Genomic DNA, 45,265 nt, shown 5'->3' with positions numbered 1-45,265 from the left:
CTTGATTTTTGATGATTTTTTTTAAATTTTAGGTTATAATTTATATAGACAAGGTGTTCTATACTACTATTACGATTTGACACGAAGAAATCCTTTTTTAACCTTTCTTATGGTTGGATTTCTTTTGCCATCAACCCTAAATTTAAGTGGGCTTGGTAATTTTATATAGACACCCCATCTTGGGTAGAGTCTGTTCGGGCGAACAGGCTCTTTGTTTTTCGCAGCTTTTTTTATTATCTTTCCTAACAGTTTTTTTATCTTTTGCCTCTGATTTAACAGCTTTGGCAAATTAGTCCTTAACAACTGAATTAGATTATTTATATTTGTTTGATACTTATACTTTGATGTATGTACTACAATTTTATCCGATTCCTTTTTTATCATCGCAGCCAAATTATGCACTATGACCTGTGAATGCATCTCCTGTAATATAAGTTCCGGTTTCTCACTAGTTATTCTCTCCATCTCCAGTTTGTTCTTTAATGTATCATACCCTGTTTCCTCTATCCACCTATGACCATAAAGAACTATTATTTCTTTTCTCGACCATTCATCATTGCTAAGATTGGTAAAAAGTATTATTTCTTCATCTTCTTCTTCATTTTCCTTTAGTTTCTTGATTTCTGATTTCTTATATTTGATTACCCGTATCTTCAGTTTTCTGTGTTCTCTGGCATATTCCTTGACTTCATCGATTTTAAATCTTTCTATCCATTTGTCATCAAATTCTATTTCTATCCAGCCATCCTTTTCAATCAAATCCACCTGTTTCTTATAAAAGTTTGATTTTCCTCTAAAACAGTAGAAATCGTTGTTCATTTTAAAATAGAAAAACAAATCACTTGCATCATAATTTCTGTCCGCCAAGAACAATCTTTTATGTTTACACAGTATCTGGTGAACATCATCCATCTGTTCATAAGCCATTGGAAGTTCCGCTTTCCGATATGATCGAATGGATAAATCGATATAAATACTATTACATACATCATAAAATCCAGATATTCTTGGATTTGTTCTTCTCTGTCGGCACTTATGCAGACCTTTATCACCAAATTGTTCAATACATTCAGGTGTATGAGGTGCTTCTCCAGTAGAACCGTCAATGGCAACAACAGTATATCCTTTAATTGTATCATATTCATTATAATCATAATAATACTGGCATAACCGATGGTTAAGATATGGAAATACTTTATAACTGAGTTTTTCCTGTGCTTGAAATATTGCTTGTTTTGAAACTGATTTATCTAGTGCGTCAAATCCAGAAAAATAATGATTGATTTCATTGGAAACAGTATGCCCGTTTCTTGAAAACATAAATTTAAGAAGTCCTGGCAAACCAAGTTTTGACTCTCTGGTGAAATAGTTAGGTTGTTTTCTGGCTATATCAAAAGTATCCGGGTGAGATAAAAGAGAATAGAAATATTCAACAGTAGAAGTGATAGACATTAATCATCATCATACACAAGTCGAGGTTTTTTCTTTGCATACATAGCCTTAAGATAAGGTAATTGTTCTTCAGTCAAAAGACCAAAAGAACGGATAGTGCGATGTTTGATTTTACCATTTTCACGATAAGCTTCGACCAATGAACAGTAATAAGTACCTTTTTTTCCTCTATTATTTGGTACAACCTTCACAAACATAAAATCACCTCTTTCTATACTACAATTATATCATAAAATCATTGGAATATCTATTGATATAGCTAATATATTCTTTTATAATTTAAGATTAAAAAGGATAGATATCTTGATAGATTTCTATCCGTTTTTAATCTTCTTAAATTGACGACATTGGGAAAGATTTTCTTTTCTCTTTTTTTGCATATAAATAAAAGAAAGGCGGGGGAAGCCTTTCTTTTACTGTTGGAAACCAACTTATTTAGGAATATAACTAACTAGATAACTTACATCTATTTTGGGGAGGAAAATAGCGGGGAAAGTAAGTTATCTATTGATATTATGGCTGTGAAAAAATATTTTATACATTTATGTTTATTTTTTTTCTAATAATTGTTAAGATATCCAGGAGGTGGCGAAATGTTTAAGATTGGAAATATAGAAATCGAAAATCCTGTAGTGATGGCCCCAATGGCGGGAATTACTAATATGGCTTTTAGACGTATTATTAAAGAATTTGGAGCAGGTTTAGTTTATTCTGAAATGGTTAGTGATAAAGCGTTGTGTTATGGTAATGCCAAAACAATCGATATGCTACAAATTGATGAAAATGAACATCCGGTGAGTATTCAATTATTTGGTGGTGAAACAAAAACTATGGTCCAGGCAGCCAAGTTTATTGATGAAAACTCTAATTGTGATATTATTGATATCAATATGGGGTGTCCGGTTAACAAAGTATTAAAGGCTGATGCGGGTAGTAAATTATTATTATATCCTGAAAAAATCTATGATATTGTCAGCGGTATTGTTCAAAATGTTAATAAGCCAGTAACGGTAAAAATTCGTAGCGGTTTTGATCATAATCATATTAATGCTGTAGAAGTAGCTAAATTAATTGAAAAGGCTGGAGCGAGTGCGATTGCCATTCATGGACGTACCCGTTCCCAAATGTATGAAGGTAAAGCTGATTGGAATATTATTAAACAAGTTAAAGATGCGGTTAAGATTCCGGTAATAGGTAATGGAGATATTAAAAGTGTTGAAGATGCTAAGAGAATGTTTGAAGAAACTGGAGTCGATGCTGTTATGGTAGGACGGGCGGCACTTGGTAATCCTTGGTTAATTAAACAAATTGTTGAATCTTTAAAAACGGGGACCGTTTTACCAGAACCAACTTATCAAGAAAAAATTGCTCAGTGTTTAGCTCATGGTAAACGCCTTTTAGAAATTGAACCTGAAAAAGTAGCGATGTTTCAAATGCGCGGTCATGCTCCTTGGTATATTAAAGGGTTAAAATCATCAGCTCGAGTAAAAAATGAGCTTTCTAAAATCAATACTTATGATCAGTTAGAACAGATCTTGATGGAATATCAGGCCTATTTAGATACTTGCAACTAATTTATGTTTTGGTATAATGGTTTTTAATAATCAATGAGGGGGTATTTACATGATTATTAATGGTAAAGAAATATCTGCCAAAATTAAAGATCAATTAAAACAAGAAGTAGATAAGATTAGAGAGTCATATCCACGTTTACCTAAATTAGCTGTAGTATTGGTGGGGGATAACCAAGCTAGCCAGACTTATGTTCGTAATAAAGAAAGAGCGTGTAATTATATTGGAATAGAATCATTAATGTTAAAACATGATAGTTCGTTTAGTGAAAAAGAACTGTTAGAAGAAATTATGACATTAAATAACGATGGTACTGTTGATGGCATTTTAATTCAATTACCTTTGCCAAATCATATCAATGAAGCTAAAGTGTTGGAAGCAATTGCCCCAGAGAAAGACGTTGATGGTTTTCATCCAATTAATGTTGCAAAATTAGTTTTAGGGCAACATAGCCTAGTGCCTTGTACACCTAAAGGAATGATGGTGTTACTGGAAGAAATTGGTTATGATTTAACTGGTAAAGAAGTAGTTATTGTTGGAAGAAGCAACATTGTAGGTAAACCAGTAGCGATGTTATCTTTGCATCAAAATGCTACTGTAACTATTGCTCACAGTAAAACTAAGAATTTAAAAGAGGTATGTAAACGAGCTGACGTGTTAATTGCCGCAATTGGAAAAGCAAAGTTTATTAATCATGAATATATTAAACCTGGTGCTGTAGTACTTGATGTTGGAATTAACCGGGATGAAAATAATAAATTATGCGGTGATGTTGATTTTGATGATGTCAAAGATATCGTGCATGGAATCACACCGGTACCTGGTGGTATCGGCCCAATGACAATTACAATGTTGATGAAAAATACGATTGAGGCTTTTTATCAAAGGAATGGTGAATAAAGATGGATTATAAATTAAATGATATTGTAGAAATGAAAAAACAGCATCCGTGTAAAAAATCAATGCAGTGGAAGATTATTAGAATGGGTGCTGATATTAAGATTAAGTGTTTAGGGTGTGGCGCAGTAGTTATGTTAAGCCGTCGTGATTTTGAAAAGAAGTTAAAGAAAGTAATTGAAGAATAAGATGGATGATGATGTTTTAGATGATGATTTAGATAATATCATTGATATTTATTGGGCACATTAGTGCCTTTTTGTTTATATTCAGTTAATATTTAAGGCGTAAGTTTAATTATGGTAAAGTATGTTATAAGAATATTTTGTTTTTGTAATTATATTGTGCTACAATTGGTAACAATAAAAAAGAGGTTGATTTAAGATGATACAAAAAATATTGGATATAGTTACATTAAATGAGTTAATTGGAATTTTTATGGTATTTTTAGCGGTTTTAATCGTAGCTTCAATAATTTGGGGTAATCGAACTTTTTCGGTTAAAACATTAAATCAAATGATCTTTCATTCTAAAGTGCCAATGGATGGTACGGATGATGGGATTTATGCTGACTGGTTTATGCATACAGTACCAATTAGTTTTGTCATTACTTTAGTTGCGGGGTTGCTCCTAACTAATTTTGCCCCTGAAAGCATCGTAAATTATTTAAAATCTAACACAACTAGTGTTGGATATTTAGCAATTGGGTTAGCATTATTGTTTGCTATTTATAATTATCAAATTGTTGGGTATCTGTTTGATATGTTAAGAAAAACAGATTTCTATGATAAAAATTACATTAATCCACGCCAAGTAAATATTACTTTTCCTGAACGTAAAAGAAATATTATTCATATCTATTTAGAGTCGGTAGAAAATTCATATATGTCTGATAAATCTGGCGGTGGTCAAAAAGATTCTTATATGCCTGAATTAGAAAAACTGGCTAATGAAAATATTAATTTTTCTCACAGTGACAAAATTGGTGGCAGCTATACATTAGAAGGAACTCAATGGACGATTGCTTCAATGGTAGCTCAAGAAACTGGAATTCCGTTATTATTACCAATTACGGCTAGTTCCTATGATAAAGATTCGAGTTTTTTAGAAGGAGTTTATACGATTGGTGAAGTGTTGGAACAGCATGGTTATGTTAATGAATTAATGCTTGGTTCTGATGGTAATTTTGCCTGTACTTCAAATTTCTATAAACAACATGGTCATTATATAATTTCAGATTATAACACAGCTATCAAAGAAGGAAGAATCGATAAAAATTATTTTGTTTTCTGGGGTTATGAAGATGCTAAGTTATTTCAATTTGCAAAAGAAGATATAACAAAATTAGCTCAATCCAACCAACCATTTAATTTTATTATGGAGACGATTGATACCCATACACCTGATGGATATGTCTGCGAGCATTGCCAGCATCAATATGATAATCAGTACGCTAATGTTATTGCTTGTCAATCAAAACAGGTAAATGATTTTATTGATTGGTGTAAACAACAGCCATGGTATGAAAATACTACCATTATTATTACTGGTGATCATAACAGTATGGCAGAGAAGTTTTTTAAACATTTAGATCATGATTATGTTCGAACACCATATAACTGTATTATTAATAGTGCAATTAGTGGAAAGAATTTAAAAAGAAGAAAATTTTCAGTCATTGATATGTATCCAACAATGCTGGCGGCTATTGGGGCTAAAATTGAAGGTGATCAATTGGGACTAGGAGTAAATCTTTTCTCTGGTAAGAAAACAATGATTGAAAAATATGGATTTAAAAAAGTTAATCAGGAAATTAAAAAGCAATCAGATTTTTATCGTTATTATCTTGTTGGTGAAAAACCTAAAGCTCGTAAGAAAAGAAAGTGGCAAGAATCACATAAGAATAGTTAAAATAAAAGGGATACTGAAGTATCCCTTATCTTGTCTTTTGTAATGCTTTTTTTAATTTAAAATCATCGGCAAAGCGAATAGATGTTTGAAAAGTTTTTTGCCCATAAACAAATTTTAATTTAGTTTCTTTTGGGTAAGTAACTCGCTTGATCTTTCGATAATCTAGCTGTACTCGTCCAATCATCATTTGACGATGTCCAATAAAAATAATTTTTTGGAAAGTATAAGCAAAAAATATCGTTCCGAGTGTTAAAATATTTAATGGGGCATATAAATTATTAATATCATTAAATAAAGCCATAACCATTAAAGTAACACAGGCGATAAATAAAATCAAATAAGCAATTAACGCTCCAATATAAAAATATTTACCAGTATCACTAAGACACAAAGATAAAGTATGATCTTTTTTCTTGGCCCGATAGATTGTAACAGCATATGAAATGTTAGTATAAGTAAACCAAATTAATGCCAAGAATACCAATATAGGTAAAATAGCTGTAAATGTCTCCATTAATTATACTCCTTCTTTCAATAAATATATTATACTAAAAAAATCCAAATAAGCATATATAAAAATGCATAAAAATACTGAAATATTACAAAAATGTAGCATTTTTTTAGTAAAAATGGGTATCTTATAGCTTGTTTTTATGAGAAAAAGGCTATTTGTGGTAGTTTAGAACTATCGATTTGATTAAAGAAACAGATATTTTTATATACTTTTGGGGTAGTTTATATTATCATAATTACAATGAGGTGATGGAATGGAAAATTTATTATCTAGTTTAGAGGTAAAAGTAACTTATCAAGAAACCGATTATTGCGGTAATTATCGAATGAGTACTTTGGTTTCTCAATTATCAGATTTGGCAACTGAAAATGCTATTAAAGTGGGAATTTGGAAACCGTCTTTAGGAGCTAATTATGGCTTTGTTTTGGCTAAGAAAACCATTATTCTCAAACGTCCTATAAAAATCGACGAACAGATAAAACTATATACTAGAGCAGCCGGTCGAAAAAGAATTCAATTTATTCGTAATTATTGGATTGAAGATGAACAAGGAAATGAAATTGCGGCTATTTATTCATTGTGGACTTTAATAGATTTAAAGAAACGACGAATTACTAAACCAGAAAAGATTGGAATTGTAATGCCAGAATTAAAAGAATATCAATATAGTATCGATAGTTATCATGATATCAAAGATGATTTCAAATTGGATTATATGATGACACGAAGTGTCTTATATAGTGATGTAGATGTTAATTTACATATGAATAATAGTCGTTATATTGAATGGGCGCTAGATGTAATTCCTCTTGAGGTATTTAAAGATCAATATTTTAGAGAAATTAGTGTTTTTTTCAAAAAAGAAATGGCTCCAAATACTCAAGCCAAAATTTATTGTTATTTAGATGATGATTATGCTAAAGTTGTCTTTAAATCATTGGATGAGCAATTAACTTTTTTTGAATTTGGTGGGTATCTAGAAAACTATTAATAAAATTTTCATTTGATGAAAATAGATTTTCATTATTTGAAAACATTTTTACATATTATATGCTATTATAAACATGTCCCAAATATCTATAATAGTATTCGTTTTCCCGTATATAGAATACAGATATTTAAAGCTCCTTGTTTCAAGGGGCTTTTCCCGTTTATAGCGACAAAAGTATTTTAAAGTGATTTAAAGCACTTTTTTAGTATGATGATTATAGTTTTAATTTTCTAGAATTAGTCAAACCCTAATGATTTAGCGCTTTTTATTGTTTATAATTTGTGATAAAATTGTTATTAAATTGATAGAACATTTAACTAAGGAGCGATAGATATGGGATTTAGTAGAAAGATTAAAAGATTGTTTTGGTCATCACAAAAACGGCGAATCATAGTATCAATAGTATCCGTTGTATTAGCTGTGGGTTTAGTCGGTGGCTGTTTATATATTTATATGGCCGATCAGCCAGAATATCAAAATGAATTAGAAAATACGGTTAAAGAACCCAAGAAACATCAGGAAAGTGATTTACAAGGTTTGATAACCGGATTAACTGATCGTTATGTCGTTCAAAATGCCCAAGGAATTGATTATTTCCATAATATCCAATGTAATGGCGATATCATTAAATATGTTAATGTTGATGCTTCTAACGTGGATTTAGCGGCATTAGGCACCTATGAAATCACATATACAGTTGGAGCTGATAGTGAAAAACTGGCTGAGCATTTAAAAGAAGCTAAATCTAATAGTGATGATGTCGAAAATATTAATATTAATAAAAAAATCATGGTGATTTCTTTAGAAGAAGCACAAAGTTTAGCTGATGCTGGAAACGTCGTTTACAATAATAATAATGAAATTGTTGCTAAAACTGATGGATCCACTAATGAAGAAGTAACGGAAGAAATAGAAAATCCAGTTTTACCAGCAGATTTACAAGACGATGAAGATGAAGAAGAAACTAATCGTCAAAATAATAACAATCAAACAAATAATAATACCCAAAATCAAAATAATCAAAACAATAATAACCAAAGTAATAATGACCAAAGCACAACGCCAATCCCACCTGTGCATCAGCATACTTGGGTTGTGGATGTAGTACCAGGACATTATGAAAAGGAAGAATATGTGGTTTATATTTGTGATAATTGTAAAAATCCTAACGGAGGACACTATGACTGGTGCCAAGATCATTCGAGCACTACCCCTAATTATCGTGAAAGAGATGTTTGGGTTGACGAAACAGTAATTGGGTATCATTGTAGTGGCTGTGGTGAAAGCACACAGGTTCCTTATTAAAGATAAGAACTTATGATTTTTGATCATAAGTTCTATTTTTTTAAAGAATAATAATAATTTATTAGTAAAAAGACCATGTTTTGTATTATAATGACTTTGTATTTTATAGAAAAGAGGTTTTAATATGGATGTTTATGAAGAAGCGGTTAAATTACATCGAGAAAATAAAGGTAAATTAGAAGTTGTATCTAAAGTTAAGATTAATAATATGCAAGACATGTCATTAGCCTATACACCAGGTGTGGCTCGTCCTTGTACCGTTATCAAAGAAGATAAGCAAGAAGCTTATAATTTAACCGGGAAAGGTAATAGTATAGCAGTAGTAACCGATGGAAGTGCTGTTCTTGGTTTAGGTAATATCGGTGCTCAAGCAGCTTTACCAGTAATGGAGGGGAAAGCTGTGTTATTTAAAGAGTTTGCTGATATTGATGCTTATCCAATTTGTTTAGATACTCAAGATAGTGAAGAAATTATTAAAGCAGTTAAATATATTGCTCCTGGTTTCGGAGGAATTAATCTAGAAGATATTAGTGCTCCTCGTTGTTTTGAAATTGAACAACGTTTAAAAGAAGAATTAAATATTCCGGTTTTTCATGATGATCAGCATGGAACAGCAATTGCTGTTAGTGCTGGATTGATCAATGCCTTGAAACTTGTTGGTAAAAAAATGGATGAAGTTAAAATCGTTATTAATGGAGCTGGAAGTGCTGGAATTAGTATTTGTAAACTGTTATTACAATTAGATGCTAAAAATATTACCATGGTTGATCGTTTAGGAATTGTGGCACAAGGTGCCGATTGGTTGAATTCAGCTCAAGCACAAATAGCTCAAGTTACTAATCGTGAAAAACTTACTGGAACTTTGACTGATGCTATTAGAGACAGTGATGTTTTCATTGGGGTTTCAGCTGCCAATGTTTTAAGTGAAGAAATGGTTAAGTCAATGAATCATGATGCTATTATTTTTGCAATGGCTAATCCACAACCAGAAATTGAACCTTCATTAGCTTTAAAAGCTGGTGCCCGAGTTGTGGCAACAGGACGTAGTGATTTTCCTAATCAAATCAATAATGTTTTAGTTTTCCCAGGAATTTTTAGAGGGGCTTTGGATGGCAGAGTGGCTAATATTACTGAAGACATGAAAATTGCTTGTGCGAAAGCAATTGCTGCTATTATTCCTGATGATCAATTAAAAGAAGATTACATTATTCCAGATGTTTTTGATCAAAGAGTAGTACCAGCTGTTAGAAAAGCAGTAATGGAAACAAAATAAATTATTAAATTAGGAGGGTGAACTAATGTTACTAGATTATCCAAAAATTTATGTTAATGACCAGCTGATTGGTCATGGTGGTAATCAAGACTGGTTTATTGACCCTTGGGCACAAAAAGCTGGCTGTGCCAGTGTTAGTGCTACAGATATTTATATATATTATAATAAAGATACAAGGAAATTCGATCAGTCAGTTTATCTTGAATATATGACAAAGATGTTTAAGATCATGACCCCAGGTAAACGCGGTTTTCCTTATGTCTATATTTATGGACGGCGTTTAAGTAAATTATTGGATAACTGCTCATTTACAATTATGCGTCGTCCTCATGTTAAAGAGGCTTGTAATTTAATTACGGCAAGTATTGATCAGGGTAATCCTTTAGGGTTATTAATACTAAAACATCGTCGTCGGGCGGTGCGGGATGATTTATGGCATTGGGTTACGATTGTTGGATATGAGCCAGGAAAAAAAGGATTAGATATTTATTTTCTTGATTGTGGTGAATTGAAAAAGTTGCCAGCACGGATATTATTTGAAAAAAGTTGGTTTAATGTTGTTAAAATGATTAGTTTTGCTTACTGTAAAAAATAAGAGGATAGATAATGAAAATTGAATTAATATATCTTTTAGCGATTAATTTATTTACAATCATTATTTACGCTGTTGATAAATATAAAGCTAAACATCATCGTTGGCGAATTCCAGAAAAGACTTTATTATGTTTGGCTATAATTGGTGGTTCACCAGGAGCGCTTTTAGCCATGTATCTTTTCCGTCATAAAACCCAAAAAGTGCTTTTTAAATGGGGAATCCCGCTTATAATTGGTTTGCAGATTATTCTGATTTTAATAATAAAAGACATGGGGTTTAACCTCATGTCTGATATACCGTTATTTTAACATCGATTGTGACGTCTAAAGTGTTTAAAGTATCTAAAACGCTACGGCGTTCTTTTTTTATGTGATAGTAATGTGGTGTCATTTTTAATAAATTTAAACTATCTTCTCTATTGTCGATGTGAATCTTTTTGACAAGATCAAATGAACTAACTTTATTAAAGCCTAGACGAATAAATTTATCACTTTTGACCTTGATTTCATCATAGATCAATTCTTTAATTTCGATTAAATGATTGCTGTTAGCTGTAACATGAATAATATAACCACCTGGTTTTAACACTCGTTGTAATTCATTTTGATTGACAACAGTAAATAGTGCTGTGACAAAATCTAAAGAATGATCTAAAATTGGTATATTTTTACTATTACCAACTAACCAGTAAATGTCTTTGGTATATTTAGTAGCCATGTTAACAGCAATCTTGGAAATATCAAGACCATAAACATTGGCTTGTTTAAATGCCTGCTTTAGTCCATATGTATAATATCCTTCACCACAACCCAAATCTAAAATTTCTAAATCATCAACAGTTTGATATTGTTTAATTGTATCAATGACGCTATTTAAGATGACATCATAGTAACCCTTAGTCAAAAAAGCTTTTCGGGCAATTAGACTTTCTTTACTATCACCTGGGTTGTTAGAAGCTTTATCAGGATTTAATAATAAATTTAAATATTTTGATTTAGCTAAATCATAACAGTGATTGTTGATACATTTATAAGAATTATCAATTTGTTCAATTGGTTCATGGCATTTAGGGCATGCTAATTTATGCATATGTATATCACCTCGCAAAAGATTATAACATAATTCTATTCTGTGGTATAATGATTTTTCAAAGGAGTATGATAGAATGAACTGGTTTACTTTATTTGAGTTAATAACAACAGTATTATTAGTAATCTATGTTGTATGGCATTTTTGGTTTCTGGTTGGTAAATTAAAATCAGCTAAACTAATTACTGGGATAGTTATTGTTATTGCTCTAGCATTATGTCAAATAAATTTATTGTTCTTTGGTATTTTGGTTAATGCCGTTATTTGTTTGATTGTAGTTGATATTATTCGAGTCATATTAATGTTATTAAAACACCAGGAGTTAATCAATAAATTAAGTGTGATTGCTTTAGTAATTAGTTTTATTTTAAGTGGCTATGGAATATATAATGTTGATCGAACGATTGTTACATATTATGATGTGACAATTGACAAGAAGTTTACTGATAAAACTTTGATGGTAGTATCGGACATTCATTTAGGTACAGCAATTGATCAAAATGATTTAGCCAAGATTGAAACTAACGCTAGTAAGATTGTTCCTGATGCCATTATTTTATTAGGTGATATTTATGATGAAAATACCAGTCAGGAACAGTTTGATGATTCATTAAAGGTTTTTGAAAGATTGGCAAGTAATTATTTTGTTTGTTATCTTGAAGGGAATCATGAAGTTGGATTTCAGGGTGGAAATCCTTTAGAAGAATTTGATATTGCTGACAAGATGGAAAAAATTGGGGTGCAGGTATTATTTGATAAACAAATAATGTTAGATGATATTTATTTAATAGGACGTTTAGATTACTCTGATGAAAAACGGACGCCCCTTAAAAAGTTGACCAGTGGTTTAGATTTAAATCGTCCGTTGATCTTGTTGGACCATCAGCCTCAAGATTATCAAGAAAGTAAAAAGGAGGGAATAGATCTCCAAGTTTCTGGCCATAGTCATGCTGGTCAAATTTTTCCTTTACAATATTTGTATGAATTGATTAGAGCTAATGATTTAAATTATGGAATGATAAGTGATGGCAGTTTTCATGCAGTAGTTACTTCCGGAATGGGGGCCTGGGGATTTCCGATGCGAACTGCTCAGCATAGTGAGATAGTTGTGTTGAATTTGATTAGTAAATAAAAGTACGGCATTTCCGTACTTTTATCTTATGTGGCTTTTACCGATGATATAATCGACGTCTAATTCTAAAATATTAGTGAATTCAAGCATTTTATCATTATATGGGTGTTTTGGTGCTAAATCAGCAACTATTTGCAACAAAGCAGCTTTTTTAGTGGCTGTATCAGTTACTTGGCGGATCGTTCCATAGATAGCAACTGAATTATGATTATGGGTACCAACTTCAAGATTTATTCCAAGATTTTCAACAATTAAAAATGTTGACCGTTGATTGATACTGTTTAATTTAAAGCCACTTTTAGCACAGTGGAAAAAGATCCGACCATCATAAATGATGTGGTTTAATCCAACACTGTATGGTAGATCTTGATAACTAAAAGATAATACTCCATAATCGATTTTAGCCATAATTTCTTGACATTCAGATAATGAAAGTAATTGTTTAGTTTTGCGCATTTTAGTTGGTAAACTAAAATTAAGCAGTGATTCAAAATCATCTTGATAATTCATGATTACACAATTATCAATTGAAGGAACCTGACTTTTATCTTTAACAATAATCAAATTTTTAAAGTCAGATTTTTTTAACTGATTTTGATTGAAAATATAGATTAGATTGTTTTGATCAATTTCTTTAAATTCCATATTTATTCTCCTTTAGGCTATTATACAATAAATGGATTTAAAATATAGGACTTTTATTAAAAAGTTAAACGGGTTATAATGAAAAAAAGAAATGGAGGTTTGTTTATGGGATTGTTCGGTAAAAAGAAAGCAAAAGTAGATTTAGACCAAGAGTTTAAAGATAAATATAAGCAACTTAATCAAACAGTGCGTGATGCTAATAATGAAGCGGATTTGGAAATTCAAATTTCATTATTAGAATTAGCTGATAAAAATTATGATGATTTATTAGCTTTGATTGATCAGGGAGCTAAATTTGAAAAAGAACATTTTATAGCATTGCAACAAGATCTGCAAAAGCAAATTGCATTATTGAAGGGATTATCGGATGAAAATTAAAACATATCAAAAAGATTTTGATTACACCTATACTTTAGGTGTTTTTGAAACAATCGAATTACTAAAATATAAACCGCAACAAGTTATTAGAGTTTATTTAAAAAGTAACTCTTATACTAATCAGGGCGTATCTTTGATTCAAGAACTATGCCAACGTCATCAAATTGAAGTAGTTGAAAGTGATAAAACGATTAATAAATTATCAAAAAAAAATAATTGTTTTGCAATCGCTATTTTAAATAAATATGATTCTAAATTAAATGATGGAAATCATATTGTTTTAGTTAATCCAGGAGATATGGGTAATATGGGAACGATTATTCGAACGATGATGGGATTTGATTATCATGATTTAGTGATTATTCGTCCAGGTGTTGATGTTTTTTCACCAAGAGTAATTCGTTCTTCAATGGGAGCAATTTTTAGAATTAATTTTACTTATTTTGATAGTTTTGATGATTATCTAGCTACATATCCTGATCGACAAATTTTTCCATTGATGTTAAAAGGAGCTAAAAATATTCATCAAGTGGCAATTCCAGATACTAAATATTCATTAGTATTTGGTAATGAAAGTAGCGGCTTACCAGATGAGTATTTGAATTATGGTCAAACTGTTTTTATCCCTCATAGCAATAAGATTGATTCACTTAATTTATCGATGGCTTTAGGGATTACGTTATATCATTTTTCAAAGAATCAATTTAAAGATCAGGCAGTATTAAATGGAATGCTTTGATTGTAGCAAGGCTACAATCTTTTTTGAAGAAAACAATAATAATTTATTATTGACATAATAAAAAAATATAATATAATTATCATGTCAAAGAATACTTTGACTATTAGAAGGGATAACTATTCTAATTGTTCTCCATATTTATGTTTTAGTTTTATTCTCTTCTAAAAATAAAAAGAAAATGCTCTGTTTATTATTGATGCCAAGACATGTTTCCCACTGCTATCCGTTATGAATGATTAGTTTTTGTTATCGGTAATAATTTTTGGCGGCATTTTCTTTTCTTTGCTAAAAAAACTAATTGTTTCTATGGAAATTTAATGGAAATAATAGTATTATTATAACAGAAATAAGAAAAGGAGAAATTGTTATGGGATTAGTTTCAGCAACAGAAATGTTAAATAAAGCAAAAGAAGGACATTATGCAGTTGGTCAATTTAACATTAATAATCTTGAATGGACAAAATCTATTCTTTTAACTGCAGAAGAATTAAAAGCACCAGTTATCTTAGGTGTATCTGAAGGTGCAGCTAAATATATGACTGGATATAAAACAGTATCTGCTATGGTATCAGCTATGGTTGATTCTTTAGGAATTACAGTACCTGTAGCTTTACACTTAGACCACGGTAGCTATGAAGGAGCTAAAGCTGCTTTAGAAGCTGGGTTCTCTTCAATCATGTTTGATGGTTCTCATTATGGAATCGAAGAAAACATTGAAAAAACTAAAGAAATCGTTGAATTATGCCATTCTAAAGGTGTTTCAGTTGAAGCTGAAGTAGGATCTATCGGTGGTGAAGAAGACGGTGTAATTGGAAAAGGTGAAGTAGCTGATCCAAAAGAATGTAAAATGATCGCTGATTTAGGAGTTGATTTCTTAGCAGCTGGTATTGGAAATATCCATGGTAAATATCCAGAAAATTGGGAAGGATTAGATTTTGATGCACTAGATGCAATCCAACAAGAAACTGGAAAATTACCATTAGTATTACATGGTGGAACAGGAATTCCTGAAGATATGATCAAAAAAGCAATCAAATTAGGTGTTTCTAAAATCAATGTAAATACTGAATGTCAATTATATTTCCAAGAAGCAACTAGAAAATACATTGAAGCTGGTAAAGATTTAGAAGGTAAAGGATTTGACCCTCGTAAATTATTAGCACCAGGTGCTGCAGCTATTCAACAATGTGTTAAAGAAAAAATGGAAATCTTTGGATGCATTGGTAAAGCATAATATTGATTATTTTGGATCTCAATTAGTTGAGATCCTTTTTTTATCCAAAGTTTGTCGAATAAATAGTTGGCAAAATTTAATTTTAATTTTTGGTTGTTTTTAAGCATAATTTAATATATAGTAGTAACGTAGAAAAAAATAAAAGGAGGACTAAAATTGAGTGAGGTAATTGCTATCGAAGGTGGACATAAATTAAATGGAACAGTAGTTGTAAGTGGTGCGAAAAATGCGACCGTAGCATTAATCCCTGCGATTGTCTTAGCGGATAGTCCTGTTACTATATATGGAGTACCCAACATCTCAGATGTTGATGCTTTAGCGGTACTATTAAAAGAATTAAATTGTGAAGTAATTAAAGGTGATGGAGAATTAGTAGTGGATCCATCGAATTTAGAAAATAAACCATTAGTAAGTGAAGCTGTTGATAAATTAAGAGCTTCATATTATCTAATGGGAGCATTGCTAGGAAAATGCCGAAAAGTTACGATGAAAATGCCAGGTGGCTGTTTTTTAGGACCAAGACCAATTGATTTACATATCAAAGGTTTTGAAGCTTTAGGAGCTACAGTAGAATATGCTGATGGAACATATACTATTGAAGCTGATCGTTTGATTGGAAATAAAATTTATTTGGATTTTGCTTCAGTTGGAGCAACAATCAATATTTTATTGGCGGCAGTTAAAGCCGAAGGTAAAACGACGATTGAAAATGCAGCTAAGGAACCAGAAATCATTGATGTTGTAAACTTACTAACAAAAATGGGAGCTAAAATTAGAGGTGCTGGAACTGATACTATCACAATTGAAGGGGTTGAAAAGTTAGATGGCTGCTATCATGAAATTATTCCAGATCGAATTGAAGCCGGGACATTTTTAATTATTGCAGCAGCTGCTGGTGAAAAAGTTATCGTTCAAAATGTTATCCCACAACATTTAGAGGCAGTAACATCAAAGCTGAAAGAAATTGGGGTATCAATGGATATTGTCGGTGATAGTATTATTGTTCATGGAGGAATCGAACATTTAAAACCGGTGGATATTCGAACTCAAGTATATCCTGGATTTGCAACTGATTTACAACAACCATTAACAGCGTTGCTAACGCAATGTCAGGGAGTGTCACAAGTAGTAGAAACAATTTATCCTGAACGTTTTGGACATTGCTATCAATTAAATTCAATGGGGGCTAAAATTGAACAAGAAGAAGCAATGTGTTATATTAATGGACCAACAAAATTACATGGTAATCGTGTTTATGCAACTGATTTACGTTGTGGAGCGGCTTTGATCGTGGCAGCATTATTAGCTGATGGAGTAACTGAGATCGGAAATGTTTATCATATCGATCGAGGTTATGAAAATATTGATCATAAGTTAATATCACTTGGTGCTGTAATTACAAGAAGACAAGTAGAAGATTAGAAAAAGGGCTTGAAATCTTAATATATTAATGTTATGATACTTAGGCAACTTACTTTGTAGTCAAAAAGAACTATAAGGCGGAAGGAGATAGAGAAAATGAAAAAAGGAATTCATCCAAATTACAAAAAAGTAAAAGTCGTTTGTACTTCATGTGGAAACGAATTTGAATCTGGATCTGTATTAGATGAGATCCGTGTGGATACTTGCTCTAATTGCCATCCTTTCTACACAGGTAAACAAAGATTTGCTAGTGCTGATGGTAGAGTAGAAAAATTCAATAAGAAATATGGTTTAAAATAATCATTGAGGCTTCGGCCTCTTTTTTTGTAACCTTTTAATTAGATCAAAGATAAAAACTGCTGTTTTTGGTAAAGCAATCATTAGCTCCAATGGAAAAAGAAAAACAGCAGTTTATAAGCAAATTATTAAATTGTTATTTTTTATCTTGTAAATAGATATCAGCAATGAATTGGGCTACACGGTCAATGCCTAAATCACTGTTAATCGTTAGGTCAAAGTTTTTCAAATGACCCCACTTTTTGGTAGTGTAATAGTTGTAATAATTACTACGGCCTTTATCACGTTTAATTACATATTTACGGTAATCTTTATGCTCTTCTTTATAATCTTCTTTAACACGTCTGATTCTTGATTCTAATGGTGCATGAATAAAGATCGTCAAAACGTCATCATAATCTTCCAATATATAGTCAGCACAACCGTTGACGATGATGCAAGAGTCATGATTGGCTAAGTGACGAATAATTTTTGATTGCATAACAAAAACCTGATCATTTAACGGTAAAGTAAAGGCTGAAGAAGACATTGTGTACATAAAGCTGGAAGATTTTTGTTCTGCAACTTGTCGAATTGCATCAACATCCATTCCCATTTCTTTAGCGGCTAAGTCAATTACTTCGTTATCATAATAGAATAAACCGGTTTTTTTAGCAACCTTTTGAGCAATTAATCGGCCTCCAGAGCCATATTCTCTGGCTATTGTAATAATTCTAGGCATAACAAACCCTCCTTTTAACTTTTATTTTATCACAAATATTGAAAGTGATGATAATTTTTTATAAAATTTAAAAAAACGTTATAATTTGATTTGTAAAATTTATTAATTTTAGGGGGTTTTATGGAATTTCATGTTTTAGCAAGTGGTTCTAAAGGGAACAGTACTTTTATTTATGACCATGGAGTAGGATTGTTGATTGATTGTGGTATTACAAGAAAACAGTTAATATATAAATTAAAGACTTTAGGATTTGATCAAAATAATATTAATTATGTTTTATTGACTCATGATCATTATGATCATAATAAAAATATCGGTATTTTTGATAAAAGGATTTGTTTTTGTGGTCAAGGTTGTATTAAAGAAATAGCTCCTGATCATGTTTTAATTCCCTATCAGGAAGTGGAAATAGGTGATTATCATATTTTGCCATTAAGTATTTCTCATGATGCAACCAGTCCATTAGCATTCGTAATCAAGGGAAAAAGTGAAGCAATATTATATATGACAGATACAGGATACGTTTCTCAGAAAAATCGTCAATATATTCATAATTTAGATTATTATATTATTGAAAGTAATCATGATATTGAAATGTTGATGGCCACTAAACGACCATATTTTTTAAAGCAAAGAATCCAAAGTGATACTGGCCATCTTGATAATCGTTATAGTGCCAATATGATGGCAGAAATGGTTGGGGATAAAACGAAGGAAATTGTTTTAGCTCATTTAAGTGAAGAGGCGAACACGAAAGAAAAGGCCTTGGAAACATATTTGCAAATATTTAAAGAAAACGGTGTTGATTTTGCTAATATTAAAGTAGCCAGTCAAATCGATATCGTCAGTGGAGGAAAACGTGAAGATTAAAATTATTTGTGTGGGTAAACTAAAAGAGAAGTATTTAGTAACCGGAATTAAAGAATATTTAAAAAGATTACAGGCCTATTGCAAAGTAGAAGTTTATGAAGTTAGTGATGAAAGTATTCCTAATAATTGTTCTTTAGCCCAAGAGGTTATGATCAAAGCTAAAGAGGGGCGTAAATTGTTAGATAAAATTAAGCAGGATGATTATGTGATTTTATTAGATGTGGCTGGTGAAGAGATTGATTCGGTATCGTTATCGAAAAAAATGGAACAGGCAATGATTTCTGGGAAAAGTACGATTGATTTTGTCATTGGTGGTTCTTTAGGACATGGTGAAGAAATTATCGAACGGGCAAATTTTCGACTGAGTTTTTCTAAAATGACTTTTCCTCATCAGCTGATGCGATTGATTTTAGTGGAACAGATTTACCGCGCTTTTAAAATTATGAAAAATGAAACGTATCATAAATAACTTATTAATAAATGCAGGTGAATTGATAGATTTTAGTTTTCTTATGTTGATTTGATTTTTTTGGTTATGTTAATAGGGCCTGATTTATTGTAGGTTAATAATAAGTCAAAAGCGTTAGAATATCTCATTAATGGAAAGAGGGTTTTAAGGTTATTTGAAAGAATTGGTGAAATGGTTGTAGCTTGTATTTTACTGATTTTAAAGATTTTATTATTTATGAAATTTTTATTTAATTAATATAGTTATTTATTGCTTTTACATTGATGATATTGTATGAATTATATTGGTGTGCTTCCGGTTATTGTTTGTGGAATGTGTGCTGTTTATGGAAAAATCGGTTACTGTTTGAAGCTGTAATCATATTAGGGGGATGCATTTAATATATAGAAAAGAATTAGAAACGACGTTATGAAAATGTTGAAACGGATGTAGTGATAAATCAAATATTGCTTCTTTTTGATAAAACGTGATATGATTAAAAAAAGGAGGAATTCTGGTGGAAGTAGCATTAGTAATTGGGATGTTTGTTTGTACCGCACTGGCTTTGAATTTTTTAGTCAATGGACGTCAAAAGCTTTCTGGTACTTTTGAGATAATAAATTTATGTTTAATTGTAGCTACTGCTTATCAATTTAAGCTTGTTAATTCGATAATTGTGGTTTTAGCTGTTTTAGCAGCATTAATTTTGTTATTCTTATTTTTAAATAAGAAAAGAAAAGATCGTAAAGTTAAAAATGAAATAATTGATGCAAGAATAGTCGATAAAGGAGAATAAGATGGAAAAAGTTGATATTGTAATTGAAATGGAAAATGGCGATGTAATGAAAGGAGAAGTGTATCCGGAAGTTGCACCGATTACCGTTGCTAATTTTTTAAAATTGATAGATGAAGATTTTTATGCTGGGCTAATTTTTCACCGAGTAATTCCAGGATTTATGATCCAAGGTGGTGGGTATGATGCTAGTTACAACCATCATGAAGCTGACAGTATTAAAGGGGAATTTGCCAGCAATGGTTTTGACAATCAGTTATTGCATACTCGTGGTGTTTTATCAATGGCTCGTACTATGGTGCCTGATTCTGCGTCATCACAATTTTTTATCATGCACGAAGCGGCACCACATCTAGATGGAGAATATGCAGCGTTTGGAAAGATAACGGAAGGATTAGATGTGGTTGATAAAATTGCTAATGTAGCTCGTAATTTTCAGGATATGCCAAATGTCCCTGTTGTAATCAAAACAATTAGAAGGGCTTAAAGATGAAATTATTTGTTTTAAAAGATTGTCCTTATTGCCAAGAAGCGTTAAAGTGGATTGCTGAATTAAAAAAGGAAGATCCGCGTTATCAACAGTTAGAAATTGAAGTAATTGATGAGGCTTTGGAAGTAGAATTAGCTAATTCATATGATTATTACTATGTTCCAACAATATTTGATGGTAATTTAAAGTTGCATGAGGGAATTGCTACTAAGGCTAAAATAAAAAAGATTTTCGATAAAAAACTGGCATCCAGGTAGGATGCTGTTTTTTTGTGGAAGATAATTTTAGGTAGAAATTTTGACTAAAAGTTATATAATAATTAAAGACGGGAGATGAGGCGATGATAAAATACGATATTAAAAAGGAATATTCGAAGTTATATCGAGCAAAAACGGGGAAAATAAGTCGTTTAGTTGTCCCTAAGTTAAAATATATTGCAATTGATGGGGTTGGTAATCCCACTGTTTTAGATTTTCAAAAAAAATCTGTTTTATTACAAGAGTTAAATAAAGTTTTAAAAGAACTTTATCACCAGCATGATATTAATTATTGTGGTGCTAAGCTTGAGGGCATTTGGGATACGTATGATAATAGCCATTTTGATGTTACCAGAAAGAAAATGATAAAATATACATTATTAATTCCTCAATTAGATATTTTGACTAACGAAATGCTTGAAGAAGCTAAAATAAAATTATTAAAAAAGACCAACGAGCTGTTGATTCTGGATGTTTATTTAAAAGAATTTGAAGAGGGACAGTGTTTACAGATGTTACATATTGGACCGTATAATACGGAAATAAATTCAACTAAACAAATAATGGAATACATTACAGTAGCTAATTTAAAACTGAGTGGCTTTCATCATGAAATATATTTAAATGATCCCAGAAAAACCGCTAAGGAAGATTTAAAAACAATAGTACGTTATCCAGTGGAGGAAAATTAAATGAAATTAATGTTTGTATCTGATATTCATGGTTCAGCTTATTATGCTAAAAAAGCAGTAGCAGCTTATGAACAAGAAAAAGCCGATAAATTGATTTTATTAGGCGATTTGCTTTATCACGGACCACGAAATGATTTACCTAAAGAATATGCTCCAAAACAGGTAATTAAGATGTTAAATGAATTAAAAAAAGAGATTATTGCAGTTCGTGGTAATTGTGATGCGGAAGTCGACCAGATGGTGCTAGATTTTCCGATGATGGCCGATTACGCAACAATTGATGTAGATGGGCATCATTTCTTTTTGAGCCATGGTCATATTTTTAGTGAAGAAAAATTACCGTATTTAAATGAGGGTGATGTTTTTGTTTATGGTCATATTCATAAACCAGTTGCTAAATATGAAAATGGGATATATATTTTAAACCCTTCATCAATTTCTTTACCTAAAGAGGGGAATAATAGTTATGGTATTTATGAAAATGATGAATTTATAATTAAAGAGTTTGATGGAACTGTTGTAAAAAGAATAAGAATGGATTAACTGAGAAATTTTTTTCAATATTTAATTAAGGTTTAATAAAGTGAAGCAAAATTATTAGCAAATGTTAAATAAAATGTTATAATATAATTACATAAGATGTTGTGAAAGGAGATATAATATATGTACAAAATTTTATTAGTATGTAATGCTGGTATGTCTACAAGCATGTTAGTTCAAAGAATGGAAAAAGCTGCTGAAGCTGATGGTATTGATGCTAAAATCTTGGCATTACCTATCACAGATGCTGCAAACCAATTAGATGAATGGGATGTAATCATGTTAGGCCCACAAGTTCGTCATGAATTAAAAGGTTTGAAATCTAAAACAACTACACCAGTAGAAGTAATCGAAATGCGTGATTACGGAATGATGAATGGTGAAAATGTTTTAAAAGCAGCCATCAAAGTTATTGATGGAAAATAATTAAATAGCCAATAGCAAAAGCCTCTTAGGGAGGCTTTTTCGTTTTTATAACTAATTAAAAATACAAATAATTGAGTTAATCAATAACTATTACTATAAATAATTAAAAAGTCCGTGCAAATTTATTAAAAGTATGGTATTTTTAAATAAAGAGCTGCTAGGAGGGATGTCATGGTAAAATACATCGAAATTGCAGATGATATTAGATCCAAGATTAAAGGTGGCAAGTATACCTATGGACAAAAGCTCCCATATGAATATGTATTATGTGTAACATATCATTGTAATAAAGAAACAATGAAAAAAGCTCTGGATATTTTAGTTAAAGAAGGTCTGATTATTAGAAGGCGAGGGGCAGGAACTTTCGTAAAAGATTATGATCCATCTTCTGATACACCTAATAAAGCCAATCTTTTTACAAAAGGGTTAACACAACGATATGAAGGAATTAAAGATATCGAAACAGAAGTAATTGTTTTTGAAGTTATTCCTAGCGATGAACATATATCGAAAAAATTGCAAATAGAAGAAGGTTCGTTTGTATATCATATCATTAGATTTAGGAAACTTGATGGCAAACCATATGCAATAGAAATTATCTATATGCCAATATCAATAATACCAAATTTAAAATTAGAACATTTGCAAACATCGATTTATCGATACATCGAAAAAGATTTAAAATTAAAAATCCAAAGCGCTCATAAAAAGGTTCGTGGGCATTTATCATCTCCGTTAGAACAAGAGTATCTTGGTTTAAAAGAAACTGAACCATACTTTGAAGTTGAACAAGTTGCATATTTAAGTACTGGAGTGATTTTTGAATACTCATTTTCTCGGTTTCATTATAAAGATTTTGAGTTGCAGACAGTCACGGTAGCCATGTAAAACGCTTATATTTGTAAGCGTTTCAATTTTTTTTTTACAAAATAAGAGCGGTAAAAAATCGGCTATATACCGATGTTTTTTTAGACGATGCCGGTTTTATTTTTAAAAGTATGGTACTTTTAATTAGAAAAAGCATTGACTTTTTGCTAATTAAATTCTATACTTATATTGTCAATAGATATTTTAAGGGAGGAAAAAATATATGGACAAAATGGCAGATGTCTTAGGCCGCGTTGGTGCGTGGTGCGGACAAAACAAGTATTTATCTGCGATTAAAAATGCGTTCCAAAACTTCATGCCTTTAACTATTGCTGGTGCAATTGGGGTTTTATGGTGTAACGTATTAGTAAACGCAGATTCTGGGTTAGGTCTATTCTGGAAACCAATCATGGCATTAGAATTCATTAACCCAGCATTCTCAGCAATTCAATTTGCTACAATTTCATGTATCACAGTTGGTGTTACTTTTGGTATCGCTCAAGAAATTGGTGAATCTAATGGTGAAACTGGATACTTCGCAGGGTTATTCGGTCTTGCATCTTGGTTAGCTGTTACTCAAAACAGTTATACTATTGAAGGTGCTGCTGATCCTTTCAGTGGACTTAGTGCTACTCCACTTGGTGCAACAGGTTTATTTACTGGTATCATCATTGGTATTTTATCAGTAGAAATCTTCTGTGCATTACGTAAAGTTGATAAATTAAAATTAAAAATGCCTGAATCAGTACCACCTGGTGTTGCTCGTGCATTCGAAGTTTTAATTCCTGCATGTATTGCAATTATTATCATTGCAGTTATCGGACGTGTTGTTGAAATGGCTACTGGATTATATTTGAATGACGTAATTTCTACTTACGTTCAAGGTCCTTTAGGTAATATCGGTGCGACTGTTCCTGGTGTTATGATTATCTATATCTTAATCATGTTATTCTGGTTAGTAGGTATCCATGGTAACAACATGTTATCAGCTGTTAAAGAAGCATTATTTACTCCATTAATGTTAGAAAATATCGAAACATTCTCTAAAACAAATGATGCTTATAGTGATGAATTACACATTTTCGCAATGGCATGGTTACAAATGTTCGGTGAATTTGGTGGTTCTGGGGTTACAATCGGTTTAGTTATCGGTATCTTAGTATTTGGTAGACGTGAAGATAACCGTACAATCGCAGGTATCTCTATAGTTCCAGCATTATTCAATATCAATGAAACAGTTACATTTGGTATCCCAATGGTATTAAACCCAATCTTAGGTATCCCATTTGTATTTGCTCCATGTATTACAATCATTATCGGTTATATCTTAACAGTAATTGGATTCTGTCCAAAAGCAGTTATCAATACTCCATGGACTTGTCCTCCAATTCTTCACGGATTCTTAACAACTGGTGCTAATATCATGGGTGCTGTTTCTCAAGCAATTGTTTTGGTAGTATCAATCTTAATCTATTCACCATTCGTAATTATTTACGAAAGATTCCAAAACAAACAAGCTGCAGAATAATAAAAATAATGTTAATCAAGGAAAGACGGAATTTCCGTCTTTCTTTTCCTTAATGTTATATCAATTATAAATTTCTGATCTAATAATTTATAATTGATATAATATAAAAGGTACGCTATAATATTGAGTATTAGAAAAGAGGTTGTTATGAAAAAAGTAGAATTTAAGCGGGCATTAAATCCGGCGATCTTATATTTTGAGATATTTTATATTATTTATATTGTTATTCAATTTATTTTTGGCTCAATTCAAAGTGCAATCGTTGTCTTAATTGTAGGAATCGCAATTGTTATTTATTTCAATTTGTTTCGTCCTTATAAATATACGATTGAAAGAAGAACTTTGGTTATCAACCGTCGTTTAGGAAAAGATAAAGAAATTAATTTGCTTACATGCGAGACTATTTGTGATCCAGTTCCTAAGATGACAAAAATTATAACTAGTCCTCATGCTCTTGAATTATATACTGGTGGGAAAAAGAGAATTGTGGTAACCCCAAAAGATAGAATGAAATTTGTAGAAGAAATTGTTCGAATCAACAAACGTATTCATGTGCAAGTTAAGGAATATGCCGCTACTCATCATTCATATGAAAAGAAACGCCGTCGTCGTATGAAAGAAGAAACAAAGAAAGTTAAAAGTCAAGAATTTAACAATTAGTAATTTGGGTAATCTTTTTAGATTACCTTTTTTTTATTTAATTTATCGGAAAATATTGTTTATTTTAGTGATAATGTTATAATCAAAAATCATTACTTGTTTTTTATTATCGAAAATAAAACAGTGATGATTAAATATTATTAGAATAATAAAAAAATATTATTTTGGTGTTGACACTACAAAAAACTAACTGTATAATAACGGCATACAAAGCATATATTAGATATATGGTTGTGAGAAAAACAAGGGGGAACTTAGAATGGAAGATATGAATAAGTTATTAGAAGATTACGGAATCTTAGCTTTTAATGATGATACAATGAAAGAAAGAATTCCAAGATCTATTTATAAAGCTTTTCATGAATCTTTAGATAAAGGTGAAGAGTTATCTAAAGAATGTGCAACAGTAATTGCTAATGCAATGAAAATTTGGGCATTAGAACATGGAGCTACACATTTTACTCATTGGTTTATGCCAATGACTGGATTAACTGCTGAAAAACATGACGCTTTCTTAGAACCTGAAGGATGCAAAGCTGTTTTACAATTCAGTGGTAAAACTTTAAGAAAAGGTGAACCAGATGCTTCATCTTTCCCTTCTGGAGGTTTAAGAGCTACTTTTGAAGCAAGAGGTTATACTGCATGGGATTGTACATCACCTGCATTCGTTAAAGATGGTACTTTATATATCCCAACTTTATTCTGTTCATATACAGGTGAAGCATTAGATAAGAAAACACCATTGCTTAGATCGTGTGATGCCTTATCAAATGCAGCATGTCGTTTGTTACCGTTGATTGGAGTTGAAGGAGTAACAAGCGTTTCTGCTTCAGTTGGTGCTGAACAAGAATATTTCTTAGTACGTGATGAAGATTATCAAAATCGTATGGATTTAAAATTAACTGGTAGAACTTTATTTGGTGCCATGGCTCCAAAAGGTCAAGAATTAGAAGATCATTATTTTGGAAGTCTTAAACGTAAAGTTTCTGCATTTATGAAGGATTTAGATCGTGAGTTATGGAAATATGGTATTCCTTCAAAAACTAAACATAACGAAGTTGCGCCTGCCCAACATGAAGTTGCTTGCGTATATCAAAAAGTAAATATTACTAGTGACAATAACCACTTATTAATGCAAATTATGCAAGATGTAGCTAAACAACATGGATTACGTTGTTTACTACATGAAAAACCATTTGATGGTGTTAATGGTTCTGGTAAACATAATAACTGGTCAGTTACTACAAATACAGGAATTAATTTATTTAATCCTGGTAGCAATCCGGTTGAAAATAAACCATTCTTAGCAACATTAGCATGTACTATTAAAGCGGTTGATGAATACGCTGATTTATTAAGAATGAGTATTGCTAGTGCTGGAAATGATCATCGTTTAGGAGCTAACGAAGCACCACCTGCAATCATTTCAATGTTCATTGGTGAAGATTTAAATGATTTAATTGAAGAAATTTGTGAAGGTAAAAAGATTAATAAAATTGATAGCGGGCGTTTTGCAACTGGGGTTTCAGTAGTACCTACATTCTCTAAAGATACAACTGATCGTAACCGTACTTCACCATTTGCATTTACTGGAAATAAATTTGAGTTCCGTGCTGTTGGTTCTAGTCAATCAATTGCTGGTCCAAATACGATCTTAAATGCTATTTTAGCAGAAGAAATGAATCAAATGGCTGATGCCTTAGAATCAGGTAAATCTTTTGATGATGTAGTAAAAGAATTTATTTTAGAACATAAACGTATTATCTTTAATGGTGACGGATATTCTGCTGAATGGGAAGAAGAAGCAGCAAGACGCGGATTACCAAATAATAAAAACACTGTTGATGCTTTAAAATGTTTAAAAGACGAAAAGAACCTAGAAATGTTAGATCGTTTAGGTGTCTATAGTCGAGTAGAATTGGGTTCTCGTTATGAAATCCTATTAGACAACTATATTAAAACCATCCAAGTTGAAGGTTTAACTGCTTTAAAAATGGCTAGAACACAACTTTATCCTGCAGTTTGTGATTATTTAAGTAAAGTTTCTTCTGAAATTGTGGCTGCTAAAGAAGCTGGAGTTCCAGTTGAATTCTTAACAGATGATGCTAATAAATTAGCAGGTTTGATCAAAACTATGAAAGATCAAATGGAAACATTAGATAAAAATATTACTGATGCTCAAGCGATGGATGCTGAAATTTTTGAACAAGCAGTAGCATGGCGTGACAATGTTTTCGGTGAAATGCAAGCATTAAGAGCAACTACTGATACTATTGAAACATTGGTTGATGATGAATACTGGCCAGTTCCTAGCTACATTGATTTATTATTTGGAATTTAATAATGATTAATTTAAAAAGGAATCACACGATTCCTTTTTTTACTTTATAAAAATAGTTTTAAGTCGTTAAATGATTCTTCTTCAAATTTTCTTAATTTTCGCATTAATTTAATAATTTCTTTTTTAGCTTTATGACATTTTTTTACGGTAGTAATTGTATTGATTATTCCCATACTACTGCCAACCATTAACATTTTGGCAATATGACTGGAAGAATGATCAGTTAATGTTTGCATGTTTATCATTAAATATGTTTTGATCTGATCGATTTTTTTAATCCCACGTTCATCATAACCGTGTTGATGGAGCAAACGTTTGGCTTTTAAATGAAATTTTTGATAACCATGATATTTTTTTTGTAAATATCTTTTAAAACGGGGATTTTCAACAATATCGATCAATTGGCTAATTGTGTCTACACCCATTTGCGAATTTTGATAAATATAATTTAGTAGTTTAATATCATCATCCATAATTATTCACCCAACTATAGTATGCTATTATAATGATTATTTATGCAAAAAAGAAATCTATGATTTAGATTTCTTTAAATAATGCCATAAACAAATAAAGATGACACCAGAAGTATCAATCAAAACATCTTTGAATTGTCCACTACGACCATTAATAAATAACTGATGAAATTCATCACTGCAAGCATAGGCAAATGTAATTAGTACTGTATATAGCAGTATGGATTTATTGTTTACTTGGTTTTTAGCTAATCCATAGTAAATAAGGAATGCTAAAATTGTATATTCCGTAAAATGTGCACATTTTCTGACAATGAGTGACAAGGTATCATGATCGATATTGATGATTTTAATAATAATATCAACAATAAAATTACTTTGAGAGCTAGAGTCATTACCGTTTGTTTGTGACATCAAAAAAATAAAAAGCATCCATATAAACATGGGAATAAAATATCTAATCTTTTTCATAGTTTCCATTATATCTAAAAAACAAAAAAAGACAATTATTATGAGTGAAAAAGGCGAATATTAAATTATTTATATTATTTAGATTCTAAAAAATTATTAAGTAAACAGATTTTTAATAGTTGTTATGCTATAATATGAATAAGGAAGTGATTGGGAAATGAAGGGAATTGTATTTATTTATGGTATTTATTTATTAGTTTTGATTTATTTATTATTGTTGCGAATAGCTGGAGTGATGTCCTTTAATTGTTTGAATGCCTGCTATTTGATTTTTGGAATTATTGGGGTAGGGATTTGTTGTGGTTATCGGTTTCGAAATTTTTTATCACATTTTATTTCTACTCAAAAGATTATGGATTGTATCGATAATTATAATGATGATCGTTTTTTGATTAAAAGTGGTATATTTTTGATGGTACCTTTATTAATCTTATTTATTGTTAATTATTTAGTTTAAAACTGCTTAGGCAGTTTTTATTTATGAGAAAATTCTCATAATTTTATTAGCTGTTTTTAAGCAAAAATAGCTGAAAATGCGTTATGATATAGATGTAGAAAAGGAGGTATCGATGATGGATAAATTATTAAAGTATCGTAAACAGATGATAGTTTTGGCAATACTGGTAATTGTATTAATTGTCTCATCGGGAATATACATCCTTAACACAACATTGAATAATATTAATTGTTCGAGAAGTGAAGCCCATACAATTGCTTTAAATCGATTTCCAGGAACGATAATTTCGTCTGAAGTGGAATATGAGGATTTAGAGATTGTTTATGAAATAATAATAGAAGATCAAAATCAAGAGCAGATTGAAGTGGATATCAGTGCTAAAACTAGCAGAATCATTGGTTTTGAATATAAGGAGTGATATGATGGCTATTTTAATAATTGAAGATGAAAAAAATATGTCGAATTTACTAAAATTAGAATTAACTCATAGTGGTTATCAATGTGAGCAGGCATTTGATGGAGAAACTGGATTAAATAAAGCGTTAGATAATGATTATGAATTGATTTTGTTAGATTTAATGCTGCCACGAATTAATGGAATTGAATTATGTCGTCGCTTGCGTGAAGTAAAACAGACACCAATAATAATGTTAACCGCTCGTGATGAAGTTATGGATCGTGTAAATGGTCTGCAAGTAGGTGCCGATGATTATCTGGCCAAACCTTTTGCAATGGAAGAATTACTGGCACGAATAAATGCTCTATTAAGACGAGTTAAGATGTTAAATTCAAGTAATGAATACAGTTATGGGGATGTCTTAATTGTCATGGATAAACGAGAAGTTTACTATCAAGGTCAGTTGATTGTTTTAACGACAACTGAATTTGATTTATTGACATTGTTAGTTAAAAATGGCGGTAGAGTTGTTTCACGTAATGATATACTTGATCAAGTTTGGGGCTATGATGGCGAAGTTTCGACTAATGTAGTAGAAGTATATATTCGTTATTTACGTAATAAGATGAAAGAAATTCCTATTGAAACAGTTCGTGGTGTAGGATATCGTTTAGGATGAAAAAGAAAACTTTTCGCTTTCAGTTAATCAGTTCAACATCATTAATAATTATGAGTGTTATTGTATTATTTAGTGTCATTTTAATTATTTACATGACTTATTACTTATTAATTATTGGTCGTATTTATGCTATGGATCAAGATTTGGCGATACCAGTAGCTGGAGTAATTATTTTATTATTGGTTATCCTATTAATAGTGGCATTAGTTGCTAGTATTTTTAGCGGAATTGTTATTAGCCAGCAATTTTTAAAGACCGTTGAGCAATTTACTAATAACGTTCAAAAAATCAAAAACGAAGGTTTTAGTCACCGTTTACCAATTGAGGGAAATGATGAATTGGCCAAACTGGGTCGTGAATTTAATGAAACTATCAGCCAGGCTGAAAATGCTTTGATTCAGCAAAATCAATTTGTAAGTGATGCGTCCCATGAATTAAAAACCCCTCTGGCAATCATTAAAGGAAATTTAGAAATGCTACAACGTTGGGGGAAAAACGATCCAGTGGTTTTAGATGATGCTTTAGATGTTGCTCATAGTGAAGTTGAAAGATTAGCTCAGTTATGTAATGAACTACTACATTTAACTCGTGAGATGAAGATTCAATGTGATAAACCAGCAGATATTGAGGCTATCGTAGCCGAGTTAATTAATAATTTTAAGGAAGTACATCCAGAGTTCGATTTTCGTTTTGATCTTCATGATGACCAGCAGATATGGATGCGGCCAGAACATTTAAAACAGTTATTAATTATTTTGATTGATAATGCTATTAAATATTCACGTGATGATTCTAAACGAATATGCATCAGTTATCATGATCGTTATTTGAAAGTTAAAGATTATGGAATTGGAATTGAAAAGGATAAAATAGAGCATATCTTCAATCGTTTTTATCGGGTCGATGAATCAAGAGCCCAAAATAATAATAATTTTGGCTTGGGTTTAGCTATTGCTAAAAGAATATGTAATGTTTATCATTATCCAATTAAAGTTATTAGTGAAGTCGGGGAATATACAGAATTTATAATAATATTTATTAGTGAACAGGAGTGAACAGGATGAAAAAAATATTAGGATTAGTATTATTAGGATTATTGATAGTTGGATGTCAAGGAAACAACAATATTATGTCGCTAGATGAAGCTAAAGAGATTGCTTTAAAAGAAGTAAATGGTGAAGTAATTAAATCAAAACAAGATCATGATGATGGTAGAACTTACTATGAATTTGAAATTATAACTGATAATGAAAAATATGATCTGGAAATCGATGGTGAAACTGGTGATATCGTTAAAAAGGAAAAGGACGATGAATATGGTGGTCAAACTACTGATGGTCAAAATTTAGAGGCGGCAGTTAGTGAAGATCGGGCAAAGCAAATTGCTAGTGACCACATTGGTGGTGGCGGAAATTTAATAAAATGTAAACTTGATTATGATGATGGTATTTTAAAATATGAAATTGAGATTATCAAAGATAATATTGAATATGATATCGAGGTTAATGCTAATACTGGTGAAATCATTAAATACGAAGAAGATCGTTATTAAGCTATACAGCTTGGCTGTATAGTTTTTTTCTTATTGTGAAAATCACTGATGGATAGTTGAATATTTAAACAGTTTAATATATAATAGTTAAAAAATAAACTATTTGGAGGCTGGGCATGAAAACATTAACATTACCGATTTATGAACATATTCTAAAGTACTATAACAGTTTATTTGAAGAGTTACAAAAAAAATATCAGATTACTCAAATTGAAATTGATATATTGGCATTTTTAGCCAATAATCCGCAATATCACTATGCTCAAGAGATAGTTGATATCCGAAGAATATCAAAAGCACATGTTTCCATTGGAATTGAAAAACTTGTCAAAAGAGGTTATTTAAATCGAACACCGAATCCCAATAACCGCCGCTGTAATCTGTTAGAAATAACTAAAGAGGCGACAGTAGTTATTGGTGAAATCCAAATGATTCAATCTAATTATAAAAAACAGCTTTATCAAGGAATCGAAGAACAAGAAAAAGAATTATATGATCAGATATTAATGAAAATGTATCAAAATATTGGAGGGAAAGTAAGTCAATGAATGAAAGATTAGAGAAAGAAAAAATATCTAAATTATTATTATCACTGGCAATACCGTCAATTTTAGCACAATTAACAACTTTAATTTATAACTTGGTCGACCGTATTTATATCGGTCAATTACCTAATAGCTCAATGGCAATTGCGGGTATAGGGCTATGTACTTCAATTGTAACTATAATTACAGCAGTAACTAATTTATTTGGTCGTGGTGGGGCTCCTCTTGCTTCAATTCGTCTTGGAGAAAAGAATATCAAAGAAGCAGAAAGAATCTTGGCCAACTGTTTTAAAAGTTTACTGATAACTTCAATTATCATTATTATTATCTTAAATTTATTTGGAACAAATATTTTACTTTTATTTGGTGCCAGTGAAAATACTATTGGCTATGCCTTAGAATATTTAAATATTTATAGCTGGGGAACTATTTTTGCACAGTTGAGTGTTGGCCTAAATTATTTTATTAATGCTCAGGGATTTGCTAAATATGGGATGTTTACATTGCTTTTAGGTGGTATATTAAACATTATTTTAGATCCGATTTTCATTTATAGTTTTAATATGGGTGTTGCTGGTGCAGCGCTGGCAACAATTATTTCTCAGTTTGTATCATGTGTCTGGGTCTTGGGATTCTTCTTTGGAAAAAAGACCACTTTAAGATTAAAAAAAGAAGCTTTGAAATTTGATATACCAGTAATGAAAAGAGTTATTGGTTTAGGATTGTCACCATTTTTTATGAGTTCGACTGAAGGAATTTTACAAGTATCTTTTAATCGTCAGCTATTATTTTTCGGTGGCGATATTGCAGTAAGTTCCATGACGATCATGATGTCAATGTCACAAATATTATCATTACCTATGGAAGGAATTGCTCAGGCAACACAACCAATTATTTCTTATAACTATGGAGCCAAACAATACGATCGTGTTAAACAAACAATTTCTTTAGCTTTAAAAGCTGCTTTAACCTATTCTATAATTGGGGTTTTATGCATGGAATTATTCCCAAATTTATTTGTTAGTATGTTTGCTAATGATCCAGAATTAATTGAATTAGCTAGCTGGATGTTAAGAGTATATGTATTTGGATTTATTATTATGGGTGCTAATTCTACTTATCAACAAACATATACATCATTAGGATTTGGAAAAAGATCATTTTTCTTTGCATTCTATCGTAAAATTATCTTATTGATTCCTTTGATTTACTTGTTGCCTAATTTTATAGCTAATGGAGTTTTTGCGGTTATTTTGGCAGAGCCAATTTCAGATTTATGTACTACGATTACAAATACCTTTGCTTTTAAATCGTTTATAAAGAAGAATTTAAAGATGGAAATTAAGAATTAACTTATATGGTTAATTCTTTTTTTATATAATATTTTATCAAAATAATAACAAATTATTAATTTTTATCACTAAATAATAAAAAAGTACTTGCGTAATAATAATTTATCATATATACTATGGGTCATAATCATAATAGATAAGGGGGAAATAAATATGATTAACACAGGTGATACTGGATTCATGTTGATCTGTGCGGCATTAGTCCTATTGATGACGCCAGGATTAGCATTTTTCTATGGAGGAATGGTACGTAGAAAGAATGTCGTTAATACAATGATGACATCAATGTTTATTATCGGTATTGGCATTGTGATGTGGGTGTTATTTGGTTATTCACTTGCATTTGGTAATGACCACTTTGGAGTAATTGGGGATTTTAGTTTTTTAGGGTTAACAGGTATTGGATTAGAACCTGGTAGTTATGCTGATTCGATTCCAGCTCTGGCATTTGCAGCTTTTCAAATGATGTTTGCAATTATCACACCAGCTTTAATTACTGGAGCAGTTGCTGGAAGAATGAAATTTAAAGCTTTGTTTATATTCATTATCGTTTGGTCAATAATCGTTTATTATCCAATGGCTCACATGGTTTGGGGACATGGTGGATTCTTAGCCGAAATAGGATCAGTAGATTTTGCCGGCGGTAATGTTGTTCATATTAGTTCTGGGGTTAGTGCTTTAGTATTATGTTTAGTATTAGGAAAAAGAAAAGATTATGATCATGCAAATTATCGCATTCATAACATTCCTTTTGTTGTACTTGGAGCTAGTTTATTATTATTTGGATGGTTCGGATTTAATGCTGGTAGTGCTTTGCAGGCAAATGGCTTAGCAGTACATGCATTTATGACAACTGCTGTTTCAGCTGCTGCAGGAATGTTATCTTGGATGTTGATGGATGTTTTGATGACCAAAAAGACAACATTAGTTGGTAGTGTTACTGGTTTGGTAGTTGGTTTAGTATCGATTACTCCAGGTGCTGGTTTTGTACCGGTTTGGGCAGCAATAATTATTGGATTAGTAGGCAGTCCATTATGTTATATAATGATTTCAAAAGTTAAAAAACATTTCGGTTATGATGATGCTCTAGATGCTTTTGGTTGTCATGGTATTGGTGGTGTTTGGGGTGGTATTGCTACTGGCCTATTTGCTCAAACATCAATTAATGGTGCAGCTAATTGGAATGGGTTATTCTTTGGGGATACTCAATTATTAATTGCTCAATTAATTAGTATAGTCGTAACAGTTTTGATTGCTATTGTTGGAACCTTAATTTGTATCGCAATTGTTCGAATCTTTACTACTTTAAGAGTTGAAAAACGTGAAGAACAAATTGGATTAGATATTTCAGAACACAATGAAACAGCATATCCATCTTTCAATGGATTAGACTAGGAGGTAGTTACAGTGATTAAAATTGAGGCATATATCCGTGAAGAGAAATTCGAAGATGTTAAAGAAGCGTTATCACAAATTGAAGTTCATGGAATTACGGTTTATCAGGTAATGGGTTGCGGGATTCAAAAAGGTTATACTGAAATGATTCGAGGTAATGAAGTAGAAGTAAATATGTTACCAAAAATTAAATTTGAGATTATTGTAAGTGATGAAAAATGGGAAGCTAAGACGATAGCTGCCATTAAAGAAGCCGCATTCACCGGAAAACCTGGAGATGGTAAAATTATTAGTTATGACTTAAAGAGTGCGTTAAGAATCAGAACAGGTGAAACTGGTCGAGATGCTATTAATTAAAGTCAGCGAAAGCTGACTTTTTGCATCTTTAGATAATAAAATGTATAATACTAACAAGGGGGTAAGTATGTTAGCAAGATTACATGTAGTTATTGATAGTGAAAATGATCAAGATTATTTGGAGGTTAAACAAAAATTATTGACAATAAATCCTGATTTTTCAATTTCACCTAATCGACCATATCAGCTTATCAAAGATCATAGCGAGTTTTATATAACCATTGATTTATCAGAAGATGAAGTTAAACCATTATTAGATCAATTAAATAATGATTGGACTGGTGAAATAGATGAGTGTGATTGTTATGGATTTAATACTAAAATGTTTGATCAGCGAGTTTATTGTTTAGAGTTTACTTATTTTAATGATTAAAAATTAGGAAACGGTATTTACCCGTTTTCTTTTTAATTATAATTTGTGTATAATTAAAAAGAGGTGAGAGATGTGGTTAGAAGAACAGATAAAGGTGAAGTAGATATTTTATATAATTTGCTGACATATATTAATGCTTCTTATAGTCAGGATATGTATTATACTATTTGTTATCAGGTGTTAAATAATATTGAAAAAATACCGGATATTTCTATTAATGAGTTGGCTGATTTATGTTATACATCTCCAGCAACTATTTCGCGATTTTGCAAAGCTTTAAAATGCGATAATTTTGCAGAATTTAAAAAAGAAGTTCAAGCTGGATTACGGCAAGCAAGTCATGAAATAAAATTAGAACCAGAAGATTTGGTTGCAATTCATCGTGATCCTAGTAAATGTATCGATTTAGTATATGACTTAACAATTGATTCTTTAATTGAAAGTAAAAAATATATTGATATTCATGAAATAGATCGCTTGTGTGATATTATCTATGATGCTAAAAAATTGCATTTTTTTGGATTTCAATTTAATAAGATCCTTGCCTCAGATATACAATTTAAATTAATTAAATTAGGGAAATTTTCCTATGCTTTTGCTGATCGTGGAGATGATAGCCAAAGAATCGAGTTATTAGACGAGGATAGTGTAGCTATTGTTCTATCAGTACGAGCCCGAAAGGTGCCTGTTGGTGATTTAGTTACTTCGATAAAAAATCGTGGGGCTAAAGTTATTTTAATTACTTTAAATCCTGATAGTGAGGTCATTAAGCAAGCTGATATGGCTATTGTAGTAAGAGGTCAGGAAAGTACTTTCAGTGAATCATCAATTTCTGGTTCAACTGTTTTGAAAACATTTTTAGATTTGTTATATTTAAGATATGGATTATTATATCCAAGAAGATAGGGGGATTTTATGTATAGTTTCACAAATGATTATAGTGAAGGAGCTCATCCAAAAATTATGACTGCTTTGCTGAAAACAAATTTAGAACAAACTGATGGTTATGGTTTAGATAAATATTGTTTGCAGGCAACTGAATTATTAAAAAAACAATTAAAAAATGAAAATGTTGATGTTCATTATTTGGTCGGGGGTACCCAAACTAATGCGACATTTATTGCTTCAGCATTGAAACCATATCAGGCAGTTATTGCGGCTGATAGTGGTCATATTAATGTTCATGAAACTGGAGCTGTAGAAGCAACTGGTCATAAGATTTTAACGGCACCACACCAAAATGGAAAGATAACACCAGAAGAGATTGAAATGATTGTCAAACAACACCCAGATGAACATATGGTACAACCTAAAATGGTTTATTTGTCACAATCTAGTGAATACGGATCTGTATATTATTTGGATGAATTACAGGCAATCAGTGAATTATGTAAAGAGTATAACTTATATTTATTTGTTGATGGTGCTCGTTTAGGGAGTGCTTTAGCGGTTGCCAATACACCATCATTAGCTGATTTAGCTAAATATACGGATGCATTCTATATTGGTGGAACAAAGATGGGGGCTTTATTTGGTGAATGTCTTGTTATTGTAAACGATCAATTAAAACCAGATTTTCGCTATAATATGAAACAAAATGGTGCAATGTTAGCTAAAGGTAGATTGCTTGGAGTCCAATTTAAGGAACTATTCAGCAATGATCTTTATTTACAAATTGGTCAATATGAAAATAAAATGGCAGATATATTAAGGGCAGGTTTGAAAAAATTTAAAATGTACGTTGATTCACCAACAAACCAGATCTTTCCAATTGTAAATGATGAGTTGATTGCTAAATTACAAGAAGATTTTAGCTTTAATGTTATGGATAAAATTGACGAGAATCACCACTGTATTCGATTAGTAACATCTTGGGCAACACCACAAAAAGCAGTTGAGGAATTTGTAACTAAAATAAATCAAGAATTTGTTGAATAATTGATTAAAACTTGTAATGAAAGTTAATAAGTAATATAATAATATTAGGATTATTCCTATAGAAAAATAAACAGAGGAGAAATGATATGAATAAAGCTGAATTAATAGAAGCGATTGCTTCAAATGCAGAAATGACAAAAACTGATGTTGATAAAGTAATAACTTCTTTTGTCGATGTAGTGACTGATGCTTTAGCTAATGGTGAAAAAGTATCTTTAAAAGGATTCGGTAACTTTGAAGTACGTGAAAGAGGAGAAAGAACAGGACGTAATCCTAGAACTGGAGAACCAATGACAATTGCGGCTAGTAAAGCTCCTGCTTTTAAAGCTAGTACTGCTTTAAAGAATGCTGTAAATAAATAAAATTGAAAAATGGCCTGCGGGTCATTTTTATTTTGCCTAAATTGTCTTAGAATAACATAATCTAGGACGATTATACCACTATTTTTAATAATAAAAGTAAAAATTTAATTTATTTTTTCGAAAATATTGAATAATTATTGTTAAAATATATAAAATTTGTATTAAATATGTAAAATAATGCTTAATTTTATTTGAAATTATAAACAATATGTTATAATTTTAGTCATAGATTATGTTATGCTAGGTTATTTTATATTAGTAAATTTGATATAGGAGTATAAAAATAGTGGCTGGAGTGTTTAAATACGAGAAAATTGAACATGATTATAGTTTACCAACGAAATTATTGGATTTCTATTTTGAAGATTATCAGGGTGAATTTATTGAAAAGCATTGGCATCGTAGTATTGAAATACTAGTTCCGTTATATGGAAGTATGAACTTGTGGGTGAATGGTGATGAGATATTATTAAAAGCTGGACAAATTTATATCATCAACTCTCAAGTTATTCATAAAATTACCCCTAACAATAATGAAGAGTATTATAAAGGTTATGCCTTACAGATTGATTATGACTTTATAAAAGAATGTTATGCAAAAATTGATAGTATTTATTTTAAACAACCTAATACTATGAATAATAAAATCATCTTAGGCAAAATTTTAGAAATTATTAGGTATTATGATGATACTAATCAATATAATAGTATTCGATTGATTAGTAATATAGAAATGTTAGTATTTCTGTTATTAGATAATTTAGCACGTAAAAAAATAAATAATATAAGTATAAAAAATAATAAATATAAAAATAGAATAATGGGGATTTTAAAATATATAAATGACAATTATACAGAAGACTTATCAGCAATAATAATAAGTAAGAAATTTGATATTTCTGAAGGATATTTATATAAGATTTTTAAAGAAAATCTGAATATATCATTAAAACATTATATTAATCAAGTTAGATTAAATCATGCTAAAAAAGATTTGATTAATAGTGATTATCCAATTATCGATGTAGCAATAATGAATGGTTTTCCTAATGTGAAATCATTTAATACTTGTTTTAGGGAAAAAATGGGAATCTCACCAAAAGAATATCGAAAAAAGATGAGAAAATAACGCTTTTTTGTCAAGAAAATCACCATTTCGAAAGCGCTTAACAAGATATAATTCTTATATAACCAGAATATAAAAGAAAAGGAGGTAAAAACAAAATGGTTAGAAAAGCTAAAAAAGCATTAAGCTTGTTAGTTAGCGCAATGATGGTCTTTGGGTTAACAATCACTCCTACATACGCTGCTGATGGTGTAACTGCTACTGGTACTCAAAAAGCTTATGTAGTTGGCGATGACTGGGGTCCAGGTGTTACTAAAACAATTATTACTCTTGATAAAACTGTTGATCCTGATTCAGTACAGCCAAGTGATTTTAGTGTATCTCAAGGACTAAATGGTTCTTTCAGTGATAGAACAATTGAAGATGCTTATGTTTCAGATGCTAATGGAAATGAAGTAAACGAAGCTTCTAATATTGTTACTATTCAAATGGCTATTAACCCTAATGAAGGTAATCCAATTGTTTGGAATGGTCAAACTTGGCGGAACAATTGGGCTAATCCTTATGAACTAAATGTTAATTTAGTTGAAGGGGCAACATTAACTGCTGGTGATGAAGTAATCACTACATTAAATGTTGAATCAGTCATTGATGTTGCCGGAGACGGTAAAATTTGTCCTCAATTAGATGGTTTTGATATTGATACATATACTTACGGTGATGCGACATTATCATATGCTCTATATGCACCTGAAGCCGATAATCATACAAATGCTTTAGTTATCTGGAATCATGGTATTGGGGAAACTGGAACTGATGTTCAAATCGATTTATTAGGTAACAAAGTTACTGCTTTAGCTGGAGATGAGTTCCAAGCTGCAATGGATGGTGCTTATATTTTAGTGCCACAAAGAAGTGGTGGGAAAGATGTATATGAAGCTATTTATCAATTGGCTAATAAAGTATTAGCTGAAAATAGTGATATTGATCCTAATAAAGTAATCGTTGGTGGATGTTCAGCAGGTGGGGCTACTACAATGCAATTATTATTTGATCATCCAGAATTTTATGCTGCAGCTTATCCAATCTGTCCTGCAACTTCAAGCAACAGTGTTACTGATGAAATGATTGAATCAATTAAAGATATTCCAATTTGGTTTATTCATGCTTTAAATGATACAACATGTAATCCACAGACCAACAGTATTCCTCTTGCAAGTCGTTTAAGAGAAGCGGGAGCTACTAATGTTCATGAATCATATTTTGAAGATGTGCATGATACTACTGGTAGATTCTTTGATGATGAAAATGGAGAATTATCATTAGTTGATACTGGCAAACCTTATCAATATGATGGTCACTGGTCATGGACTTATTTCTATAATAATTTATGCCAAGATGATACAGGTACTTTATGGAACTGGATGGCATCCCAAGATAATTCTAACCAAGCTGTAGGAACACAAAAAGCCTATGTAGTTGGTGATGATTGGGGTGCTGGTGTTACGAAGACAATTATTTCTTTCAACAAAACTATTAATGCTGATTCAGTAGATAAAGATGATTTTGAAGTTGTTCAAACATGCAATACTACTGTTAGTGATCGTACTGTTTTAGATGCTTATGTATCTAATGAAAATGGTGATAAAGTAACTACAGATTCAAATTATGTAACAGTTGAAATGTATATTTCACCAACTGAAGGTAATCCAATTGTTTATGCAAATGGCCAAAACAACTGGGCAGATCCTTATAAATTAGATGTTAATTTAGCTAATGGTGCTACTATAGCTAGTGGTGATGTTACAATTAGTGCAATCTATGTTGAACCAACAATTGATGTTGCTGGTGATGGCAAGATTTGTCCTCAAATTGAAGACTTTGTACAAGGTGATTTCACTTATGATAGCACTACTGTTCAATATGCATTATACAGTCCTGAAGCTGATGATCATACAAATGCTTTAGTTATCTGGAATCACGGTGGTGGAGAAACAGGTAATGATGTTGAAATGGCTTTATTAGCTAATAAAGCAACTGCATTGGGCGATGAAGAATTCCAAACTGCAATGGATGGTGCTTATGTATTAACACCTCAAAGACAATCTGGTGTTTCTTCTACTGCAAGTGCTGAAACTATTTACCAATTAGTTTTAAAATTATTAAGAGAAAATCCTGATATCGATCCTAATAAGGTAATCGTTGGAGGATGTTCTGCTGGTGGAGCTATGACAATGACTATGTTATTTGCTCATCCTGAATTATATGCTGCAGCTTATCCAATCTGTCCAGCAACTCAAAGTGCTAATGTTACTGATGAAATGATTGAATCAATTAAAGATGTACCAATTTGGTTCATCCATGCTGATAATGATCCAACAGTCATTCCTGATACAACAAGCCATGAATTAGCAGATAGATTAGAAAAAGCTGGTGCTGAAGTTCATACTTCTTATTTTGCTGATGTACATGATACTAGTGGTAGATTTGATGATGAAGACGGTAATCCTTATCAATATGCTGGTCACTGGTCATGGATTTATTTCTACAATAATGAATGTGTAGATACAAATGGTACAAACTTATGGCAATGGATGTCACAACAGACTAAACTTGACAATAATGTAGCAAGTGGTAGCCAAACTGCTTATATTATTGGAGATGATTGGGGTCCAGCTGTAAGTAAAACAATTGTAGAATTTGATAAAGTTATCGATTCTGCTTCATTAAATGCTAGTGATTTCTTAGTAACAGAAGAAAAACAAGCGACTGTTGACTGGGCAACTGGTGAAGTTGGTATTGCAACTGCAGAACGTCAAGTAACTAAAGTTTATCCTTCTGATGCTAATGGTAATGCTGTTGATGGTGATTCTAAATATGTAACAATTGAGATGTATGTTGATCCAAATACAGGTTCACCATTCATTTATAGTGTATCTAGTGGATTTAATAGCTGGTGCGAAACTTATCGTCTAGCAATTAGATTAAATCCTGGTGAAGTAGTCACAAGTGCTGGTGAAGTTTTGACTTCAGTTAATATTAAAGCTGATATCGATGTTGCTGGTGATGAAAAAATCGTTCCTCAAGTAGATGGAATCTTTGATCTTGATCAAAAATATACAGCTAGCGATGGAACATTATATAACTATGCAAGTTATACACCAGAAAAAGATGATAAACAAAATGCCTTAGTAATCTGGTTACATGGTGCTGGTGAAGGTACAAATAATGGTATCAATGATTCTTATATCGATTTACTTGGAAATGAAGTAACTGCTTTTGCAAGTGAAGAATTCCAAAGTGAATTTGGTGGTGCTTATGTATTAGTTCCTCAAGCTGCAACTATGTGGATGGACGGAGGTAATGGAGTTTACCAAAATGGTGATTTAGGTTCTATTTATACTGAAAGTTTAATGGAATTTATTGAAGCTTATGTAGCTGATAATCCAGATATTGATCCAAATAGAATTATTATTGGTGGATGTTCAAATGGTGGATATATGACAATGGAAATGATCTTAACATATCCTGATTATTTCGCAGCAGCATTCCCAATTTGTGAAGCATTCCAAGATCAATATATTACAGATGAACAAATCGAAGCAATTAAAGATATGCCAATCTGGTTTACATATGCTAAAAATGATCCAACAGTAGATCCTACATTATGTGCAGAACCTACAATTGAACGTTTATTAGCTGCTGGTGCTCAAAATATTCATGTATCTGCATTTGAAGATGTACATGATACTACAGGTAGATTCTTCAATGCTGACGGTACACCTTATCAATATAACGGTCATTGGTCATGGATTTACTTTGATAATAATGAATGTGTAGATGGTGAATTAACTGCATGGCACTGGTTAGGACAACAAGTTAAGAGTACTGGTAGTGTTGATACTCCAACTGATGTAACTAATCCATCAACTGGTAGCGGTTCAACAACTACACCTAAAAATCCATCTACAGCAGTTAAAACTGGTGATGATATGGCATTGTTAGGTTTAGGTGTCTTAATGGCTTTATCTGCAACAACATATACAGTTGCAAGAAAAAGATCTCATCAATAAATGATGTAGTTATAGGATTTCTCTATTTAGAGAAATCCTTTTTTTTCATATAGGGAATTGGATTCGTTCGAAGATAGAAGAAAAAAATCCAACTATAAGGGTATATGTGATAGTTGGATTTTTTATGTAGCTAAAAAAGTGTTAGAAAATTACTATTTTTTCCTAACCATTGTTCCATTACATTCTGGACACTGACACCTGTATCCATGATTTCCTTTGCCAGAATATATCTCTGCTCCTAAAAACTCTTCCAGTATCCACTCTGGTACGTTCTCTTCATAGCCACATCGTTTACATTTCATTGGTATCATTACTTCGGGTTCCCCTAATAATTCCGCTAGTTCCTCATCACTAAGATTGATCATTTGTATACCTTCTTCCTATGTTCATACCTGTATCTTGCTTTGAGAATCTTACGGTTACGATAGTTCCTGTCATTTCTATCGTCTCCATCAAATGGATCATAGCTTTCCTGATATTCCATTATTTCTCCACATTCACAAAGCAATGGATCTCTTAGAAATGATTTTATCATATTGTATCTGAAATGTAATTCTTTTTGTCTTTTTTCTATCATGGCTCTTCTGGCTTTTTTTAGTTCTTCTTTTCTTTTTAATTTATGACTAAACAGTTCTACCATCCGGTTATATGTCTTTTCTGATTTGTTTGAATAAAAACCATAGTATCTTACCATCTTGAAGTTCTTCTCAGGACAGTGCATCAATACCTTGTTAAGAAAACTATAAACAGATTCTCTGACATCGACACGTTTGTTATCTTCATGACGATGATAGAACCAATGGATCATTTTCTTGTCATCATCATAGTTTACTATCCGGCTTTCAGCCATTATTGGTCTGCTGGTATAACGGGTTATATATTGAACACATTTTTCAATATCATCTTTGGTCTGATCATCTTCAATTTTTGGAGCATAAACATAGAATCCCTCCTCATATTTTTGATAGAACCATCTTTTAAGATGTTTGAATTCTCTGTCATTTCCAATATGTTCATCAAGATATTGGAGCAATTGATATCGCCAGGTTTGGCGCAATTTTTTGTAGTCCATATAACAGAAATTTTTAATTGTATCATTTTTTACATCATAGGCATCTTCGCATACCAGAACATGAACATGAGGATTCCAGTCAAGAGGTCTACCGAAGGTGTGCAATGAAGCAATAGCACCAAAGATAATATTGTCAGTAGTATCTTTGTATAGATATTGGGATTTATTATTTTTTCTATGATGAAAGATACCTTTCTTTTTTTCGATACGCTTTTGTTTACGATATTTTCTATCGTTAAAAAGAGAGGCCAGGGTATTTCTGGTAACGACAAAAAGACCATCAAGCAAAGCTCTGTTTCTGATGAAGAAGACACGAAGCTGAGCAGGGATGGTAAAGACGATATGACGATGTTTAGATCTAAAAGCCATAGCACTGACATAAGCAGCCCGTTTCTGACTGGATTTGGCACCACATTTGGAACAATATCTGGAATTGCAGGTATGAGCAACAATGGTTTCTTTGCCACAATTAGGGCAGACAAAGAGATCGTAACCAAGATGGATAGAGGAACAGAGGATGGTCTTTTGAAGATTATCAAAAGCAACATCTCTTAGTTTGCCTTTTTCATGTAAATAGATAATATAGTCGTAATTATCAAAGAAGATATATTTAAAAGTGTTTTT

At 31.4% G+C, this 45,265-nt stretch carries 51 protein-coding genes; 42 read left to right on the top strand and 9 right to left on the bottom strand.

Annotated features, from left to right (window positions below; translation table 11 throughout):
- Positions 1–69: 69 nt before the first annotated feature.
- On the bottom strand, positions 70–1,452 hold the full coding sequence (locus tag Q0K54_RS03005) for an IS4 family transposase (RefSeq protein WP_294578369.1): 1,383 nt from the start codon (positions 1,450–1,452) through the stop codon (positions 70–72).
- Positions 1,452–1,649 carry a 2-C-methyl-D-erythritol 4-phosphate cytidylyltransferase gene (locus Q0K54_RS03000; RefSeq protein WP_294578368.1) on the bottom strand — a complete coding sequence of 66 codons (198 nt, stop codon included), beginning with the start codon at positions 1,647–1,649 and terminating at the stop codon, positions 1,452–1,454. The genes Q0K54_RS03005 and Q0K54_RS03000 overlap by 1 nt, the downstream gene beginning before the upstream one ends.
- A 396-nt stretch (positions 1,650–2,045) precedes the next feature.
- Between Q0K54_RS03000 and dusB the strand changes: the two genes are divergently transcribed.
- The 4 genes from dusB to Q0K54_RS02980 all read left to right on the top strand — a co-directional run bounded on the left by dusB (position 2,046) and on the right by Q0K54_RS02980 (position 5,832).
- Positions 2,046–3,026 (top strand): tRNA dihydrouridine synthase DusB, encoded by a 981-nt coding sequence (gene dusB / locus Q0K54_RS02995; RefSeq protein WP_294578367.1) that lies wholly within the window; start codon positions 2,046–2,048, stop codon positions 3,024–3,026.
- Between the two features lie 49 nt (positions 3,027–3,075).
- Complete coding sequence (gene folD / locus Q0K54_RS02990) at positions 3,076–3,924, top strand: bifunctional methylenetetrahydrofolate dehydrogenase/methenyltetrahydrofolate cyclohydrolase FolD (RefSeq protein ID WP_294578366.1); 849 nt, start codon at positions 3,076–3,078, stop codon at positions 3,922–3,924.
- Positions 3,925–3,926: 2 nt separating this feature from the next.
- Positions 3,927–4,109 carry a DUF951 domain-containing protein gene (locus tag Q0K54_RS02985; RefSeq protein WP_294578365.1) on the top strand — a complete coding sequence of 61 codons (183 nt, stop codon included), beginning with the start codon at positions 3,927–3,929 and terminating at the stop codon, positions 4,107–4,109.
- 196 nt (positions 4,110–4,305) lie between these two features.
- On the top strand, positions 4,306–5,832 hold the full coding sequence (locus Q0K54_RS02980) for an LTA synthase family protein (protein ID WP_294578364.1): 1,527 nt from the start codon (positions 4,306–4,308) through the stop codon (positions 5,830–5,832).
- 25 nt (positions 5,833–5,857) lie between these two features.
- On the opposite strand, the gene Q0K54_RS02975 is transcribed toward Q0K54_RS02980, so the two are convergent.
- Entirely contained in the window at positions 5,858–6,346 is a 489-nt protein-coding gene (locus Q0K54_RS02975; protein WP_294578363.1) for a hypothetical protein, read from the bottom strand.
- A gap of 253 nt (positions 6,347–6,599) precedes the next feature.
- Between Q0K54_RS02975 and Q0K54_RS02970 the strand changes: the two genes are divergently transcribed.
- The 5 genes from Q0K54_RS02970 to Q0K54_RS02950 all read left to right on the top strand — a co-directional run bounded on the left by Q0K54_RS02970 (position 6,600) and on the right by Q0K54_RS02950 (position 10,818).
- Entirely contained in the window at positions 6,600–7,337 is a 738-nt protein-coding gene (locus Q0K54_RS02970; protein WP_294578362.1) for an acyl-[acyl-carrier-protein] thioesterase, read from the top strand.
- 333 nt (positions 7,338–7,670) lie between these two features.
- Positions 7,671–8,642 carry a hypothetical protein gene (locus tag Q0K54_RS02965; RefSeq protein WP_294578361.1) on the top strand — a complete coding sequence of 324 codons (972 nt, stop codon included), beginning with the start codon at positions 7,671–7,673 and terminating at the stop codon, positions 8,640–8,642.
- A 124-nt stretch (positions 8,643–8,766) separates the two neighbouring features.
- A complete protein-coding gene (locus Q0K54_RS02960; protein WP_294578360.1) occupies positions 8,767–9,915 on the top strand; it encodes an NADP-dependent malic enzyme in 1,149 nt (382 codons plus the stop codon).
- Positions 9,916–9,940: 25 nt separating this feature from the next.
- The gene (locus Q0K54_RS02955) at positions 9,941–10,510 is read left to right on the top strand and encodes a hypothetical protein (protein ID WP_294578359.1); all 570 of its coding nucleotides are present in this window, start codon (positions 9,941–9,943) and stop codon (positions 10,508–10,510) included.
- Between the two features lie 11 nt (positions 10,511–10,521).
- Positions 10,522–10,818, top strand: coding sequence for a DUF1294 domain-containing protein (locus Q0K54_RS02950; protein ID WP_294578358.1), 297 nt, complete (start codon positions 10,522–10,524; stop codon positions 10,816–10,818).
- Here Q0K54_RS02950 and Q0K54_RS02945 read toward each other — a convergent pair.
- Positions 10,793–11,599, bottom strand: coding sequence for a methyltransferase domain-containing protein (locus tag Q0K54_RS02945; protein ID WP_294578357.1), 807 nt, complete (start codon positions 11,597–11,599; stop codon positions 10,793–10,795). The two genes, Q0K54_RS02950 and Q0K54_RS02945, sit on opposite strands and share 26 nt — an antisense overlap.
- Positions 11,600–11,675: 76 nt before the next feature.
- Here Q0K54_RS02945 and Q0K54_RS02940 point away from each other — a divergent pair, with 76 nt between their 5' ends.
- Complete coding sequence (locus Q0K54_RS02940) at positions 11,676–12,731, top strand: metallophosphoesterase (RefSeq protein WP_294578356.1); 1,056 nt, start codon at positions 11,676–11,678, stop codon at positions 12,729–12,731.
- A 21-nt stretch (positions 12,732–12,752) separates the two neighbouring features.
- Here Q0K54_RS02940 and Q0K54_RS02935 read toward each other — a convergent pair whose 3' ends face one another.
- Complete coding sequence (locus Q0K54_RS02935) at positions 12,753–13,376, bottom strand: pyridoxamine 5'-phosphate oxidase family protein (RefSeq protein ID WP_294578355.1); 624 nt, start codon at positions 13,374–13,376, stop codon at positions 12,753–12,755.
- Positions 13,377–13,481: 105 nt separating this feature from the next.
- Here Q0K54_RS02935 and Q0K54_RS02930 point away from each other — a divergent pair, with 105 nt between their 5' ends.
- The 5 genes from Q0K54_RS02930 (at position 13,482) to rpmE (ending at position 17,449) form a co-directional block, all read left to right on the top strand.
- Positions 13,482–13,754: a hypothetical protein gene (locus tag Q0K54_RS02930; RefSeq protein WP_294578354.1), complete on the top strand. Its 273-nt coding sequence runs from the start codon at positions 13,482–13,484 to the stop codon at positions 13,752–13,754.
- On the top strand, positions 13,744–14,493 hold the full coding sequence (locus Q0K54_RS02925) for a TrmH family RNA methyltransferase (RefSeq protein ID WP_294578353.1): 750 nt from the start codon (positions 13,744–13,746) through the stop codon (positions 14,491–14,493). The genes Q0K54_RS02930 and Q0K54_RS02925 overlap by 11 nt, the downstream gene beginning before the upstream one ends.
- A 367-nt stretch (positions 14,494–14,860) precedes the next feature.
- Positions 14,861–15,727 (top strand): class II fructose-1,6-bisphosphate aldolase, encoded by an 867-nt coding sequence (fba, locus tag Q0K54_RS02920; protein ID WP_294578352.1) that lies wholly within the window; start codon positions 14,861–14,863, stop codon positions 15,725–15,727.
- A gap of 156 nt (positions 15,728–15,883) precedes the next feature.
- A complete protein-coding gene (locus tag Q0K54_RS02915) occupies positions 15,884–17,149 on the top strand; it encodes a UDP-N-acetylglucosamine 1-carboxyvinyltransferase (RefSeq protein ID WP_294578351.1) in 1,266 nt (421 codons plus the stop codon).
- Between the two features lie 96 nt (positions 17,150–17,245).
- Positions 17,246–17,449: a 50S ribosomal protein L31 gene (rpmE, locus tag Q0K54_RS02910; protein WP_294578350.1), complete on the top strand. Its 204-nt coding sequence runs from the start codon at positions 17,246–17,248 to the stop codon at positions 17,447–17,449.
- Between the two features lie 133 nt (positions 17,450–17,582).
- Here rpmE and Q0K54_RS02905 read toward each other — a convergent pair whose 3' ends face one another.
- Positions 17,583–18,167, bottom strand: a complete 585-nt coding sequence (locus Q0K54_RS02905; RefSeq protein WP_294578349.1) for an AAA family ATPase — start codon at positions 18,165–18,167, stop codon at positions 17,583–17,585.
- A gap of 120 nt (positions 18,168–18,287) precedes the next feature.
- Between Q0K54_RS02905 and Q0K54_RS02900 the strand changes: the two genes are divergently transcribed.
- The 12 genes from Q0K54_RS02900 to Q0K54_RS02845 all read left to right on the top strand — a co-directional run bounded on the left by Q0K54_RS02900 (position 18,288) and on the right by Q0K54_RS02845 (position 28,079).
- A complete protein-coding gene (locus tag Q0K54_RS02900) occupies positions 18,288–19,037 on the top strand; it encodes an MBL fold metallo-hydrolase (protein ID WP_294578348.1) in 750 nt (249 codons plus the stop codon).
- On the top strand, positions 19,027–19,506 hold the full coding sequence (gene rlmH, locus Q0K54_RS02895; RefSeq protein WP_294578347.1) for a 23S rRNA (pseudouridine(1915)-N(3))-methyltransferase RlmH: 480 nt from the start codon (positions 19,027–19,029) through the stop codon (positions 19,504–19,506). Before Q0K54_RS02900 ends, rlmH begins: the two co-directional genes overlap by 11 nt.
- A gap of 496 nt (positions 19,507–20,002) precedes the next feature.
- On the top strand, positions 20,003–20,281 hold the full coding sequence (locus tag Q0K54_RS02890; protein WP_294578346.1) for a hypothetical protein: 279 nt from the start codon (positions 20,003–20,005) through the stop codon (positions 20,279–20,281).
- Between the two features lies 1 nt (position 20,282).
- Positions 20,283–20,765, top strand: coding sequence for a peptidylprolyl isomerase (locus Q0K54_RS02885; RefSeq protein WP_294578345.1), 483 nt, complete (start codon positions 20,283–20,285; stop codon positions 20,763–20,765).
- A 2-nt stretch (positions 20,766–20,767) separates the two neighbouring features.
- A complete protein-coding gene (locus tag Q0K54_RS02880; RefSeq protein WP_294578344.1) occupies positions 20,768–21,025 on the top strand; it encodes a glutaredoxin in 258 nt (85 codons plus the stop codon).
- Between the two features lie 83 nt (positions 21,026–21,108).
- A complete protein-coding gene (locus Q0K54_RS02875; RefSeq protein WP_294578343.1) occupies positions 21,109–21,717 on the top strand; it encodes a GyrI-like domain-containing protein in 609 nt (202 codons plus the stop codon).
- Positions 21,718–22,260, top strand: coding sequence for a phosphodiesterase (gene yfcE, locus Q0K54_RS02870; protein ID WP_294578342.1), 543 nt, complete (start codon positions 21,718–21,720; stop codon positions 22,258–22,260). It abuts the gene before it with no gap.
- A 120-nt stretch (positions 22,261–22,380) separates the two neighbouring features.
- A complete protein-coding gene (locus Q0K54_RS02865) occupies positions 22,381–22,683 on the top strand; it encodes a PTS sugar transporter subunit IIB (RefSeq protein WP_294578341.1) in 303 nt (100 codons plus the stop codon).
- Positions 22,684–22,854: 171 nt separating this feature from the next.
- Positions 22,855–23,571: a GntR family transcriptional regulator gene (locus tag Q0K54_RS02860; protein ID WP_294578340.1), complete on the top strand. Its 717-nt coding sequence runs from the start codon at positions 22,855–22,857 to the stop codon at positions 23,569–23,571.
- A 202-nt stretch (positions 23,572–23,773) separates the two neighbouring features.
- Positions 23,774–25,078 carry a PTS sugar transporter subunit IIC gene (locus Q0K54_RS02855; protein ID WP_294578339.1) on the top strand — a complete coding sequence of 435 codons (1,305 nt, stop codon included), beginning with the start codon at positions 23,774–23,776 and terminating at the stop codon, positions 25,076–25,078.
- Between the two features lie 147 nt (positions 25,079–25,225).
- A complete protein-coding gene (locus Q0K54_RS02850; RefSeq protein ID WP_294578338.1) occupies positions 25,226–25,738 on the top strand; it encodes a PH domain-containing protein in 513 nt (170 codons plus the stop codon).
- Between the two features lie 259 nt (positions 25,739–25,997).
- Positions 25,998–28,079, top strand: a complete 2,082-nt coding sequence (locus Q0K54_RS02845; RefSeq protein ID WP_294578337.1) for a glutamine synthetase III — start codon at positions 25,998–26,000, stop codon at positions 28,077–28,079.
- A gap of 44 nt (positions 28,080–28,123) precedes the next feature.
- Here the strand turns inward: Q0K54_RS02845 and Q0K54_RS02840 are convergent, their stop codons facing one another.
- Entirely contained in the window at positions 28,124–28,552 is a 429-nt protein-coding gene (locus Q0K54_RS02840) for a hypothetical protein (RefSeq protein ID WP_294578336.1), read from the bottom strand.
- Between the two features lie 57 nt (positions 28,553–28,609).
- Positions 28,610–29,023 carry a VanZ family protein gene (locus Q0K54_RS02835; protein ID WP_294578335.1) on the bottom strand — a complete coding sequence of 138 codons (414 nt, stop codon included), beginning with the start codon at positions 29,021–29,023 and terminating at the stop codon, positions 28,610–28,612.
- Between the two features lie 157 nt (positions 29,024–29,180).
- Between Q0K54_RS02835 and Q0K54_RS02830 the strand changes: the two genes are divergently transcribed.
- From Q0K54_RS02830 to Q0K54_RS02760, 15 genes are all read left to right on the top strand, one after another.
- Positions 29,181–29,480: a hypothetical protein gene (locus tag Q0K54_RS02830; protein ID WP_294578334.1), complete on the top strand. Its 300-nt coding sequence runs from the start codon at positions 29,181–29,183 to the stop codon at positions 29,478–29,480.
- Positions 29,481–29,595: 115 nt separating this feature from the next.
- Entirely contained in the window at positions 29,596–29,898 is a 303-nt protein-coding gene (locus Q0K54_RS02825) for a PepSY domain-containing protein (protein WP_294578333.1), read from the top strand.
- Positions 29,899–29,902: 4 nt separating this feature from the next.
- A complete protein-coding gene (locus Q0K54_RS02820) occupies positions 29,903–30,556 on the top strand; it encodes a response regulator transcription factor (RefSeq protein ID WP_374011444.1) in 654 nt (217 codons plus the stop codon).
- Positions 30,553–31,611 (top strand): cell wall metabolism sensor histidine kinase WalK, encoded by a 1,059-nt coding sequence (locus Q0K54_RS02815; protein ID WP_294578331.1) that lies wholly within the window; start codon positions 30,553–30,555, stop codon positions 31,609–31,611. The genes Q0K54_RS02820 and Q0K54_RS02815 overlap by 4 nt, the downstream gene beginning before the upstream one ends.
- A gap of 5 nt (positions 31,612–31,616) precedes the next feature.
- Complete coding sequence (locus tag Q0K54_RS02810; RefSeq protein ID WP_294578330.1) at positions 31,617–32,108, top strand: PepSY domain-containing protein; 492 nt, start codon at positions 31,617–31,619, stop codon at positions 32,106–32,108.
- Between the two features lie 116 nt (positions 32,109–32,224).
- Positions 32,225–32,656 (top strand): MarR family winged helix-turn-helix transcriptional regulator, encoded by a 432-nt coding sequence (locus tag Q0K54_RS02805; RefSeq protein WP_294578329.1) that lies wholly within the window; start codon positions 32,225–32,227, stop codon positions 32,654–32,656.
- The gene (locus Q0K54_RS02800) at positions 32,653–34,005 is read left to right on the top strand and encodes an MATE family efflux transporter (protein WP_294578328.1); all 1,353 of its coding nucleotides are present in this window, start codon (positions 32,653–32,655) and stop codon (positions 34,003–34,005) included. The genes Q0K54_RS02805 and Q0K54_RS02800 overlap by 4 nt, the downstream gene beginning before the upstream one ends.
- A 153-nt stretch (positions 34,006–34,158) precedes the next feature.
- The gene (locus Q0K54_RS02795; RefSeq protein ID WP_294578327.1) at positions 34,159–35,400 is read left to right on the top strand and encodes an ammonium transporter; all 1,242 of its coding nucleotides are present in this window, start codon (positions 34,159–34,161) and stop codon (positions 35,398–35,400) included.
- A gap of 12 nt (positions 35,401–35,412) precedes the next feature.
- Positions 35,413–35,757: a P-II family nitrogen regulator gene (locus Q0K54_RS02790; protein WP_294578326.1), complete on the top strand. Its 345-nt coding sequence runs from the start codon at positions 35,413–35,415 to the stop codon at positions 35,755–35,757.
- Between the two features lie 67 nt (positions 35,758–35,824).
- Positions 35,825–36,130, top strand: coding sequence for a hypothetical protein (locus tag Q0K54_RS02785; protein ID WP_294578325.1), 306 nt, complete (start codon positions 35,825–35,827; stop codon positions 36,128–36,130).
- 72 nt (positions 36,131–36,202) lie between these two features.
- Positions 36,203–37,036 (top strand): MurR/RpiR family transcriptional regulator, encoded by an 834-nt coding sequence (locus Q0K54_RS02780; protein ID WP_294578324.1) that lies wholly within the window; start codon positions 36,203–36,205, stop codon positions 37,034–37,036.
- Positions 37,037–37,045: 9 nt separating this feature from the next.
- Positions 37,046–38,068 (top strand): low specificity L-threonine aldolase, encoded by a 1,023-nt coding sequence (locus Q0K54_RS02775; RefSeq protein ID WP_294578323.1) that lies wholly within the window; start codon positions 37,046–37,048, stop codon positions 38,066–38,068.
- Positions 38,069–38,154: 86 nt separating this feature from the next.
- Entirely contained in the window at positions 38,155–38,430 is a 276-nt protein-coding gene (locus Q0K54_RS02770) for an HU family DNA-binding protein (RefSeq protein ID WP_294578322.1), read from the top strand.
- Between the two features lie 286 nt (positions 38,431–38,716).
- A complete protein-coding gene (locus Q0K54_RS02765) occupies positions 38,717–39,559 on the top strand; it encodes an AraC family transcriptional regulator (RefSeq protein WP_294578321.1) in 843 nt (280 codons plus the stop codon).
- A gap of 95 nt (positions 39,560–39,654) precedes the next feature.
- Complete coding sequence (locus tag Q0K54_RS02760) at positions 39,655–43,569, top strand: prolyl oligopeptidase family serine peptidase (protein ID WP_294578320.1); 3,915 nt, start codon at positions 39,655–39,657, stop codon at positions 43,567–43,569.
- 361 nt (positions 43,570–43,930) lie between these two features.
- Here Q0K54_RS02760 and Q0K54_RS02755 read toward each other — a convergent pair.
- On the bottom strand, positions 43,931–45,265 hold a 1,335-nt coding region (locus Q0K54_RS02755; RefSeq protein WP_294578319.1), incomplete at its 5' end, for a transposase.

The sequence above is a fragment of the uncultured Thomasclavelia sp. genome, assembly GCF_944324745.1.
GTDB lineage: Bacteria > Bacillota_I > Bacilli_A > Erysipelotrichales > Coprobacillaceae > Thomasclavelia.
This window is presented reverse-complemented; position numbering and strand designations above follow the sequence as displayed.

Bases quoted from the DNA above. Each gene is read 5' to 3' on its own strand.
- Q0K54_RS02945 (WP_294578357.1), bottom strand. From the start codon at position 11,599: ATGCATAAATTAGCATGCCCTAAATGCCATGAACCAATTGAACAAATT.
- Q0K54_RS02900 (WP_294578348.1), top strand. From the start codon at position 18,288: ATGGAATTTCATGTTTTAGCAAGTGGTTCTAAAGGGAACAGTACTTTT.
- Q0K54_RS02885 (WP_294578345.1), top strand. From the start codon at position 20,283: ATGGAAAAAGTTGATATTGTAATTGAAATGGAAAATGGCGATGTAATG.
- Q0K54_RS03005 (WP_294578369.1), bottom strand. From the start codon at position 1,452: ATGTCTATCACTTCTACTGTTGAATATTTCTATTCTCTTTTATCTCAC.
- folD (WP_294578366.1), top strand. From the start codon at position 3,076: ATGATTATTAATGGTAAAGAAATATCTGCCAAAATTAAAGATCAATTA.
- Q0K54_RS02810 (WP_294578330.1), top strand. From the start codon at position 31,617: ATGAAAAAAATATTAGGATTAGTATTATTAGGATTATTGATAGTTGGA.
- Q0K54_RS02865 (WP_294578341.1), top strand. From the start codon at position 22,381: ATGTACAAAATTTTATTAGTATGTAATGCTGGTATGTCTACAAGCATG.
- Q0K54_RS02805 (WP_294578329.1), top strand. From the start codon at position 32,225: ATGAAAACATTAACATTACCGATTTATGAACATATTCTAAAGTACTAT.
- Q0K54_RS02985 (WP_294578365.1), top strand. From the start codon at position 3,927: ATGGATTATAAATTAAATGATATTGTAGAAATGAAAAAACAGCATCCG.
- Q0K54_RS02775 (WP_294578323.1), top strand. From the start codon at position 37,046: ATGTATAGTTTCACAAATGATTATAGTGAAGGAGCTCATCCAAAAATT.
- Q0K54_RS02855 (WP_294578339.1), top strand. From the start codon at position 23,774: ATGGACAAAATGGCAGATGTCTTAGGCCGCGTTGGTGCGTGGTGCGGA.
- Q0K54_RS02930 (WP_294578354.1), top strand. From the start codon at position 13,482: ATGGGATTGTTCGGTAAAAAGAAAGCAAAAGTAGATTTAGACCAAGAG.
- Q0K54_RS02975 (WP_294578363.1), bottom strand. From the start codon at position 6,346: ATGGAGACATTTACAGCTATTTTACCTATATTGGTATTCTTGGCATTA.
- fba (WP_294578352.1), top strand. From the start codon at position 14,861: ATGGGATTAGTTTCAGCAACAGAAATGTTAAATAAAGCAAAAGAAGGA.
- Q0K54_RS02935 (WP_294578355.1), bottom strand. From the start codon at position 13,376: ATGGAATTTAAAGAAATTGATCAAAACAATCTAATCTATATTTTCAAT.
- Q0K54_RS02970 (WP_294578362.1), top strand. From the start codon at position 6,600: ATGGAAAATTTATTATCTAGTTTAGAGGTAAAAGTAACTTATCAAGAA.
- Q0K54_RS02860 (WP_294578340.1), top strand. From the start codon at position 22,855: ATGGTAAAATACATCGAAATTGCAGATGATATTAGATCCAAGATTAAA.
- Q0K54_RS02950 (WP_294578358.1), top strand. From the start codon at position 10,522: ATGAAAATTGAATTAATATATCTTTTAGCGATTAATTTATTTACAATC.
- Q0K54_RS02850 (WP_294578338.1), top strand. From the start codon at position 25,226: ATGAAAAAAGTAGAATTTAAGCGGGCATTAAATCCGGCGATCTTATAT.
- yfcE (WP_294578342.1), top strand. From the start codon at position 21,718: ATGAAATTAATGTTTGTATCTGATATTCATGGTTCAGCTTATTATGCT.
- Q0K54_RS02845 (WP_294578337.1), top strand. From the start codon at position 25,998: ATGGAAGATATGAATAAGTTATTAGAAGATTACGGAATCTTAGCTTTT.
- Q0K54_RS02820 (WP_374011444.1), top strand. From the start codon at position 29,903: ATGGCTATTTTAATAATTGAAGATGAAAAAAATATGTCGAATTTACTA.
- Q0K54_RS02980 (WP_294578364.1), top strand. From the start codon at position 4,306: ATGATACAAAAAATATTGGATATAGTTACATTAAATGAGTTAATTGGA.
- rpmE (WP_294578350.1), top strand. From the start codon at position 17,246: ATGAAAAAAGGAATTCATCCAAATTACAAAAAAGTAAAAGTCGTTTGT.
- Q0K54_RS02880 (WP_294578344.1), top strand. From the start codon at position 20,768: ATGAAATTATTTGTTTTAAAAGATTGTCCTTATTGCCAAGAAGCGTTA.
- dusB (WP_294578367.1), top strand. From the start codon at position 2,046: ATGTTTAAGATTGGAAATATAGAAATCGAAAATCCTGTAGTGATGGCC.
- Q0K54_RS02905 (WP_294578349.1), bottom strand. From the start codon at position 18,167: ATGCCTAGAATTATTACAATAGCCAGAGAATATGGCTCTGGAGGCCGA.
- Q0K54_RS03000 (WP_294578368.1), bottom strand. From the start codon at position 1,649: ATGTTTGTGAAGGTTGTACCAAATAATAGAGGAAAAAAAGGTACTTAT.
- Q0K54_RS02825 (WP_294578333.1), top strand. From the start codon at position 29,596: ATGGATAAATTATTAAAGTATCGTAAACAGATGATAGTTTTGGCAATA.
- Q0K54_RS02840 (WP_294578336.1), bottom strand. From the start codon at position 28,552: ATGGATGATGATATTAAACTACTAAATTATATTTATCAAAATTCGCAA.
- Q0K54_RS02760 (WP_294578320.1), top strand. From the start codon at position 39,655: ATGGTTAGAAAAGCTAAAAAAGCATTAAGCTTGTTAGTTAGCGCAATG.
- Q0K54_RS02940 (WP_294578356.1), top strand. From the start codon at position 11,676: ATGAACTGGTTTACTTTATTTGAGTTAATAACAACAGTATTATTAGTA.
- Q0K54_RS02815 (WP_294578331.1), top strand. From the start codon at position 30,553: ATGAAAAAGAAAACTTTTCGCTTTCAGTTAATCAGTTCAACATCATTA.
- Q0K54_RS02965 (WP_294578361.1), top strand. From the start codon at position 7,671: ATGGGATTTAGTAGAAAGATTAAAAGATTGTTTTGGTCATCACAAAAA.
- Q0K54_RS02955 (WP_294578359.1), top strand. From the start codon at position 9,941: ATGTTACTAGATTATCCAAAAATTTATGTTAATGACCAGCTGATTGGT.
- Q0K54_RS02800 (WP_294578328.1), top strand. From the start codon at position 32,653: ATGAATGAAAGATTAGAGAAAGAAAAAATATCTAAATTATTATTATCA.
- Q0K54_RS02925 (WP_294578353.1), top strand. From the start codon at position 13,744: ATGAAAATTAAAACATATCAAAAAGATTTTGATTACACCTATACTTTA.
- Q0K54_RS02770 (WP_294578322.1), top strand. From the start codon at position 38,155: ATGAATAAAGCTGAATTAATAGAAGCGATTGCTTCAAATGCAGAAATG.
- Q0K54_RS02960 (WP_294578360.1), top strand. From the start codon at position 8,767: ATGGATGTTTATGAAGAAGCGGTTAAATTACATCGAGAAAATAAAGGT.
- Q0K54_RS02785 (WP_294578325.1), top strand. From the start codon at position 35,825: ATGTTAGCAAGATTACATGTAGTTATTGATAGTGAAAATGATCAAGAT.
- Q0K54_RS02835 (WP_294578335.1), bottom strand. From the start codon at position 29,023: ATGAAAAAGATTAGATATTTTATTCCCATGTTTATATGGATGCTTTTT.
- Q0K54_RS02830 (WP_294578334.1), top strand. From the start codon at position 29,181: ATGAAGGGAATTGTATTTATTTATGGTATTTATTTATTAGTTTTGATT.
- Q0K54_RS02795 (WP_294578327.1), top strand. From the start codon at position 34,159: ATGATTAACACAGGTGATACTGGATTCATGTTGATCTGTGCGGCATTA.
- Q0K54_RS02875 (WP_294578343.1), top strand. From the start codon at position 21,109: ATGATAAAATACGATATTAAAAAGGAATATTCGAAGTTATATCGAGCA.